This is a genomic window from Trinickia fusca (assembly GCF_003628145.1).
GTDB classification, from domain to species: domain Bacteria; phylum Pseudomonadota; class Gammaproteobacteria; order Burkholderiales; family Burkholderiaceae; genus Trinickia; species Trinickia fusca.
Genome location: NZ_RBZV01000020.1, coordinates 1 through 44,467, shown reverse-complemented (window position 1 = coordinate 44,467; position 44,467 = coordinate 1). Strand labels below are relative to the sequence as shown.

Sequence of the window (44,467 nt, the reverse complement as noted above, 5' to 3'; positions counted from 1 at the left end):
CAGGCTCACGCAGAGCACCGCATATGATGCTGCGGGCCGCATGATTCGGCGCACGGTGCAGCGCGAGCGAGCACCGATGCCGCTGGCCGAGCGCAAATATCGATACGACGCGGCGGGGCAGCTGACGGAGATCGAGGATCGGTATCAAGGCTATACGGATTACCGCTACGACCCGATCGGGCGGTTGATCGAAGCCAAGAGTCCGGTCGATCGTGAGCGCTTTGCGTTCGATCCGGCCAGCAATATTGTGGACCCGCCCGCGACGGCCGGGACGCGTACTTCCGTGAGTTATGCCCGGGAAGACAGCACGCTGCCCGCGCAAGTGCCGAAGGTGCTGGGCAATCTGCTGAAAGCCTACGCGGGCATGCACTTCGCCTATGATGCGCGCGGCAACCTGATCCATCGGCGTTCCGCGCAAGGCGAGCAGCGTTATGAATGGGATGCCTTCAACCGCTTGCACGCAGCACGCGTAGAAGAAGCGACGCGCCGCAGCGAGGCGCGGTACTACTACGACGCGCTGGGTCGCCGCATCGCAAAGGACGTGAACGGCACGCGCACCGTCTTTGGGTGGGACGGCGACACGCTCGCTTACGAGACCACCGAAGAGGGTGTGACGCACTACGTCTACGAAGCGGACTCATTCGTGCCGCTCGTGCAGTTCGTTGCGGACGCCGTACACGGCATCCCGACGCTGGTGTGGCACCCCGATGATCACTACGTCCCAGAGGAAGACCCTCTACGACAAGTGCCGCAGCGTACCTCGGACGCGCACGTCTTCTACTACCATTGCGACCAGATTGGCACGCCGCTGATGATGACGGACGAGCTGGGCGAGGTGGTTTGGGAAGCCTCCTATAAGGCGTGGGGCGAGGCGCAGCAGGTGATCGCGCGAGCGTCGAAGGCGGCTGGGATTGCACCGAAGAATCCGCTGAGGTTCCAGGGCCAGCAACTGGACGACGAGACGGGGCTCGCGTACAACAGGCATCGGTATTACGATGCGAGCGTCGGACGGTTCATTTCCGTGGACCCGATCAAACTTTCGGGCGGCTTCAATTTGTATCAATATGCGCCAGCCTCGACCGGCTGGATTGATCCGCTGGGGCTGAACAAAACATGCCCGATGATGGTCAATCCAAGGCGGTTGCAGTCCCGCCAAGGCCCGAGTGAGATGACGGGCAACAAAGTGAAGCGATATGCATCTGCCATGCGCGCGCAGGGCGGCTATGGGGCATTCCCGCCGGTGGAGGCGGCCGACGTTGGAGATGGGAAGCTAGTAATAGTCGACGGGCATCATCGCGCTGAGGCTGCCATGAAGGCTGGCATTCCCGAGGTTCCTGTAAACGTTGCGCAAGTCTCTCCAGAAGAGGCCGAGCAGCTTAAGGAAGAAGCCGATATGGCCAAGGCGGAGAGGTTGAATCGATGTCAATATTAATTCGAAGTGATTTTGCTAGGGCGGTGCACGAATTCGTTCGTTTGCAATCTGCGCTACAAAGCGAATTCGTTAGAAGGAACGTGGCAGCCAACGATTGGAAATATCTAACAAATTTGCCTCGTCGTGGTCATATCCGTGCTCTGGACATGGAGTGGGCCTATACGAGGCACGGTGTTGGCCTTCGATTCGTTAATGGAGACGGCGTCGTGGTTGATATGCATGATCACATCTTGAAGGGTGATGTAATAGATGCTCATAGAATGTGTGAATACATCATTTCGACGCAAAATAATTTCAACGATGATGTCAAGCTCTACTCCAAGTGCGAACAGGCACTCACGGATCTCGAGTCGATCGGCGTAATCGAAAAAGTCGGCGGGGGTGAGAGACTCTGGCGGCTCACCCGATGATTGCGTGTGCTGAACGGCGGCGCGACGCCGTACTCGTCGTGCGTGCCTGTCCCCGACCGGGTGCACACCACTAGTGGTTCCGCTTTGAGATCAAATGCACCCTATTGCCTTTGCAGATGCTGATCATGTCGAGAAGAAGAACATTCATCACTTTTTTGTGCGTCGTCTTGCTCGCCGGTAGCGCAGCGGCTTCGGAGCAACCAGCGAAGCCGCCCGGACCCGCGATGATGGTCCATTTCGATTACTACCCCAAAGATTTGCCGCGAGTTCGCATGCTTGAAAATCGGCTGAAAAGTGCGATAAAGCGTGCCGGTGTTGGCGAACTCGGCGAGACCGAACTTCACATTGACGGTAACGATGGCTATTTGTATATGTACGGCCCCGATCCAGACCGTCTGTACGTGGTGGTAAGCCCTATCCTCAAATCGTCCAAGCTGATGACCGAGGCAGAAGTCACGAAGTGGCACGGTCCCCGGACCGAAACATTCATGATGCGGCGAGACGGCATGCGATAGCGATTCGGCTATTCCACGTCATGGATCACTGCCAGCAGACCTGCTTATCCTCATCAGCCTCGGCCATGCTGATCTCCCTGCGTCGGTAGGCCCGGAGTATCCGACGCCAGCAAAAGCAGCTGGTCCCTGCGGGCCTGTTTCACAAACGGGTCGGTTACCTCGTAGCGGCCGTGATCTTTTCGCATAACGAGATTCGCATCAGACAGCGCGAGCAGTGCCGCCTGGACATCTGTTGCCCCTACATCCCGGCCCAGCGCTCGCGAGTAGTCGGCCAGCGCTTTTGCGGAATACAAGCCCTTGGCGGAGTCCTCAGCCGCGCAAATGCGCGAAAATACTTCGCCCGCGAGACTGCCCAGTTGCTCGAGCCGGGCAAGTTCAATGTCTCCCGCGGACACCATGAGTGTCTTGACGATAATGGGCAGTTGCTTGTCAGCCGGGATACTGCCATCGGCCGCGCGCAATGTCTGCAATGCCTTGGTCAGTTCTTCAGGCTTGCAACCAAGCTGCTGGAATGCCGAGTACGCAGCCGGAAGTGAGGGCGCCATATCCTGAAGCTGTGGCCCCGATTGATCCAGCATGAATTTGACGTAATCCTGTCCAAGAACCGGAAATTCACGCGATTCAGCCCCCTGGAATGCCTGGTTCCCCCGGACTACCAGCTCCTGCACTTGCGCACGATGGGATCCGGTTCCGATGAAGATGAACCGGCCAGGCGTGTCGGGGCGCTTGTTGACCGCTTCTCGCGCAGCCTTCAGCGCAAACAGCAAGTCGCTGCCTTGCTGCGTGCCGAGGGTGTGCTGAACCTCGTCGATGATCAACACGACATTGGCACGAGCTTGATCGACCAGTTCCACGATCGCCTGTGCGAGCGTCGTCCCCTCCGGCTTGCCAAGCTGGTCCAGCTTGAGCCCGAACTTGAAGCCGCCGGCGGCCACTTCGAGATGGGAAACCGCTTTCAGCCTGGACAGGATGGTCGAATGCGGCGCGCTCAGGTCCTTCAGCGTCTTGCTGATTTCCCCCGCCACCAGGTCCGCGGGATTCGCTTGCGGCTGAGCCCAGAGGTCCACGTACATGACGATAGCGCCCTGTTTCTCTAGCTCAGGGATCAGGTCGAACTTGAGAAAGGTCGTCTTGCCCACCCGCCGCGGACCGGAGAGGAAGAGACCAGACTGAAGCGTCTGCTCCAGGGGGCCAGGGTGGAGCAGTTGGCGAGCCATACCCGCAGCCAGCTCGGTACGGTGGTAAGTGAAGCTCATGATTTACGGGAAATTATGTGAGCGCCATAATTATGGCTACTGCATAATTCTGTGTAAAGTTCTCGGACCTGCTGCCACCAGGGAAACGGGTAGGGCGAACCTGTTTGCATCCCGGCTAGATGCGGAGGATCGCATCAACGACACGCCTCACATCCCCCGCAGCGCAAACCGCTTGAGCTTCTCGGTCTCGGTCTCGGTCTCGGTCCGCGGCAGCGCATCTAAAGACCGAATCACACGCGGATACTTACACGGCGCGATGTTCTCCTTAACGAACGCCTGCAACTGCGCAACAAGCGCATCGTCGGCGACCGCCCCTGGCTTGACGACGACAAACGCTTTCACGATCTGCCCACGCTCGTCATCGGACACACCGATCACCCCACATTCCGCGACCGCTTCGTGCTGCATCAACACGCTCTCTGCCTCAGGCCCCGAGATGTTGTACCCAGCAGAAACGATCATGTCGTCGGCGCGTGCTGGATAAAACACGTACCCATCTTCATCGACATACACCGTATCGCCAGACTCCACCCATCGCGCACGAATCGCGCCTGCCGGTCGTCAGCAAGGTAATGACAGGCAGTCGGCCCACGCACTGCTATGTCCATGAATCACACAGCCTTCTTGGCATGCGCCTAAGCGTGCGCTTGTGTGACGTCGAACCGTTCTTTGACTGGCTGGAGTGTTGAGAGTTTTAACCTCATACCAAATTTCGACCGCCTGTTCGTAAAGGAGAATTTCGCTGCAACGCAGATCAGATCGTTCTGATTTTCTGCTCGTTCTTGGTGCCTTCCGTCATCTGACAGCATGCTGGCAATTATTCAGTGTGGTCTGATTGGCTGAAATGATTGCTTTTCGGCTTGATTGAAGTGAAGTGTGCTGGTGTGGGGTGAATATGGGACGATTTGCTCTAACGCGATTCCATGTTTCTGGATATCGATCGATTAAATCGATCAGCGTTCCTCTAGATGAGATGAATGTATTAATCGGAAAAAATGGTGTTGGTAAGACAAATTTTTACAACGCGATCAAGCTGCTGTATGCCGCGGCAACGAATACCATCTCTGAGTTAGTGATGGCAGAAGGCGGCATGGAGTCGGTCCTGTTTTCCGGGGCATCTGGTGGCGCTGGGGCGGCGAGGCGAATCACCCTGAAGGCAGTGCTGTCCGATGCTGGTGAGCCAGACATGACCTGTATTTACGAGATTACGATTGGACTAACAGCGCAGCAGAACGGCCAAGCGCTCGGGGCTTCATTTCTATTCGAACCAGAGGTGAAGGCCGAGAGATTGGTCCATCTGCATCGAGGCCGAGAATACTGCCTTCTCGAACGAAAAGGGCCCCTTGTCTCTATGACCGGGATCGAGCAAGGCGTCTCCAGCACGGAGTATGACCTTCTGCCGTCAGAGACGGCGCTGTCGCAGATTCGTAGTCCGCGGGATCATTACCTCGCGTACGCGGTGCGGGAAACCTTGTGTAACTGGCGCTTTTATCACGAGTTTCGCGCCGACAAACAGTCTCCGCTTAGGCAGCCGTGCCTGGCGGTGACGAGTCCTATTTTGAGTTCGGATGGCGCAAATCTTGCGGCCGTTTTTGCCACGCTGGCCCACACGAGGGGCGACACCGCAGACCTGGATCAAGCAATTTCGGGTGCGTTTCCTGGCGCGCAAATCGACATTCCTGTTCCTGGACACACGGCGACATTCGGCATGCGCTATCGTGAACACCCGAAGCGGCTCTTTTCGCCGGTCGAGCTTTCGGATGGCACGATCCGGTTTCTGGCACTCGTGGCTGCGTTGTTGTCATATCGTACGCCTCCCTTCCTGGCGCTTAACGAACCGGAAACCAGCCTACACCCTGATCTGTACGGGGCACTGGCCGCCGTCATCGCAAAAGCAGCACGCCGCACACAGATTGTGGTTGTTACGCACTCTCACCAACTTGCCGATTTGCTCACCGAATATGCGGCCAGCCCGAAGCGCGAGTTTGTGCAGAAAAGTGGCATAACGTCGATCGACGGCTTAGGGCTCGTCGGTTACCTTGATGATTAAGATATTTCTCTTTGAATATGTGTGCTGAATTCAGTATGAATAATTCGGTCTTAAAAATTATTTCCGCATGCTTGTTTGTGATTCCCCTCACATCCCCCGCAACGCAAACCGCTTGAGCTTCCCCGTCTCGGTCCGCGGCAGCGCATCTAAAAACCGAATCACACGCGGATACTTATACGGCGCGATGTTCTCCTTAACGAACGCCTGCAGCTGCGCAACAAGCGCATCGTCGGCCACCACCCCTGGCTTGACGACGACAAACGCCTTCACGATCTGCCCACGCTCTTCATCGGACACGCCGATCACCCCACATTCCGCGACGGCCTCGTGCTGCATCAACACGCTCTCCACCTCAGGCCCCGAGATGTTGTACCCCGCAGAAACGATCATGTCGTCGGCGCGCGCCTGATAAAACACGTACCCATCCTCATCGACATACACTGCATCGCCAGGCAGATTCCACCCATCGCGCACGAATCGCTTCTGCCGTTCATCAGCAAGGTAACGACAGCCAGTCGGCCCGCGCACGGCGAGCTTCCCTATCGTCCCTGCAGGCACGGGCTGCATATCATCATCGACAACAGCGATTACGTACCCAGGAATAGCCTTGCCGATCGCATGGTGCCGCACATCAGCCGCGGCCGAAGAGATGAAAATATGAATCATCTCGGTGCCACCGATGCCGTCGATCATTTCGATGCCGGTCGCTTGACGCCATAGTTCGCGCGTCGAGTCGGGCAAGGCCTCGCCGGCCGACACCGTCTTGGCAAGACTCTTGATGTCGAAGTTCGGCACCAGCGCGGCCATCTGCCGATAGAACGTCGGCGCGGTGAACATGACCGTCGCATGAAAGCGCTCGACCGTTTGCAGCAATGTCTCTGGCGTGAGCTTCTCGATCAACACAGCCGACGCACCGATACGCAGCGGAAAACACAACAAGCCTCCCAAGCCGAACGTGAACGCAAGCGGCGGTGTGCCACAAAACACGTCATCGGCACAAGGCTTCAGAATGTGCCGCGGGAACAGATCGCACATCGCGAGCACGTCGCGATGAAAGTGCATGCAGCCCTTCGGCGCGCCCGTCGTGCCACTCGTGAACGCAATCAGGCAAACATCATCTGAAGCCGTATCGCATGCATCAAATTGCGCCGGCTTACTCGCTGCAAGCACATCCATCGAATCGGCCGCATCGTGATGAAACAGACCGATCTGATTGAGCTGGGGACAAAAAAATTCGCTGTCGTGCGTGCGACACTTCTCAAGCTCGTCAATGAGCCGCGCATCGGTCAACGCGACGCTGATCTGCGCTTTGTCGATGATCTGCTTGAGCTCCTTGGCGCGCAGCAGCGGCATCGTCGGCACGACCACCAGCCCGGTTTTCAAGCTCGCCAGCAGCGCCACAGCCATTTGCAACGTATTGGGGCCGCGCAGCAAGATACGATTGCCTGACTGCAAGCCGAACTCGTCGACGAGCACATGCGCCCAACGATTCGCCATCGCAAGCAGTTCACGATAGGTCGTACCACGCGGGGTGCCACCATCATCGGACCAGATCGCGATACGCTCGCCATGCCCCGCCGCAATCGTGCGATCGAGCAACTCCGTCGCGCAGTTGAATCGCGCCGGATAATCGACATCGGGGTGATCGAGCATCAACACCGGCCATTGATCTTGCGGCGGCAGGTTGTCTCGCGCAAAGGTATCGACATGGGCAGACGGGTGCATGGCTCGCTCCGGTGTCAGTCGGGAATCACGGCGGTGGCTTCGATTTCGACTTTGGCTTGGTCTTCGATCAACGCCGAAACCTGAATAGCGCTCATCGCGATGTCGTAGCTGCCGATCAGCTCGCGAAATGCTTGACCTATGTCTTTCAGCGCGGCGAGATACTCGCGTTTGTCGGTGACGTACCACGTCATGCGTACAAGGTGCTCAGGCTTGCCGCCTGCAGCATCGAGCACGGCGACGACGTTCGCCAAAGCTTGTCTCGCCTGCGCGGCGAACTCATTCGAGTGGAAGCGTCCAGCCTCGTCCCAGCCGATCTGCCCCGCGATGAACACTTGCGTGCCACGTACGGCGATACCGTTGGCGTAGCCGCGCGGTTTGACCCATCCCTCGGGCAAAAGCGTTCGTTTCATGAGCGTTCATCCCCAAAAACGGTAGGAGTACTTACCGGCGCAATGCGCGCGAGCGCCGTACGCACGTCGTCGGGCAGCGCAATCGCTTTACCCGTGTCGATCGACATCGTGACGAGCACCTGCATCGCACGAAACCGAACTTCGCCCCCACCGTGCCCGGTGATGACGATGCGAATCGAGCTGCGCCCAACAGCAGCTAGCGCAAGCGAGAACGTCAGCGTCTCGCCCATGCGGCTGGGCCGCGAGAAATCGCAATCGAGCTTGACGATCGGTAACCCGATGCGGCGCTCACCGATCATCTTGGCGTAATCGACGCCGAGCTCATCAGTGAACCAGTCCTCGACGAGGCCGTTCGTGAGCGTCAGGTACTGCGGAAAGAAAACGACACCAGCCGGGTCGCAATGGGCGAACCGAATGCGCACGGGGCGTTCGAAAACAATCGGCGGAGCGGTGTCGTTCATTCGGCTCGTCCTTGCTGAACCGGTGCAGTTGCCGCGTATTCCTTCAGCAGGTCGCGACCAACGATGAGCTGTTGCACCTCGGTGGCGCCTTCATAGATGCGCAGTGCACGAATCTCGCGATAGAGCTGTTCGACAGTCACACCGCTTTGCACGCCCTTGCCGCCCCAGATCTGCACGGCTGCGTCGATGACTTGCTGCGCGCCTTCGCTCGCATGCCACTTCGCCATCGCCGCTTCGCGCGTCACACTGCGGCCCTGATCACGCAGCCAGGCAGCCCGGTAGACGAGCAGCGCCGCACTGTCGATCGTGAGCGCCATCTGCGCGAGCTTGGCCTGCGTCAGCTGAAAGTCGCCGAGTGTCTGGCCGAACATCTGTCGCGAAGACGCGCGCGCCAGCGCTTCGGCAAGCGCGCGCCGTGCGAAGCCCAGCGAAGCGGCGGCCACCGATGTGCGGAAGATGTCGAGCGTGCGCATCGCAAGCTTGAATCCTTCACCCGCAACGCCAAGCCGCTGCGTCTTGGCCACGCGCGCGCCGTCGAAGCGCAGACGGGCGAGCGGATGCGGCGCGATCACGTCGAGCCGTTCGGCGATGGTGAGGCCCGGCGTGTCGGCGTCGACGATGAACGCACTGACCCCGCGCGCGCCGGGTGACTCGCCGGTACGCGCGAAGACGACATAGAAGTCGGCGATACCGCCGTTCGAGATCCACGTCTTTTCGCCGTCGAGTACATAGGCATCGCCGTCGTCTCGGGCGGCCAATGCGAGGGCGGCTACATCCGAGCCCGCCTCGGGTTCCGACAATGCAAACGCCGCGATAGCCGTACCGTTCGCCACGTGCGGCAAGTAACGGCGTTTTTGCTCGTCGGAGCCGGCGAGCGAGATGGCGCCCGAGCCGAGCCCTTGCATCGCGAGTGCGAAGTCGGCCAGTCCCGCATGTTTGGCCAGCGTTTCGCGCAACAGGCAGACGGCACGCGTATCGATCGTGTCACCATGCCCGCCGTATGCGGTGCCACCGACGCCATATCGCAGCCATCCAGCTTCGCCGAGTAGGCGCACGAGGCGGCGACACGCTTCGTCGACGCTCGAGCGTTCGTGCATGAGCGGCGCTAGCGCCGGCAAATGCTCGGCACACCACGCGTCAGCCTGTGCGGCCAGCGTGCGGTGCCGGTCCTCGAAGAACGGCCATTCGAGCGCGGCGGCGTTGTCGCCTGTCGTCATGTTCACGTCAGTCCCCCTGGAACACAGGGCGTGTCTTCGCGGCGAACGCGTGATAAGCGCGCTCGAAATCACGCGTTGCCATGCAGATCGCCTGCGCCTGTGCCTCGGATTCGATCGCTTCGTCGACGCTCATGCTCCATTCCTGGTGCAGCATCTTCTTCGTGATGCCATGCGCGAACGTGGGGCCGGCGGCGATTTCCTGGGCCAGCTTAGTGGCCTCTGCAACGAGCTGAGCGGGCTCGCACAGACGGTTGTAGAAGCCCCACGCGTAGCCTTCCTCGCCACTCGCAGAACGGCCCGTAAACAGCAGTTCCGACGCGCGCCCCTGGCCGATGATGCGCGGCAGGATCGAGCATGCGCCCATGTCGCAACCGGCCAGGCCCACGCGCGTGAACAGGAACGCGAGCTTGCTGCGCGCCGTGCCGAGCCGCATGTCGGAAGCCATCGCGACGATCGCGCCCGCGCCGGCACAGACGCCGTCGACGGCGGCGATGATCGGCTGCGGACAGTGCCGCATCGCTTTGACGAGGTCGCCCGTCATGCGCGTGAACAACAGCAGTTCAGGCATCGGCAAGTTGACGAGCGGCCCGATGATTTCATGCACGTCGCCGCCCGAGCAGAAGTTCTGGCCGGCCCCGTGAATCACGACGGCCTTGACGTCGGTCGCATAGGCGAGCCGACGAAAGAGGTCGCGCAGCTCGGCATACGATTCGAACGTGAGCGGATTCTTGCGCTCAGGACGGTTCAGCATGATCGTCGCTACACCGTCGGCGAGCGACCAACCGAAGTGGCGCGCTTCGTAGCCTTCCAGCGTCGTTCGGTTGCCGGCCAGCAAGCCTTCGGCCGATGAGGGGGCTGTCATGGGTGTCGCTCTCCTGGTTCGTACGGCCTGTGTCGTCTATTGCACGGCGCTCAACGCTTGAGCGTCTCGAGCAGATAGGTCTTCAGCTTGCCCAGACGCAGATGCATCTTCGATTTGTCGTCGAGGCCGAGCCCGCCGAACAACTCGACCACCCACTGCTCGTGCGCGCGCGCCATCTTGTCGAACAACGCGCGGCCCTCTGGCGTCAGACGCACGCTGTATGCGCGCCGGTCGTTAGGGTCTAGGTCGCGTGAAACGAGCCCTTCTTGTTCGAGCTGATCGGTGAGCCCGGTGACGTTGCCGCCGGTGACCATCAAGCGCCGCGAGATCTCGCTCATCTTGAGGCCTTCGGGATGGCGTTCGAGCTGGGCCATGTAGTCGAAACGCGGCAACGTCGTACCGAATTCGGCGCGCAGACGCCGGCGCAATTCGGTTTGCACGAGATTGGTCGTCGTCAGCAGACGCAGCCACAGACGCAAGCTCGCATGACTATCCACACCCGTGCGTACTTCAAGGTCGAGGACGTTGTCGACCTCGATGGGTGCCGCCGTTTTCTTTTTGGCTACCGAACGTGCGACATTCGTCACATTACTTCTCCACCTGAAATCGAAATGGATTGACCGGTTATGGATGCCGATTCGCGCTGCACCAGCCATAGCACCGCATTGGCCACCTCGTGCGGATCGACGAAGCGTTGCTGCGGGTTGTTGCTTTGCAGGACCGCACGCGCCTCGGCTTCGCTACGGCCCGTCTTGGCGATCACTTGATCGATCGAGGCATAGAGCAACTCCGTTTCCGTATAGCCGGGGCACACTGCGTTGACGGTGACGCCCTTGGTGGCGACTTCGAGGGCAAGCGAGCGCGTGAGCCCGATGACACCGTGCTTGGCCGCGCAATACGCCGCCACATACGGATAGCCGATTTGCCCCGCCGTGCTTGCGACGTTGACGATGCGGCCATAGCCGCGTTCGAGCATGGCGGGCAGGGCAGCCTGCGTGCACAGGAACACGCCCGTCAGATTGACGTCGAGCATGCGTTGCCACAGCTCGGCGTCGGTTTTCGTGAACGGAGCAGCCTGTGCTTGGCCTGCGTTGTTGATGAGGATCGTGGCGGGGCCGAACGCTTGCGATGCACGCTCAAAGGCCCCGTCGACCGCGTCGGCTTGCGTGATGTCGACAGCCTCGCAGTGAATCGCACTGCGTTGGTCAGGCGCGAGCCGTTCGCGCTGCGTGTGCAGGCGGATCATGTCGCGGCCCATTAGCGTCACGCGCGCGCCAGCATTGACGAGTGCCTCGGCGGTCGCGGCCCCGATGCCGCTGCCACCGCCCGTGACGATGGCATGTATGTCGTCGAGTGTGCGGATTCTCATCGTGCATGCTCCATGGGTGCACTCAGCTGTGCGCGCTCGCGTTCGAAGTTGCGCTCGAGTTGAGCCTTTGCGGCCGTGTATTGCTTGGGCCAGGCAACGCCGAAGTAACCGATGCGAGCGGCCTCGGTCAGCGTCCAGGCCGGGTTGGCGAGATGCGGCCGCGCGATTGCACAGAGATCCGCACGGCCTGCCGCGATGATGCTGTTGACGTGGTCCGCTTCGGAAATCGCGCCGACGGCAATCGCCGCGATGCCCGCTTCGTTGCGGACGCGATCAGCGAACGGTGTTTGAAACATGCGGCCGTAGACGGGCTTTTCGGCTTTGCTGACCTGACCGGAAGACACGTCGATCATGTCCGCGCCCGCCGCTTTGAAGGCCTGCGCGATTTCGACAGCGTCATCAGGCGTATTGCCGCCCTCGACCCAGTCGTGCGCCGAGATGCGGACGGAAATCGGCTTGTGCTGCGGCCACACGCGACGGATGGCGGCAAACACTTCGAGCGGATAGCGCAAGCGGTTCGCGAGTGTGCCGCCGTATTCGTCGGTGCGATGGTTCGTGAGCGGCGATAGAAAGCTCGAGAGCAGATAGCCATGCGCGCAGTGCAGTTCGAGCCAGTCGAAGCCGGCTTCGTCGGCCATGACGGCCGCGCGTACGAACTGGGCTTCGATCTCGCGCAGATCGGCGAAGCTCGCCTCACGCGACCATTGGCTCACCCCGGCCAGATACTGCTGCGGCGATGCCGAGAGGATCGGCCAGTTTCCCTGCGGCAGCGGTTGATCGATGCCGTCCCAGCTTACGCGTGTCGACGCTTTTGCGCCTGCGTGGCCGAGCTGCATGCCGATCTTCGCATCACTCATGCTGTGCACGAAGTCGACGATGCGTCGCCAGGCGTCGCGCTGTTCGGGCGTGTACATGCCAGGGCAGCCCGGCGTGATGCGCCCGTCGGAAGACACGCAGGTCATCTCGGTCATCACGAGCGCCGCACCGCCCATTGCGCGCGCACCGAGGTGGGCGAGGTGGTAGTCGCCGACTACACCGTCGACGGCCGAGTATTGGGCCATCGGCGAGACGATGACACGGTTCTTCAACGTGACGCCGCGTACCGAGTAGGGCGTGAACATCGGCGGAATCGACTGTGTGCCGCTGGCGTGGGTGACGCCCGCGCGCGTGGCGAGCCAGTCCTCGTACGCCGAGACATAGTGTGCGTCGCGTGCGCGCAGGTTCTCGTGCGAGATCCGCTGCGAGCGTGTGAGCAGCGAATACGCGAACTGCTCGGGCTCGAACGACGCGTAGCGTGAGACGTGCTCGAACCATTCCGTCGAATTGCGCGCTGCGTTCTGGATGCGCAGCACGTCGACGCTGCGCACGCTCACGTAATGCTCGAGCGCGGCGTCGAGGTCGTGCGGGTGAGCGCCGATGCTATCGGCGAGTTCGATCGCGTCTTCGAGTGCGAGCTTCGTCCCCGATCCAATGGAGAAGTGCGCCGTGTGTGCCGCATCGCCCATCAACACAACAGGCGTGAAGCCGCCGCCTGCGCGCGGCTTGCGATGCACCCACTGGCGATTGACGACGCGCGGAAAGCGGATCCACTGCGCCGAGCCGCGCAAGTGCGTTGCGTTCGATATCAACGGATGGCCGTCGAGGTATTTGGCAAAGAGCCGCTCACAGAATGCGATGCCGTCCTCCTTGCTCATTTCGTCGAGGCCGGCTGCGCGCCAGACGCTTTCCGGCGTCTCGACAATGAACGTCGACGTGTCGTCGTCGAAACGATAGGCGTGCGCTTGAAACCAGCCCCATTCGGTTTGTTCGAACGCGAACGTGAACGCGTCGAAGCGCTTGTGCGTGCCGAGCCACACGAAGCGGCAGTCGCGCACGTCGACGTCGGGCTGATAAGTGTCTGCATACTTCTGGCGAATCGCGCTGTTCGCGCCGTCGCACGCGATGATGAGGTCGGCGTCGTAATCATCGTCGTTCGTCACGTTCGTCTCGAACACGAGCTTCACGCCGAGCGCTTCGCAGCGCGCTTGCAGGATGTTCAGCAGCCGTTTGCGGCCGATGCCACAGAAGCCGTGGCCCGACGAGCGTATCGTGCGGCCACGGAAATGGATGTCGATGTCGTCCCAGTGATTGAACGCGCTCAGGATCATGTCCGCGCTCTGCGGGTCGGACGCGCGCAGATTGTCGAGCGTTTGGTCGGAGAACACGACGCCCCAGCCGAATGTGTCGTAAGGGCGGTTGCGCTCGACGACCGACACGTCGTACGTCGGATTGCGCAGCTTCATGAGCAAACCAAAGTAAAGCCCGGCCGGCCCGCCCCCGATGCAGACGATGCGCATGCTCGCTCCTCGCGTGGTGATGCGAATAAATTTAGTTATGAATAGTTTAGATGTCAAGTAATTTGGTTGGCGGCGCGCTGCGCCAGGTTCGTATTTGATCCGAGAGAATAAAGTCCGTCATGAAAGAATAAAGTCCGTCATGGATATTTCACCATGTGGATTCCGCCTGAGTTCGCCTCGTGCATTCCTTGATCGGGAATCAGAGTTGCTTAGTAGGTGGTATTGGGGGGGCGTGGAGACCTGGCGGCGAAGCCGCCAAGGGGGAAGAGGAAGGCCGCCCTTGACAGGGAACTCATCTATGGCGCCTCGCCCGTGGCGGCCGTAGCGCTGCCTGCTCACCTGACCTCCCCGGTACGGCCGGACAATCGCTTCTTGGCTTGAATAAAGGCCGTCTGCAGCCCTTGGTACGCGATTGGTGCTGCGCCAGTGCGATGGCGCGGGCTCTTCATCTGCACGTCCAGGGCGGCGTGAACCAAGCCTCCGTGGAGCGGGCGCATGACCTCGGACAGTGCTAGCACCGCCGCTAGCGCTCCGACAAACGGTGTGGCCACGGCGCGAGAGGCCAGCAGCGTCATTCCGCAGATGTCCTGGCGCGCGTCAGCCAACTTCTTGTAGGTGTCATTCAACTCAACGGAGGCTTGCGCGGCAGATTCCGCCGTCCAGATTTCCGACGGACGGCGTAGTCCCGGGAACGTGTGCAGCCGGATATTCCGGAAATCGCGATACCCACTGCCCAGCCCAGCCTCGACGACGAGCGAAAACTCGGCCGAATCAAGGTCTCGACGAGCGGCGACATTGTCGACGCCGAAGAGGGCCGTGGTCGGCTCGTCGACCATGACACGATGCCCTGGGCCAAAACGGCGCTCTACCAGCGCGGTGGTGAAGCCTGCGGCCTCGAGCCGGCTAGCCACCGCCCTGACCTTGGGCTTGAGCAGGTCCGCCGCCCACAGAAGCAAGCAGGTGCTGAGATTGGACTTGGCGGCCTTGTCGATGTCTTGGAGTACCAGGTGTGGGCGACCATCGACCGGATATGGGAGTAGTCCCAGCGTCCATGCGTAGGCCTGGCCCAAATGGCCCAGGCCGACGAGCCACAAGGACTTCGGCAAGTAGGCGAGCTCGGGGCCCTTGTGTGCGTCGTCGCGCCAGTCGACGACCGCGAGCGGGTTCCAGAGCGACATGCCGATGTTTCGGTGCCCGGCCTCAGCCAAGTCACCACGGACGTGCATGAAAGCCTCGTTGACTCCCAGCGCAGCGGCGCCGATGCCCGCGAGAGGGTTGTCATCAGTGCAGGTCAGCCCGCCGCCCGCAGAGGCGGGTGCAATCTCAAAGCGCCAGTGGTCCCAGCGGAGCTGAACGCAGAACGCCGGGGGCGCGCCGTTAGGGGCGGCCCCGAGCACGAGCGTCGGCAGGTCGGAGGTGGCGTTGTTGGTGACCTTGGCATCGAGCTCTTCGGCGACGACCCGGGCGTTGCGCCCTTGGTACAACGGGACGTCGAGCACAACAGCTAGATCGCCGTAGACCTCGACGCCGCCCAGGAAGGCGCGCGCGGCCGTGTTCAGCGCGGTCAAGAAGCAGGCCTGGCCGGCGAGCGTGCTGGCCCAGCCTTGGCCGAGATGGACGCGCAGCCTGTAGCGCGAGAACAGCGCCACGGCCTCCTCGGGCGAGGCGACCTCGCCCGAGTCCAAGGCCATCTTGGCCAGCCGGTGCATGGAATCGGCGTTGAAATCGGTCATTGAAAAACTCCAGCATCGGTAAGTCGCAGGATGCGGCTGACATCGGAACCCGAGTGCGACAGCCACTGGTGGTTGCCTTGGTAGACGTAAAGTCCGAGGTCGCGAGGGCGCGGGTCGCCCTTGGCGAACCGCGGCACGATGAGGGCGATGTGCCCCTTCAGGGCGACCATCGGGTTCGCGCGGTCAGAACGGCTCTGGCCAGGGCCAAAGGGGTGCGTGTGCACGTCGGCCACGACAGTCATGCCTTGAGCGCGACAGACCTCCCAGAGCTTGGCGAAGCTGTCGGCCTTCAGAGACACGTAGTCGTTGCTGAATGCGTCGGGTTGCAGTTGCTCGTAGGGCACGAACCGCATCACCACCCGGCCGGCGTCGGTCTTGTGCCCAAGGAGGAAGGCGCCGCTTTCGCGAACGCCGCCGCCTTGCGCGCGCAGGTGCTCCATCACCTCCGCCCAGAGCGTGGCCGGCACCTCAAGCAGGGGCGCAGGCGTAGTCGCGGCTTTGAAGAAGGTCATGGACCACCTCCAGGTAGTGGCTGATGCCCTTGGCGGGCTTCCAGATGAGTTGCGGGTACTGGGCGAACCAGCAGTCGTGACCGACGATGCTTTCTCGGTCGCAGGGGATGTAGAGCGCATCCCCGATCTTCCAGTTGGGCCTGAAGGCCAGCTGCAGGCGCTCGCCGCCTTGGGGCCACCTGTCGAACGACAGCTTGCTGTTCGTCGACAGGTCCCAAAACGTGCCCGTGGGAGGCGTCGTCGGGAAGCCGCAGCAGTTCAGGCGCAGCGTGTATTCGCGCTGGTCGCGGGCGATGACGTTGATGTAGACGAAGGGCCACTCCAGCTTCTTGAATTGCCAGCGGTTGCGGTCCTCGCCTGAGAGAAAGCTTGCCGACGCGAGGTCGGCACGCAGAGATTGCTCATCCGGTGCCATACCTCGCCCCTTAGCCGTTGATACGGTGCGCGGGCACGAGGTCGAAGGTCACCGCGCACTGCGGGCACTTGGTCAGCGTGCCGATGTGGACGTCGACGTCGGGCTGCTCGGTTGTGCCGGCAATCTGCAGGACGTGCTCGGCGATGTCGCCGGGCGCTATGCCCAGCTTCTCGCCGGCCCACAGGCGCACGCGGCCGACGGTGGTCGCCGGGCGGAACTTGTGGTGCACGACCTCGGCGCCGAAGCGGACCTGCACTTCCACTTGCTTGCAGCGGTGGAGGTGGATGCGCACACCGTGCTCCTTCTTCAGATGCTTGACGTGGGTGTCGCGGCCGTGGGCGTCGTCGTCATCGTCCTCGACCGACAGAGTCAGATCGGACGCGTCGGTGCCGGCCGGCAGCAGCGCAAGGACGGCGTGCTTCAGCTCGGCGACGGTGGCCTCGTCGTTGACTTCGACGAACTTGATGTCAGAGAAGAACTCCGACTGGATGTAAACACGGGTGGACATTTCTGCTTCCTTTTCCAGCTAGGTGAGCTGCGCGGGATGCGCTGCTCATGCTGGGTAAGTCGCAGGAAGCCCTGGAAATCGGAAGTGCGTGGACCGGCTCGACCTAGGCGGGGCAGTGCAGGAAATGCCTGCACTTCGGGCACTCCCAAGGATTCGGTTTGGCGTCAAAATTGCCAGCCATCAGCGCTTGGGCAATCGGTACGAGGAAAAAGTCGTCCGGTAGTCGGCCGTACGGGGAAACGGACTCCTCGGTGCCTGTGCTCAGCACGAAGATGCTGCCTTGGAAAGAGTACCGTGGGTAAGCTTCGGCCATGTACTTCAGCACCCACTTGAGAGTCTTGTGTTGCCGCGACAGCTTGCCCGACGGCTTGACGCGAACGAACTCAATCTTGACCACTGACCCCGAGTTTGTCTTGGTGATGCGGTGAGGCGAGACATGTAGCGGGACGCCTGCGCACTCAATGTCGAACGGCTTTGCCATAGCTGCGCGCCGGGCGCCAAGCCATGCACGACCAGAGCGTAGGAGCTGGTCCGCGTAGGCCCTGAAATGTGGCACTGAGTCCTTGAAGGCTGGCCCAAGGGACGCCAGCACCTTTCCCACTTCCGCAGGCGGCTCACCCGGCTCTTCGCCATATGGAGCGAACAGCTCGCGCATGACCGCACCTTCGATCAGGGCGGCTGGGTGCAGTCCCGCTGCCGGGCTCAGTTCCTTGATGAAGTCGTAGTAGTACCGCCGCGGGCACACCCGATAGGACAAGAAGCCCGTGAACTCGTATGCCGCAGGAGGGGCCACAGGGCTGCTGCCAGAAGGCGACGCCGGCACCTTGGAAACGGTGGCCCTGCCTTGAACTCGCTCGAATAGATGCGCGGCACCGGTGATGGCCGCAACGCACGCGGCGTTGTACATGGCCTTGGTCTCATAGAGAACCAGGTGCTCTCGAGCCCGAGATAGCGCCACGTACAGCTTGTTCGACGCCTCGCTCTGCTCCTCGAAATTCTCGATGGGCGCAATGGACTGAAACAGGGACTGCGGCACCAGGTCGGAGTCCGTGCCCATTCGGAAATGCTTGGCGTCAATGTCGACAAGATGGACCGCCTCGAACTCGAGGCCCTTGCTTCCATGAATTGTCATGACGGCTACCGCATCGAGACTGTCCGCCTCCGGAGGCGGGATGCGGAGCTCTCGGTCATCACCGACGCGCAGGCGGCGGCGCAGGCGAGTGATGAAGCTGCCGACGGTCTGATACACCCGCCCACCATCTGGCACGCGCAGGTAGTAGATGAACTGCCAGAGCGCGATATGACGGGTGATGTCGAGGATGCTGCTACCAGCGAGGTGGGCGCGAAGAATGTCGGTCCGGTCCAGCAGCAGCTGGCAGGCGACTTCCCAAGGGGAATCCGCTGACGCGAGGCCGTCGAAAGCAGTTGCCCACCGCTTCAGAGCAGCCGTGCTTTTGCTGGACAGCCCAGTGGGCGGCGCGGCAACCCAAGACAGGGGCACTGGTCGATTCGCTTTGCACCAACCAAGCAGCTTTTCGACATCCGCAGGCGGCAGCTCGAGGCCTGGGAGGCGTGAGACTCGAAGCAGGCCGCTTCCTGACCGGTCTATGAAGAGTTGTAGGAGCGCCAGCAGGTCCTTGATTTCGGGCCGCTGGAATATGTCGCCGAGATGCAGGGCAGGAACGCCGGCTGCATTCAACGAGTCCGCTGCAGTGCTGCAGGTTTCGTGGGTGCTCGCGAGGATGACTTGATCCCGGTATGCCACGCCCAAGTTATGGATGCGACGCACGTTGGCTGCGAGCTCACCGCGGACGACGTCGTCGGTAGCGCATTGGACATGACGGGGCTTGATGCCACTGTGTCCACGCGCGGAACCCACGTCATCGAGCGGCAGCATCATCTGTAGAGGATTGCCTTCGCGGCCTGTGTGCTCGAAGACGCGGATGACCTCTTCGAAGCTGCGTCGGTTCTCGTTAAGCGGAAACGTCGTGTGGGTTGGAAAGTCGTCGCCGAAGCGGACGATGTTGCGCATGGACGCGCCGCGAAATCGGTAGATGGCTTGCCGCGCGTCCCCGACCACCCAGAGGCTCTTGGCGTGAGCGGCGAGTGCCTTCACGAGCTGGGCGCTTGCCCGGTTCACGTCCTGGTACTCGTCGACAAGGATGTGCTTGAACCGGCCGACACTCGAGGTGTACTTGGCGAAATCCATCTTCAGCGCAAGGGCAGGGAGCATGACGAGGTCGCCCATGTCGACGAGGCTGCCGTTGGCTTGCATCTTCGACTCATAGCACCTGTACAGCTTGACGACATCGTATTGCCTGGCCAGCGCCTCATCCGAGGTGTCGGGCGCCGACTGGTCAACTGCATCGGCAAACTCGGATGCATCTGCAAGCTCGTCCTTGGCTCGCTGGATTGTCGAGATGACGTCCTTTAGCCAGTCGAGAGGGTCGCCAAGCGGATTAAACGCCGTCAAGCCGAGGCCGTAGATGTGGGGCTCGAGAACCGCAATCTGCGCCATCTTGTCGGCGACGCCGAAGCGCGGTCGCAGCCCGAACTGCTCGTGGTTCTTGCGCAAAAACTCCAGGCCAAAGGCGTGAAACGTGCCGACCCAGATGTCATGGGCGTTCGTGATGCCCAGCTCCTGCAGTCTATCAACCAGCTCTCGCGCTGCCCGATTTGAAAACGTCAGCAACAGCAAACTCTCGGGCTTGGCTCCCTCGGCGAGTAGATGCTGCACCCTCATGAGGAGCGTAGCTGTCTTGCCGGTGCCAGGCCCGGCTACCACCAGGGAGGTCTTGGCCGACGATGTGGCTGCCGCTATCTGGTCCTTGGTCGGCGTGATGGGCTGGGGCGGCTCATCACTGCTCTCAGGTGGCTCGGGAAGAAGCAAACCATCGAGCAACTGTTGCCGAACCAACTCCAGGGGGACGTCTAGATCTTGCGCGAGTTGCGTCGCAGTCTTTCCGGCGAGAAAGAGCCCACGGGCCACCGCGCGCGGAAGGAGAAGCTCTCTGGCGAAGATATTTGCCTGGAGTTCGGCTCGCTCGCGAGCGCCATAGGCTTCAATTTTCTGGGCGCCGAAAGTGTCGCCGTCTTCAGGCTTCAAGGTCGAATCAACGACCTTGTGGCAGCCCTCGTGGCCTTCGTGATGAAGCTTCCAGTGGCCGAACTCGTGTGCGACGAGGAAGGCGCGTTCGCCGCTCGGCACGTCGTTACGTACGACGATTTGTCGGAACTTGCGGACCAGAACGGCATCAGCGGTCCCGAGAGCTTCGTCATCAGGTTCCGCGTCAGAAATGTCGAAGTCCTCGGCGTTTTCGGCCGCTACGGCGTCGATGACCTGGTTCGATGGAATGCCCGATGTCGCCGCGTCGGCGAACAGCTGGTGCCTCAGTTGAGTCGCGGCCTCCCGAGCTGTGTGAAACGGGGTCACGAGTCACCTTCTCTGGTTTGTAGAGCTAGCAGGCGCTGTTTCTCTTCGTCGCTGACCGACAGTGAACGTACTGCAGCTTCCCAAGTTTCCTGAGCAGAGGTGTTTGGAATTCCTTTGGCTCTGAAGCTCTTGGCACCTGCCAAAGATGGTCCCAGGCACTGTTGAAGTCCGGCAAGCGTAACATTGAGGTGCGCGGCCAAGTCGCGAAGAACCTTGGTGGGGACGTTGACGATGCTCTTGGTAAGAACCTTCGTCAGAAGCAGTGCGGAAGCACCAAGGCCAGCTGCGGCGGCAGCTTGCCTCAGACTTTTCCCTGCGAGCGATTCGACGGCCTTGCGTGCAGCCTCAGCTTGCGAACTGGAGGCAGAACCCTGGTGCAGTTCGTGAAGCCGATTGAGCACGAAGCTCTGCAAGCGCGATACGGACTCGTCAGAGACTTCCTGCACGTCGGCAGCTGCGACATCGGGTGAGGCCTCGTATGACGACCAGAGTGCCGAGAACTCGAGGATGTCCTCGCGATATTCCGGGTGGGCTTCGCAGGCGCGAAGAACCATGGCGGGTGATGGCTTGTCAGCGGAGAAGAAGAACTCGTCCAGAACTTCTTCGAGTGAAAGCTTACGGGTGGGTGATGTCATCGTTTGAACTCCTTCCGCATCTCTTCGACCTTGTCGAGGGCGCTGTTCTTGTATGTATTGACGGTTCGAGGCGTGACCCCGAGCGCGGTAGCGATGTCCTTGACCAGCATTTCCTCGACGTAGAGCATCGTGTAAACAAAGAGCTCTCGCTTGGTTAGGAGGGCCTGGAGGCGGGCCACAACTTGCGCGTGCTCTTCTTTGGTGGCCAGGGCGTCGGCTGGCGTCGCGGGCTGCCGAAGCGCGGACACTTTGCGAATGGTCTTGTCGGGATCGTCGTCTTCGTCTGAGCGGTCCATGGCATCCAGGCTGTCCTGGAGATTGCGCTTTTTGGCCAGCAAACGTCGCTGGAAGTCCAGTGCGCGACGCTTGAACAACTGCCCAAAAAGCTTTTCGGCGTGCGCTGCGTCACCAGGCCGCGTGACCAGGCACTCCCAGACATACTGGGACAACTCTTCCGCGGCTTGGTCCAAGTTGCCGATGCTTCCGGGGTAGATGCCGCTGCGCACTGCGAAGCCCTTAGCGAGGCTCAGTAAGCGCCGTGACAGCACCCTTGACAGCATTCCTAACCGGCTCTCGTTTCCAGCATCGCGAGCACGGCGGAACATGAGAAAGACCTGCTCATCGGAAATGAACAGTGGGTCATGCTCCCAGTCAGTGCGCGTCAGCCTGGTCAGCAGAGAGCGATCATCGAGGGCCTCTACGGCCGAGTCAGGTTCTCGTGTGTGCATTGTTCTTTTCCGTTGGTCATGCGAACACCCCACATTTCTGTTTCGAGGGATGCCCCTGCATGACTAAGTCGCAAGAGAAGCCGGAAATCGGAAATCGCCAAGCTTCGTGCTGGTGATCTGCTGTCGCTGGAATGACTACCTCACCTCCGCAGAGAGATCCGAAAGACTCATCGACCGCCTGCTCATGACGGACCGGAATAAGTCTGGAACGGTCGTTGGCCATATCTGGTGACGCCAATATAAAGATAGATGAATTACTTGACCCTAATCGGCAGCGACACTTGCGGCTGGATCGGCACCAACGTCTTGGCATAGGCTCGCAGGATGTCGTTGTAGAGATCGGCGTGCTTGGGCGCCTCGACAGAAAGGATCAGCGCGTAGCGGATCTTTTCGGCACCGGCGGCCCGGCCACCACCGTCGCGGGCGTTGTAGTGGATGTCGAACACAGGGTTCTTGAGGCTGGAACCACGGAAGGTCTTGGCCCCGTGCAGCACGGTTTCCCATTTGCCCTGATCCGAGCGGCGTTCCTGTTCGCTTGCGAATTTCTTCAAGTCGAAGAAGCCCTTGGTGTCCGCGTTGCTCTTGCCATCCTTGATCTTTTCGTCGTTAGGCCGGAAGACAACTTCGAGGCCAGCTTTGGTGTAGGCCGCGGCATCCTGCGGATCGGTAGGAGATGCATAGCAGAACGTGGCTTTCAGTCGGACATTGCCCGTTAACCCTTCCTTCGGCAGCGGCAGGCTGGCGCGCAGGTATTTGCTGGGTTTGAGCTCCCCCTGGTAGACCACCCGAGCCACGCCATCCGGGCACGTAATGATGTCGAGGGTGTCCTCGGGAATCTTGCCCCAGCCCACTTCGGTCGGGTCATGTTCGCCAGGATCGGCCGCATGGACCAGCAAGGCCTTGATGGCGAGAGGTGTCAGGTTGCCGCCCAGGATTGCCCGGATACCGACCGCGCTGCGCAGCAGGTACGGCGCCGCGAAACTGGTGCCGAGCTGTGGCGTCAGCACCGGTTTCGCGTTCGGCGCCAGGACGTGGAAATACTTGGACGCCGGGTTGCCGCCGAAGGCCATCAGGTCCGGCTTGACTACGCCGGGGCTGCGGCCCGGCCCGATCGCGCTGTAGGGTGCGCGAGCCCAGTCCGAGCCGGTGTCATCGGCCGCACCGACCGCGAGTGCATTAACGCAGTCCGATGGAACCTGCACGCGGCTGTAGCCAAGTTCGCGGTCGCGTTCTCCGTTGTTGCCCACGGCCACAGTCATGAGCGTGTCGCCATCGCTGAGCAGTTCGTCGATGACGGAGGTCCAGGCATGAACTTCCTGATCCTCCACTTCAAGGTCCGGCCCCAGACTCAGGTTGATGAACTCGTAGGACCGCGACAGCAGGACCTGTTCGATGAGACCGAGCGTGCGATACAACTCCAACGGCTCTTCACCGGCCGATTCCTGGTCAAGCACACGCAAATGGTCCACCGGTGCAAAGGGCCTGCCGGCCGTTCCGCTCGGCTGGATCGGGCCGAACAGCACGGCCGATGTCACGCCCAGGCCGTGCTCCGGGCCATCCGGGTCATCGTCGGCGTCTTCGTCGAGCTTCCGGTACGAGCGCAGCCAGGGACCGATGGGGTGGTGCTTCGGCAGACCGCCATCCAGGACGGCGACACGAGGTTCGGACGACAGGGGCTGCTCGATGGGAAGGCTGCACGCCACCGCAGGCCCGCCGCTGCGTTGCAAGGGGCGGATGCCGCGCAACTTGGGCACCGGCCGGATCACCCGGACGAAGGCGAAGCTGGCTAGTCTCTCGACCTCGCGCTGCTTGCCTTCGACCGGCACGAACCACAGGTTGCCGGCGACGAAATCGACTTCACTATGGACCTTCACGCCATCCCGCTGGGCGAACTTCACGAAAGCCTTCTGGATCAGGGCCGGGTCTTCGTCCGGCAACAGATGTAGGCCCACCTCGAAAAAGCGATCCTTTGGGCCGCCCAGGCTCACGATGCGGTCCGGCGGCGCGAAGGCGGCGAACCGTTCGATGTGAGCCAGGTCGTCGCCTTCGTCGGATTCCGCGTCGATGGTTTCCGTCCAATGTGAGAGGCTACGGAAAGCTTTGCGCTTGCCGGCGACGAACAATTCGGTCGTCGTGGTCTCCTGCGGCTGCCCCTTGCGGGTCCAAGCCTGCGGCTTGACCTTGACGGTGCGGCTGCCAATGGACTCCAGCCCCGTGCTGCGCAACAGTGCGGTCGGGAAGTAGGAGCGAGCGATGAAGCTGGGGTTCATCATCAGCCGGGCCACCGCGAAGTCGCCCGGACAGGCGTCAGTGGACAGTTGGTCCAGCGCTTCCGCAGCACTGCGGAACTGGGGAGCCAACCGTTCCCGCGCTTGGGCGAAGGTGTAGACCTCAGCTTTGCCAGGCATGCGCCTCGGGCCGACGATGTCGTGGGTCAGCAACTCGCCACGACCGATCAGAAAATTGGTTTGGCTCATGCGTCAGCCTTTCTCCGGGGCGTGGTCTTTCGTGCCGCAGGCGTGTCATTGGTGTACTTGCGAATCGTGTCCCGGCTCACGCCAGTGATGTCGGAGACCGCGTGTTGCGACAGGCGGGTTTGCTTGGCCAGCATCACTGCCAGGTCGATGCGGCCCTGCCTGTCGAGCGCCAGAGCGCGCGCCTTCATGAAGTCCTCGACCAGATCGGCGTCGGTAGTCGTGCCCAGGGCCACGGCGCGCCGGAAACGCTGTACATCGCGCTCGATGTCGCTGAACGAGTGCCCGGCGAATGCAAACACCAGGATGTCGATCCAACGGGCAAAGAGGGCGTAGTCCGGTCCCAAGAAACGCGTGATGGCTTCCTTGACGGCCTGTTCATCGGGCATCTTGAATTGAACCACCAGATCGAAGCGGCGCCACAGCGCCGGATCAATCAGCTCCGGGTGGTTGGTGGCCGCCAGCAATACGCTGCTGGCGGGCCATTCGTCGACTTCTTGAAGGATCACCGTGACCAGGCGCTTGAGCTCGCCCACGTCGCTGTCGTCGCTGCGCCGCTTGGCGATGGCGTCGATCTCGTCCAACAGCAGCACGCAGGGCTCGCGCTTGGCGAAGTCGATGGCCGCCCGCAGGTTGACGCCGCTCTTGCCCAGCAGACTGCTCATCACGGCAGTCAGGTCAAGCACGTACAGCGGCACCCTCAATTGCGCGGCGAGCCAGCGGGCCGTGAGTGTCTTTCCGACCCCGGGCGGTCCTACCAAGATGGCCGAGCGGGTCGGCGTCAGCCCCATGGCCTGTAGTCGGTCGCTCTGGCGGCGCTCAGCGATAAGTTGCCCCAACGCATCCTCGACATCACAGGACAGTAGCGGAGCGTCTTTCGTCGGCTCGTCCCTAAACACCTTCAGGAGCGAAAGGCGGGATTCGTCGTCGACCGGCAGGGCTTGGGTCGCCGACGGCTGGGGCGACAGCTTGCGCATTGGGGAGACCCTGCGCGCCGGCTTCGACTTCAGGAATAGCTCAAGCTGCTCGGCTAGGTCGGGCGCCGTCCCACGGTACTTGCGGACCAGCCGTGCAGCGAACAGGCGCACGTCTTCCGTCTGCTCGGCCAGAGCCAGGCGGACTATCTGGGCTAAATCTGATTGCTCTTCTTTCATTTCGCCCATAAATTAGTTAATATATTGATTTATATAAAAAAATTAAAATTCATGTTCGGACTAGATGTATTGTCGCACAAGTCGAGGTGAAGTTGGCGAATGAATCCAACGCAAGTGGCGGTGACAGTCTGGTCATCGTCCAATGTCCGGGCCGTGCGACCTCGATACAGCGTCCCGGCGTCCCGCCGTCGGGCTCGCGGGCTGCGCCCTGCGCCCTGGGCTTTGTGCCGAATTCCGGCCATCCGGCTTTGATCCCTAACGCCTCCGCGGCATGGCCGCTGCGCGTTCCGCTTGCCCGGGCTGTGGTCGCGAGCGTGGGTGCCGGCCTTGCTTTTTCAACCTACCCGCGTCGTCCTCGCGCTCAAGGGCTGCCTTGCGCGCTGGCGTCCGGGCGGCCGTCTGTGGCTGCGCCTTCGCCCCCTGACTGCTTGCGCTGCGGCGTGGGCGGTCGGTTCCGGGTAATCCCGCCCGATTTCGAACCGGAGCCGATCATGTCGCAACTCTCTCTTTCTAACTCCTTCTCCCGATGCCGTTTCCCTGCCGGTGCGCGATTTTGCCGGCAGCTACCGTTTGGCTGTGCGACACCGCGCGACCGCGCACTACCTGCTGATCCCACAGGGTTCACGTCTGATAGGCCGTTACGACAGCCAGGTCGCATTCGGGCGGCAGCGGTTGATGCCGCGACGCCGATCCCGCACATGTTGGAGGCTTTCATTGCCGCTGATCGCGTATTTCCGAAGAAAAGGAATGACGGGGATAATTAGTCGATCGTTACAACGGGGCAGGGGCATGCAAGAAATCGCGAGAATTCGCTTCGAAGCACTAGCTGCATATTGCCGGCAGCCGGAAGCAATGCTCTTCGGCGAGGAGGTGCATTGGTTTCAAGCGCATGAGGAGGCCGTACTCGTCGTAATTGTCCGAGATAGAGCAGATGGAGATTACTCAGCAGTGCTTTTGGCGAAAGATCTGAAAGAGCGTTACCGATGGGTCGGCATGACAGGCTTCTTTGAAGCACTCGAAGCGAGTATCGCCGCTGCATCCGAGGAGGTATCGCAGATCTATGCTCACTTGGAAGAGGAGCGTGCGCAGGGCGACGAGAGGGGGAGGCCTGTTGATTTTTTCGCCCCCGTCGTCGTACCTGAAAAGCTCAATCGTGACTTCGCCACGATAAGTTCGTCGGAAGGATACTCCCCCGCAGTTGATCTGATAAAACCCATGATGCGGTGGTATGAGGACGCGGATGGAAATTTTATCGAGCAATTCCAGACCACGGGTTTCGATGCGAGGCTATGGGAACTCTATCTGTTCGCTACGCTGGTAGAGGCCGGTAATACATTCGATAAAGCGTTTCCTATGCCTGATTTTTGCGCACGAAGCGTCGTTGGAGAGTTGTGTGTAGAAGCGACGACCGTCAATCCGAGTCGGAATGAAAAGGGGGAACTGGTTCCACCTCCACTACAAGACACGGAAGAACAAATTCAAGTCTTTCAACGGCAGTACATGCCGATCCGATATGCAGGCCCTCTGACGACGAAGCTGGCGAAGAGGTATTGGGAAAAGGAATATGTTCAGGGGAGACCGCTGGCCTTCGCCATCCAGGATTTTCACGCTCCCATGTCAATGCTGATGAGTAGAACGGCGCTACCAATCTATCTATATGGAACGGTATGGGATTGGGCTAAGGGCGCTGACGGCGGCCTCGTAATAACTCCGACGAAGATTTCGACGCACGTTTGGGGAAGGAAGGAGATCGCGTCGGGTTTCTTCTCTCAACCTGGGGCGGAGAACGTCAGTGCCGTCATCGCCAATGCTAGTGCAACTATCTCCAAATTTAACCGGATGGGCGTTCTTGCCGGGTTTGGATCAAAGCGGGTGAGACTAGTGCGTGAAGGCACTGCTGCAAATCCGGATTCGAACTCGGAGATGCCTCAAAGGTTCGCACATGAGGTGAACTCGCCTCAGTACACCGAAACATGGATCGAAGGTATGGATGTCTATCACAATCCTAACTCCAAGATTCCGCTGGACCCGGCTATGTTGCCAGGTGCTGCGCATCATTGGCTTCGTGAGGATGGACAACTTGAGTCATGGGTGCCGAAATGGCAGCCGTTTTCGTCGGTGACGCGCATCTTCGTCGAAGCAGAGTAGCGTCTTCGTCGATATAGGCGTGCTCGATCACTTACAAGCGATAGCCACGCTGGCATTGGGTTGACCGTGCGCTGTGTCCGGTTCGCCCCCAAGCGGCGAGCCGGACTATATGTTGCGCTTGAGCCTGCGGACGGCGAGGAGGCGCAGGACTATCGCTGTCGGCGACGCATCCCGGCACTTCTTGCAGAGGCTTGTATAGCGGCACGCTGCGGTGTATTCTGTGTGGTTGGCGATGAATCAACCTGCATTGCAGGCGTTCGCTGAGGGAAGACAAACTGTCTTTGGGGAGCACCCACTTCGCGGTTCATGTGTTGGGCACATACCAGGCTCGTAAGAACGTTCAGGCTGGTTTGGATTTCAACCTTGATTTCACCGAGGAGGTGCCTATGAAGACTCATGACGACCACAAGAAAAGCTCGTTCCGTTCAGCAATCCGTGCAGTTAAACACGTTGCGTTGTCCCTGAGCCTAGTCATGTGCGCACACATGAATCGTGCGCTTCCCTGAGCGAATGCCGCGTTGGATACGGGCCCTCCTGTGTGAGGCGTTTCGTCGAAGACGCACGCGCTGGGCGATTGCACGCCCGAACAGAGGCAGCAGGACGCGTTCGGTCAGATCGACGCGTTGCTGCGCGCCATGATGCTGCGAGGTCGAGTCTTATCCGATGGACTACGCGCAACTTCGTTCGCTGTTGGAGCCGCTCATCACGGGGTTAAAAGACGCCGGCACCCATACCATGTTGCCGATGCTTTGCGAAGAATTGGGGTTGCCCGCGCCCGCGACTGACGGCTCCAAGCGTGAGCGCATGACCGCCAGCTTCGAGGCGATAACTGATGCCGACCTGCCCGCGGTTGCACGCAAGCTGCTGGTGCGCCACCCGCCCAATGCCACTACACGCAACCAGATTCAAGACATTCTCTGGCGCGATAGTGGGTGCCCGCCGATCCCGAAACGGTATCGGCGCGAAGTCGCTCGAAGACTCAACAGCGAAGAGCTGTATGGAGATGCTCGCAGGTTCGACGACCTTTTGGAGCGGTTGTGGATCTTGGATGCCGATGACTGGATGAACTGGCTGGGCGGCAAGCCCGAGGGATTGCACGCGGAGATCCAGCAGCACGTCCATCGCAATCCAGAGGATTGGCCGGCCGAAACGCTGTTCGACCAGTTGGGCGCCTATGATGCTTCCGATCGACGCTTTGCGCTGTTTCTTGAGGGGCTGGCATCGGCCGATGTGCGCCCCGACGAGGTAGCGCAACGCCACTTCGTCGCTTGTGTCAACGAGTCGCTGCACAATTGCGGCGTCGAGCTGCGCGAGACGGATTCAGAGGGAGGCTACCCGGTCTTTTCGATGGTCTCGTTGTACGCGGCGATCAAAGGTCGGCCGAAGAATCTTATCTTCGCCTCACCCGACAAACCTGACCTGCGTTTCCGCGACGCGCTGGACAACGACATCGAGATCGTCACCAATGCTGATAAGGTGCTCGTCTATGACCGCCCCATCGGCAACGACGGACTGCGCTGGAACGACCTGCAGCAGTGGTGGAGCGATACCGAGCAGATCGCTGATGCCACGCAGGCCAAGCGCTTGCTGTACGCGCGTCTCAAGGCCAGCTTGCCCCGCAATTCCCCGCCGCAGTCCTTGCTGTTCGATGCATTCTTCGAGGGATTCCGCAGTGCCGTGCCGAACCTGCCGGCACTGCTGCCGGAAGTCTGGCTTCACTGGGACCCACGCACGGTCAAGGAGCGAGGGCCGGATGCGCTTCTGCGCTTTCGGATGGACTTCCTATTGCTGCTACCGCAGGGCGTGCGGGTCGTCATCGAAGTGGACGGCAAGCACCACTACGCGGACGGCGCGGGGAGCGCCGACGTGCAACGCTATGCGCAGATGGTCGGAGGCGACCGCGAACTTAAGCTCGCGGGATATGAAGTCTTTCGCTTTGGGGCAGCGGAGTTGCAGGCACCCACAGCTAAGGCGGACGTGAAGGTCTTCTTCGAGGCTCTGTTCAAGCGCTACGGCGTTCCAACGAGCTGACAACCCAGCCTCGTGCTAACCGGCAATTCCTTGGAGAGCACTGTGCAGAAGAGCCGGAAGTCTTGTCGCCTATTCGGTATGATTGAAGCTGATTGATGATAGGTCGACACTCTGCAAATAGTCCCGAATCCCGTGCCAGAAAAGGGCGTGTTTTCCTGACGGTAAAAGCGACGGTAAAGGCCTATGCCGATAACAGCCAAATCCTTTAACCATGCGGGTTTGGGCGGCCTGTTGATGATTGAGTGGGATTCTCGATGCCCTGCGCGCGAAACCGGATACTGCTGAGCAGAAGGCGCGTAATCGCATAAAACCCTCACAGCGTTTTCGACTCTATCTTTTCCGAGGACACGTAAGCACTCTGGAACTAAGCTCCGCTGATCCGCAGGAATTCTGCCAGTTCTGCACCACTACTTCCTCTGGAGGACCGGGACTCCCAGTACCGGCGCATTGCCATGCCCCAGTGCGCCAGATCCACGTCGCTGGCTCTGAGAATTCTCTCAAACGCCACGTGGTGCGCTGCAGTTAGCAAACGCGGGACGGCGGGCAGGCCAAAGCGACGTCGTAAGCGCAAAACGGTATCGTGCGAGCAGCTGATCGCGTGAGCTATGCGTTGGCAATCGCCCTGCATGGCAACAAATAGGCTAGCGAATCCATGCGCCGTATCGCTCGCGTTGGTTTGAACTAAAGGTTGAGCGGATCGATTCGCTGTGCGAGGTACCACTTGTTCTGTATTCAGATCTTCAATGCTGGCGAATAGACATGTAAGCACCATCACGATCGCCGTCCCAGGAGCCCCCTGACCGGAGAATGCCGCATCGATCATCAGGTCGCGCCCCGCGTAGTCGGGGTGCAGCAACGTGGGACGATGCTTTTGCAGCCAGCCATGTGGAAACCGCGACCGAACGTGACGACTAAGCGATGTTGAGCACGAACGATGTTTCCGGGCCCTCCCGATCGCGTATTCAATGCACCGCTGTCCGACGCGGACTCGAAGATGTGAAGGCTCAATGCGGCGTTCTAGCAGAGAAACGGCAAGTGCCCGGTACCTTGCTACGATCTCGTCATCGCTGTCAGGACTCGTTTCGCGAACGTATCTCCGGTCTCTTATGTAGTAACTGGGCAATCGCTCTGCGGCTCTGTCGTCTTGTACGAGGTTGAGCGGTTGGCAATGATGGATGCAAACATCAACGCCGGGCAGTTGGTGCTCCCGCCGCCACCAATCGATACCAGCATCAAGTGCGTCTTGTCGGGCGCATTCCAGACAGAACCGAAGGTTCTTCAGAAGCGGCCCGTCAGCGGGCTTTAACCACCCATTCACGAGATCTTGATAGCGGTAAGACTCTTTCTTGTGCGATGGGCAGGCGTAGAAAAAGGGTAGCAGCGAGTGCTTTGCCAGATAGGTCTCGGGATCGATTCCGAGCCGGGCCGCGATCACCTTGAATGGCTGCCTGAATTCGTCACGTTTGCGGTGATTTCGTGACTTGCCGAGCGTTTCCTGGCGAAAATGAGCGAGCGTCGAGAAGCCTGCGAGGTATGAGATCCGCCCCGCGTGTGCGACTCCGAGCTCACTGGGCATTGGTTCGACAATGATCATCAGCGCCTTCCCTCCTTTCTGACGAATCGTTCGCGAAGTTCGTCCAACTCCGCCAGGCTGCGAATGACGTGGGCGAGCGCATGGGCGTGCTCATCACTGCCATCCCATACGTCGGTGAGCGCAGACATGAGTTCTGCGTTTCGGCGCACATCGCGCCCTCGGCCGAAGTTTAGTCGACGATTTGCATAAATGCATAGCTTGTCCAACAATTTGGTGCGACGAACTATGCGACCGGAGAGGATGCGGCTTACTTGTGATTGACTCGCACCAATAGACAAAGCAAGCTGATTTTGAGTGAGTCCGGCCGATGCGAAGTGAGATGCGAGCGATAACGCAAGGCGCCGCGGGTCCGATGACGGTGACATCATAGCCTCTAGAAAGTACATATATGCATCGTAGTACATGGTGGGACGTTATGCACCTGTGCCGAAAGCGATTGCTTCAGACATTGGAGTTCGGTATGGAGTGTCGTCTTGCATCGCGGTCTACGTGGGCCATTGATGTTAGTAGTGCGATCCAGGCAAGCGTCACTCAATGTGGCAAGGTAGGTGGCGGGCTGATGTACGCCTACAGTGCGTGCCATGTGCGAACTGGTCCTACGGCAGTCGCGGCCTATGGGCGCCAGGTCGTAGATGAGCGTCCACCCGGTGAAATGGCATCCGCGTTCGACATCGCAGCCAGTGATCGTCTATGACGGGAAAGTCACTATCGCTTTGATTGAAAGGAAATTTATTTAATTGGAATTAAAATGCTTAATGGCGGCGTATTGATACGTGTTATGTTGATATATATTTATTTTAGTATTTTATTGAAAAAAATGATCGAAATGAATACACTTTGTTCATCGTTTTTCAAGTTCCCACAATCTTGCTCAACAGAACGCGCGAAGAAGTTCGGGACGCTTTTGCTTCTCACGGTGTAACAGTCGTCGAGTGGGCACACGCGCATGGGTTCAACCCGGACTCGGTTTATGCCGTGCTGCTAGGACGCACGCGTGGCGTGCGTGGAGAAGCGCACCGGATCGCGGTTGCGCTGGGGATAAAGTCGTCGGCCGGAACGCCGAACCCGATGACATGGCCGTCAAGCCGCACTGACAAGCCAACCGAAACTCAACAGGAGGTGCCCATGCCGAACAATTGAAATCGGAGGGGAAAAGCAAAATGGCCGCAGCTCTTGCAGGAGCATGCGGCCTTTCTGGACGTGCATATCGCTTTCAGGTTGCGATTACATGTATCGTCGTCCACAACTTCGCGGTTGTCAAGGCGAAGTTGTCGGTTCTGCTTTTCCCTTTTTTTGGTGTCGCATCAGCTCTGCGTGCCCGTTCGTCGGGTGCGTAGGCATCGCTCACTCGATCAAGGGAACACAATGCAATCGTCTCGTTCAGCAGCGAAGTCGTCCCGTTTGATGGCGTTGGTTCGGCGTTACGAAAGTCGTCAGGGCGTAGAAAGGATCGGCGCCCAGTATCAACCAGCCATCAAAGCTGTCCGCGGGGAAGCGCCAAGCCTGTCGCGCTGTAGTCAGATCTTGTCTGTCAGGCTTCAGAGGTCAGTTCATGCTTTGAGTACAACGGAGGCTGCCGCCACCGTTGTGGCGCTTCATTGTCCAGCGCTCGTCGATTTGCAGGAGCAGCGATGCTTACCGCTCGAGCCAGCCCGTAACCCCGCATCGCTCTACGAGGACGCAAGTTTCGATTTGCTGTGGTTGCCCGGAACAATTCGCGTGGCCGAGCGGCTTGAGCTCACGAAATACCAACCTCGATTCGTTGCTGAGGATGCACAGGGCGCCTATCACGTGCCGGTGCCTCTGGTTGGCGATCTGTTGCTGATTTTGCGTGATGCCGTGGGTGCATATGGGGTGAACTGGACTGTGAAACTCACTGAGGAGTCGTTCGGCGAGCAGCAGGGCCTGCGGCCACTTCGTCGTCGAAGCCCTGAAAGCGTGATGCGCGCCAGAGCGCGTCACCAGATCGAGGAGGTTTGCTACCAGGAAGGCGGGATTCCGACGCATCGGGTTACCCGAACGACCTTTGATCCGACGCTCGTTGATAACTTGCGGATGCTGCTTCCATGGGACAGTCGGGGGGCCGGCTTGCAGCAATCCCAGCGAGAGGAGATGGTTGATGCTTTTCGTGGCATCGTCGGGACGGAATGCGCGCCGCTCGATCTGTTGGAAGACCTGGGTAAGCAGTTCCGGTGCGAACGGCAGGATTGTCTGGTTGTGTTGTACCAGGCGATCTGGCGTCGTCAGCTGGTTGTTGATCTCTTTAAGCCGGTGCTCGTCAATGTGCCGCTCAGGCCAGAACGAACTAACCCATTCGATCGGTATGCACAGTTGTTCGTGCGAGGTGCGAAATGAACGTCGGGTCCTTGCTTGAATTTCCCGACGGGTACGGCGGCATCCCGAAGTCAGCGAAACTGCACCTCCTGGATAACGCTCATTCGCCAACCTGGACCTTTTTGGTCGAGTTCGTAGACGCAAAGGAGAAGAGCGCGGAAATACGCCGGATCGCGAGGACGGATTTTGAGTCTGGGCTTCTTGACGGCGCGATTCGTGTGAGCTGCACACAACCATCGTTGCCGTGCTGGTTGGAGTCTCTTGAAGGGATCGACGTACAAAGCATCGAGACCGCCAGGGGCCGCAGGAAGCACTCCAACATTGATAGGGTGACGGCACGTCTGTTTGAGATTCAGCCTTTACTGTGTCGCTCTGATCAAATATTCCGGTCAGGCGACCCTTCACAGGCAATCGCAGCACTGGCACGTAAATTTGCTCCGAGGAGCCATCCTGGTCGGCTACGTTTGTGGTTCTCCTGCTACCTGGTGTTCGGGCGCGACGCGCGTGCGCTTTACCCTTCGTTCGTTCGCATTGGACACTGGGACCGCAAAAGCAAATTCACGGGCAACCCGCTGGGCCTTCCGCCTCGCGGTGGCCGTGGCGCCTATTTTCATGTCGACGAAGAGGCTCGCCGGACAATCGAAGCTGGTTACGTCAAGCACATGGATATCGGCAGAAAGCGGGTTGAAATCTATGCTCAGATTCTCAAGAACAATTTCAACTGCACGACTGTGGGAAAAGGCGCGGATTTACGCATCGTGTCGCGTGACAGCAAGCCATTCCCGACGATCAACCAGGTAACGTACTGTGCGCGCAAAGCCTATAGCCCGGATCAATTGAGCGAGGCTGTGTACGGGGCTGCCCGTGTCCGCCATCGCCTGGCTCCGGACCAGGGGCGATATAGTCGGGGCGTTGCGAACCTGTTCGAGCGAGCAGAAGCCGACGGCTACTACAGGGAAGACCGGCTGCGCGATTTCGGTGGAAGCGCGTCCGACGAAAAGTTCTGCGTCGTCCGACTTGTAGATGTCCTGTCAGGTGTGGTCGCGGGTATTGGTTTTGCTTGGGGAAGCGAGACCGCAGATGCCTACCGCATGGCACTTTTTTGCGCGTCCATGCGGAAGGCTGAATTTGCTCAACTCTTTGGCCTTGAGATCAGTGAAGAGGATTGGCCATGTGCAGGCATACCCGCGCAGTTGTCGATCGACCGCGGGCCGGGGGCAGCAGAAACCGTTTTAGGCGACAGCCGGTACATCCCCTGGCGCGAGTTGACGGCGTCGTTCTCGCCGAGGGATAAGGCGACCGTCGAGTCTTCCCACCCCAGGACTGTCCGGACAGAAGGACGACCCATAAAATTTGAAAGCACACTGACGCCCGTCGATGCAGCAAAGCAAGAGATACTGCGAGCAATTAGAGACAATTGGCGCAGTGACGCGAGCGACCGCCTGACACCGGACATGATCGAACGCGGTGTCGTGCCAAATCCGATGAGTATTTGGCGATGGCTTGACGAACGCGGTCGCACGAGCGCCGAACTGATCAGTTTTGATGAAGCAGTTCGTGCCTTCCTGACACCGGTTGAGTTCAAGGCAACGCGGGATTCGCTGCAGCTCCATGCTCGCAGCTTTGGGTCGCCGGAACTGGAAGCGGCGGGCTTTCGCCAACGACTGCCACGGTCGCAGACGCTGAGGGTGCCGGGCTATGGCATGAATCTGTGCGTTCGTCACGCCTGGATCGAGGTGGACCACCGTCTGGTTCGCGTCGACGCGCAACTCCCCATCCGCGATGACGACGCGCAGTTGTACTCCACTACCATTCACCTTGCCGCTGAGGCGAAGCAACTCACGGCGATGCGGTCGGATCAACGGGAGCACGCTATTGGTGAGGAACTGAAGTACCAGCAGGCATGCGAGGCAGCTACAGGCAAAGATCCCGCCGCCGGCAGTTGGGCTTCGGCCAGGCCTAAAGGCCGCGGAAAGAGCCAGATACAGTCGAAGGCGGAACGTGATGCCGTGACTCCGAGGTCTACCCTATGAAGGACTTCACGCCATGGGCCAAGCGATTTCTCGATCTCGACGACAGAACTATTGCGACACGAACGAAATTCCTGCCGGAACCAGTCTGTCTACTCGATTCGATGTCTGCCGGTACGGCCGCTGAGACCTTGCTCAGCGCGCTAGAGACGATTTTCATTGCAACGCCGTCCGGCATCCGAGTTATTCGTCGTATCGTCGACGTCGCGGGGGCATATTCGCGAGCGGCTTTTCCGGAAGTCGATGCCCGAGCTTTCATGTCCCAGCTGTACCACTTCGACGAGTCCGTCAAACTGGCCCCCCGTCCTGCGATCTGCCTTACTGGTCTGGCAGGTAGCGGAAAGAGCGCCCTGCTTAAGGCGTTACTGAGGCTGTTGCCGGACACGGAGTGCGATGTCCTCGGCCATCCGCTTCCTCTGCGCAGCTTTCTCTACCTGGCGGTGAAGGAGCATGACACCGAGGCAGCAATTTTCAACTCGCTGCGCGAATCGACAGCGCGGTGGGGCGATCCGGCGCACACCGCGCATACGTTACCCTCGAGCGGGGCCGCTCGCTCAAAACGGGTGGGCAGTGTCAGCGCGGTGATGCCCTTTGCCCAACGCGGAGTCTTTCGTGACGGCGTATCGGCAATATTGCTAGACGAGCTGCAGTTCCTCGCACAGAGCGGCGCGACGACCCGGATCGCGAAGACGCTGCTACTTCATACCTACCTTGGCCCACCGCTTTTGTACTCTGCCAACTACGACATGGTTCATGGCCTGGCGAAACGTGCGCAGCAGTATCGGGACAGGTTGCTATCGAACCCGCTCGTCATGTTGCCCGATTGTCTGGAGTGTGCCGATGAGCTAGCCGGGTGGGTCGCATATCTGGAGGAGGTGCTTCGTGTGGCGAACGGTGCGTTGAAATTCGACCCACGAAGGGATGCCGAACTTTTGCATAGGTACAGTTTTGCGCTCCGCCGAAAGCTCCTGCTCCTATTTTCCATCGCTTACGGTCACGCCCGGGAGAGCGGCAAGTCTTGCGCGGATCGCTGTGATTTCGATTGGGCATACAGGTCCACTCTTTATCAGATCCACCGGGCCGATGTTGAAGAGTTGGCGAGTATGGAAGTGGGCGCAACCTCAGGAAGGAAGGATCTTGTCTGTCCCTTCGACGTGGAGTCAAATGTCAAGGAGGCACGTCAGAGGTTTTACCAGGCCAGGCTCATGAAAGACGTGGCACAGCAGGTGGTTGTCGCTGCGTTAAGCCCACCGGAAGCCAAGGCATATGCTGCTGCGGGCGGGACCGTCGGGAATGTTGGCACTGCGGCAAGTCGGCGATCAAATGGGCCGCGAGTGAAGAAGCCTGTATCTGCAAAGTCCCTTTCGGAGGGGCGGCAACGATTCAGGAGCGGGTCGTAAGCGGGAGCAGCGATGTTTGACATGGTCGCGATCAACGTTCGTTGTCCGCGCTTCGCGCGCGTGCCTGTAATAGCTGCCGATTCCACGGATCAGTAGGCGCAAGTTCAAATGACAATCGCATCTCCAAACCAGGTGCCGTTAGACCTGCGGATTCCACTGCCCGTCGGGGGATGGCTGCCAGACGAGACGATTTTTAGTCTCGCGAGTCGCCACCATATCGTCGCATGTAATCGGCGCGACTCAGATACCTGTCTGCAGTTGTTCGAGCACGCGCGCGCCGGAAGCAAGCATGATGTTCCGTCGCGCCTTGACGCGTTCGTCGCGAGGACTGGCAGGCAGCTTGGCAGCGTAGAGGAGATCGTATTCAGGCACACGCTGCTGCCCTTCTACTTTCCATTGACGTCAAAAGAGCGGGTGGGTGACATCATTCGAACAGTGCGAAGTACGATGACAGGGTCGCTCAGGTATCCGCTGTATATGCTCTTGAACCGGTTTTCCGCGGCTCATCCGCTAAAGGCGTGCGAACAATGTATCGATGAAGACATCAAGCAGTTTCAGGTCGCGTATTGGCACCGTGCCCATCAATATCCTGGCGTCTGGGTATGCCCTACCCATAACTGCGAACTTCGCGAGACCATGAAACCGATTGGAAGGTCCGGCGGTTACAGTTGGTTGCTGCCAGGGAAGGAGCATTTTGCACAAGCATCGGACACCTGTTTACTTGCAAATCCTGGACCCGACCGGGCTCTCTTGCTGAGAAGTCTGGCCATCGCCGCCGGGTCTCTCGCTGCACTGGCGCCTGACGTCTTCATTGAAAAAGAAAGAGCAGCGCGAGCTTATACAAACAGGCTAACTGCACTGGGGATGCGAAGTGGATCAGGCGAACTGCAGCTATCGCGATGTGTAACGTCGATTCTCGAGGCGGCGATGCCACTGCGCTCAATACCTGAATTGTTCGCATTGCCTGCGAACGAACAGCAAGCGCGTGCGTACGTGACGCGGCTGACGTGGTTGCCCGTTCAGAACATACACGTCCTGCTGCATCTGTTTGCGGTCGTTTGGCTGTTTCGGAGTTGGGATTGCTTTTGGCAAAGCTATCTAACCTGTACCGGATAGAAACGGTACGGTTGCTGTTACTGTTCCCTTGCCGTCAGGCGATGATGTTGTAATCGTTCCAATTGACGAGGTCGGAGTTGCGCCATGAACCACCCATATAGGCTGATTCGTCCTGAGGAACTCGCCGCGCCCGGCGAAATGGAGCCTGCTGTTGTTTTGCGGGTATCGTTGAAAGCGATTGCGAACGTCGTCGCAGAGAAGTTGGGAAAGACAGGCGCTATCCTTATTTTCCACGCCTCGGATAGCGATGCGATGTATCTTCGGATTGACGATGTGCCGCTTGCCTTCGTCTCATTCAACGAGGAGCCGCGCGAGGTGCATGTCTACGTGGCAGATCGGAATGTGCAAGGGGAGATCGACTTCTCGTTGCCGTCGGAACGTGTGATTCGTGCGCTGCGACAGATCATCGGTTGGCGTGGCCGGCCGCAAGCGATCCGGTGTGACAACGGACCCGAGTACCTGAGCGCCGCGATCACCGAATGGGGTCGACAGTACGGCATCCGGCTCGACTACATCCAGCCGGGCAAGCCCCAGCAGAATGCGTATGTCGAGCGATTCAACCGGACCGTGCGATACGAATGGCTGTCGCAGTATCACTGGGAAGACCTGGATCACGTGCAGCGTGTCGCGACCGATTGGATGTGGACTTACAATCACGACCGCCCGAACATGGCCCTGGGCGGATTTACGCCAAAGCAACGGCTGGCCATGGCCGCTTAGTTTCTACTACTTCTGAACCCCGTGGAAAACGGGGGGATTACCTTCGGAAGTTGGGGTCATTTCTGGACAGAGTATGAACGGGAGCCTGTTGGTGTGACAGGTTCGAATAAGCCTGCCAGTAAGAAGCAGTCCGAATTGATATGTCAGAGTGGAGATGACAGCTATCGGGAACTCCTCGCGACGACGATGATCGCCGAGAGGGGGAGCCTCAAGAAAGCGTCGTGACTCCGACTCGTTCGTGAGATGACATTTCTGGTTTAGGGGTGATCTGCCGGCGGCGATGTCGGAGTGACATCAGTTTCAACGATCGCTATCTTGATTGAGGTTCCTCGAAATGAAGAAGTGGTGCATGGAGGCAGGCTTGTAGCACGACGCCATGCTATATCCCGTGTTCGATGGGGAAGCGCTATCGGCTAGCGGCACTGGCTCGGGCTTGTATATGTTGGCTTCGTCTATGCACCTCGGTCATTTGTAGCAAAATTATCAATCTTCGATAAGATCGAAAAGATTGCTACAAACCGCAGATTTGCCGTGCCTGATCTCTGGTCGGGAGTCGCTAGGCAGGTCGGCACGAGGTATGTAATCGCCGCGAACGGCTCGTAGCTTTCCATTCCGACCCGGAGGTGAACGTGCTTGGCCAATATTCCATTACGGCGGACTATCATAGTGGCATCGGACATCATTCGGTGACTGCTGCACACATCGGGCGGCCCCTTGGCCTACCGCGGAATTCCAGCATGGCATGAAGCCGGGGCCGGGTTCCGATTGGCGAGACAAGATGAATCACTACGATTCAACCGCCGGCGCAAACCGCACTGGCATATGGATTGTCACCGCTCTGCCACCCGGTGACCCGTTGTGCCGGGGCGAACTCCTGTTTCCAGACGGCTTCAAGTGGCCAGTACAATGACAAATGCTTCTAGGTCAAGTGGGACCACGCGAGCGAGACCCGCGACGACACACAAAGTGAGAACTTCCCTTGCGCGTAGTTCGTGGCGTCCGCAGTTCAACTTGCTCGATTTTGCAGCGGTTTTCCTGGCCTCGCCGATCGAGCGAATCGAGTGGCTTAAGCATGGTGTGCGCGCCGGCCTTGTCGGCGAAATGGCGGCCCGGATGAACACAAGTGACGAGCAGTTGATGAAGCGGCTGGGCTTTCCGCGCGCGACCGTCGCGCGCAAAGCGAAGGCCGACCAAAACTTGTCCACGGCACAGGGTGAGCGTCTTGTCGGGATGTCGAAGCTCATTGGTCAGGTACAAATACTGGTCGATCAGTCCGGCAACTCCGAAGGGTTCAATGCCGCGTCGTGGGTGGGGAAGTGGCTGGAGCGCCCTACGGAGCGCTCGGGGGGCGAAGGCCGGCCGAACTGATGGACATTGTCATGGGACAAGAACTCGTCGGTTCCTTGCTTGCGCAAATGCAAAGTGGGGCCTACGCATGATAGTGGTGTTTTTGCCAATTGAGACAGACCCCCCGGACTAGGCGCCTCACTACCTCTGCCACGTGGGGGACGGGCCTGGGTGGCCGCTGGAACGGAGCGCTACGAGCGGTGCCAGGCTGGGCGGCGCGTCAAGAACTCGAACTGGTCTCCTAGCCGACACTCGACGGTGGGCGCCAGTACTTTGTTCGCCAGATTGCAGGCTAGCTGCACTATGTGACGCCACCGCGTTGGGGATTCCAGGCCCAGCACTGGCGGACTGACAGCAGACTCATATGAGTGGTCCCGCTGTACTGATCGGTCAATGGTCGAGAATCATCATCGCCAAAGTTACCAAGGTCGCGATCGAACCGATGATGCCGGCAACGACAGCTGATAGTGCCACGATAGCTTCCTTGCCATGGGCACGGGGAAACAAATAGCGTGCAAGAGTCGTCATGACTTGCTCCAGGCATGCGATGAGAGCAGTGGATTTTCCGCCACCTTTTTGGAGGTAGATGGTATTTGTCTTGGAGAGCCCTAGAGTACCATGTCGTCCACTTCGAGTTTCTCGGAGGAAGACAAACGCTGGGCGATCTGCCAGCTGTACACGATGATCGGAGTCGCGAGCTTCGGCCGTTCATGAATCGGTCACTACAAGTTGCTAGCTCTCGCGCCCGAAATGTCCACTACGGCCTAACTGCCGACGGAGCGATCGTGTACACAGCCGCCTCCATGCAGCGAATCGGAAGGAGGGGCGACGGGCCGCACTTGCCAGCCAAAGGTGGTCACTTGGACCGGCACCCGACGGTGCGTTCAAGCGTCGGCTCCAAGTTGAACAGCAGACGCTTGCCATGCGATATGTCCAAAGACTCTTCGAGGGGATCACTACCATCTCGTAAAGCGCCTCGCGATCGAAGCCGGTGCCGCGTGGCCGCGCCTCAATCTTGGTGGTCAGCGCCGGCTCGCAATCGTAGCGATCAAGTAGCGGCTTAGCGTCGTTCTGGAAAGGTGCTGCGGCGCCGCGCGTACGAGCCTCTTCGGCCCGCTTCTCGCGCAGCCCCGCCAGATTTTCCTCGAGTGTATTCATTCAGCAGCGGCTGTCTCCGTCGCAAGACGCTTTCGTGGTCATTGTGACCGTCCAGGGCGCAAGTTCCCCAACTCTCAAAGCGATTCCGGCATAAGCGGAGCGGGAATCAACCTCAAAGCGGAACGCGTTTCCTTTGTCGGCCAATTCCGGGGCGACGCCGTGCCAAAACAGGGTCGCTCTCTGGCCGGTCATCTCCGAAAGGTACGCTGGAACGACGTTCCGTTTCGTCGACACCAAGCGTAGAGGGAGTTTGCCGGTTCCGTGTTGAAATTTCTTTCTGCTTTCTATCAGAAAGCAGTAATCCCGCTCAACCACGGTAGCCGCGCCGAAGATGATCCGGTCGCGCGCGTTCAACGAGTCGATGTGGTCGGTAGCGCCACCGAGAAATGTGAACGCCGTTTCGTACGTCAAGTTCCGGCCCGCAACGGCTAACGGCTGCGTGGCGCGTTCATCGGGCGTCATGCATGTCCAAGCATCAATCACTTCTTCGAGCGTCCCGGGATGCACTGCGGGGAGCGCCCGTACCGCCACGGCAAGCTGCAATAGTTCCGTCTTCGTAGGTGCTCTCGGTTTCGCCTTGATCGTTGGGCCGGGACCTAGTACGTTTGGTACTGGCTTTGACCGCACGTCTGGGGTTCGTGGCTTGGGTAGTCCGGGATAGAGCGAGGATTCCGTAGAGCGGGCTTCATTGGGACAGCCGGTGATGTGTCTGTCGGGAGCATAGAAATACGTGTTGACCCTTCTCTTCGGGTACACCCTGACGAGGCAGATTTCGTGTGGGCAATAGCAGGCGAGTTCAAACCCGGCCCTCGCGGTATACGCATAGTCCACCGTGACTTTTGATTCGAGTTCCCAGCATAGAGCTTCGGTCATCAATTCATCCCGCATACGCTTCTATCTCCTAGGTGACCAATCTGCTCCACAGTAATTGGAGTCATTTAGCCCTGTCGACGGGACGGTCGCCTTCCGATCCGCTGCGGTCCCTCGCGCCGCTGACCTTGCTGCCGGAGACAAGTCGTTCGGCCATGGGCACTGTAGTCGATGAGCCAACATATCTGCGTACCTCTGACAAACTCGCGGCTCTGTTCTGCGCAGTGAAAGGCGCAGCTCGCCTTATAATGAACACTGTGCAAACATGCCTGACGGTGCAGCTATGTGTTGCTGGTGTAGATGCTGAGTATACTTAAATAGCCGCCTTGATCAGCTGGCCAAGAGGGAAATCGTGAAGAGGACGTTGCGTCAAATCGGGCCTGTGTAATCCGCAATAGCGGCGTCCGACGCAGCGGTACTTTGGGATTGCTATGCTGGCTGGCGAACTGAAGCGATTTGGCTCAATCGTATCGCAGCGCTTGTCATCATCATTGGCGTTGCTCTCGTTGCCTCAGCGATCATGGTCATCGACTGATACCAAGAACGAACTTTTCCCACCTTGCCTTGATGTCTCAGGAAGAATTCGGCACATACCGGGCTCTCGTCGAGTCCCTCTTCAACCCGATCTGGCTCAGGGAGTCCACGCCGCATCGGCTAAGGGCCATTTGGCGACGAACCGACAAGCTCGCCAAAGTTGAGGTCGCGTCGCTTGGCTTCTTCATTAAACAGTTGCAGGCGGAGCACAGGAAGTGGCTAGCAGATACCGCACGAGATATTCGAAACCAAGCGCAGAGTCCTCACGGCCTGATCTTTGAGATCGTCACTCTTGGTAGCCTCGCTGCTCGTGGCATGAACGTTCGACCCATGAAACAGCATCATCCCGGCTATGACGCCGAGGTATCGGGTCAAGACGGGTGTACGCTTCGGGTGTCCATTAAAAACCACGATATTTCAGAGCAAGAGAAGCAGTTCCGGTTTGAGAGCGCGAGACTAGCCAACATCGTGCGTCGGCGCGTCCTTGCTTCGGGAGGCGGGTGGCAGGCCGTCATCCGATCTCGCACGCATCTGGATACGGATGCATTCGAAGAGATCGCCGCCACCTTGCGGCGGTCGCCCATTCGCCCCGGCGAGATTGCCCCTCATTTGTTCCCTAGAAGAGGGGCATCCATCCAGATGCGAAGGATTCTCGATCCGAAGTTTCTGCCCGGCTCGTACACTTGCAATGTGACTTGTACTCAGACCGAGTATGAGCGGGCTAGGTTTCAGAAGAACATCAATATTGCGATCAAAAAGCTTGACGAGTATTCGCCACGAGCTCCTGGGTGCAGCAATGTGATCTTTATGCGGGTGCACGGCTCAGCAGACGTCGAGGAGTTGACCCGCTACGCGCGAGAAGCCATTGCTAGACCCGACTGTTCGGTGGACGCAATCCTGTTGTACCAAGCTGTAGTCGGGCACAAACGCACGGCTCAGGAGATAATGTACTACGCATGTGACGTGGTCTCGCCGCGCTACAGAGGCCCTAGCCTTAAATTTCCATTGCAATTCCTGTCTGGCGTTGTCGTCACAAAGCCAGTCGGGAGAGGCCTCTTCATCGTCTCGGGTGAAGAGCAACTGCCCGTTGATGACATCGCAAGTGAATACAGCTATCAACGGGGGCAATTGTTTTACAGGTTGCACGGCACTGGCGCGTCCTTCGAGCTCCCCGATTCGTTCCCTGGGATTGAACAAACGTTGGTAAGTGAGCAACCAGGCGGCAAGGTTCACCTCAGTCAGCCCTTCGCGGAGGACGAAGATCTCTTCCTTCTCTAGGGCGCTTGCGGTGCTCTACAGGCTTTCGCTGACTCGATGTCGATTTGAGGTGGTGTGGTCACTCGCCGCCATCTGGTCGAGCTTCAGCTATCAACTGCCTGACGCAGACATTTGGCCGAACCTCGCCGAGGACTGCTCTTGGCCGACCTCTGCCTGATGCGGCCGGCAGCAGTCGACTGCGGATTCAACCGGTCGATGCAACAGCTAGATGGAATCGTTCAGCCGGTGTATCGAAGTTTAGTGTCTTGCGCGGACGTTCGTTGAGCCGCCTG

At 59.6% G+C, this 44,467-nt stretch carries 35 protein-coding genes and 2 pseudogenes; 15 read left to right on the top strand and 22 right to left on the bottom strand.

Annotated elements, in window-relative coordinates; genetic code table 11:
* From D7S89_RS26000 to D7S89_RS25990, 3 genes are all read left to right on the top strand, one after another.
* Nucleotides 1-1,432: RHS repeat-associated core domain-containing protein (locus D7S89_RS26000; protein ID WP_183085349.1), on the top strand; the 1,432-nt coding region annotated here is incomplete at its 5' end.
* Nucleotides 1,420-1,842: a DUF6896 domain-containing protein gene (locus D7S89_RS25995; RefSeq protein ID WP_425470917.1), complete on the top strand. Its 423-nt coding sequence runs from the start codon at nt 1,420-1,422 to the stop codon at nt 1,840-1,842. The genes D7S89_RS26000 and D7S89_RS25995, both read left to right, overlap by 13 nt.
* Before the next feature lie 116 nt (nt 1,843-1,958).
* Nucleotides 1,959-2,357: a hypothetical protein gene (locus D7S89_RS25990; RefSeq protein ID WP_245983315.1), complete on the top strand. Its 399-nt coding sequence runs from the start codon at nt 1,959-1,961 to the stop codon at nt 2,355-2,357.
* 53 nt (nt 2,358-2,410) lie between these two features.
* Here D7S89_RS25990 and D7S89_RS25985 read toward each other — a convergent pair whose 3' ends face one another.
* Nucleotides 2,411-3,613: an AAA family ATPase gene (locus D7S89_RS25985; protein WP_121281750.1), complete on the bottom strand. Its 1,203-nt coding sequence runs from the start codon at nt 3,611-3,613 to the stop codon at nt 2,411-2,413.
* A 147-nt stretch (nt 3,614-3,760) separates the two neighbouring features.
* Nucleotides 3,761-4,215: pseudogene (locus D7S89_RS25980) on the bottom strand (AMP-binding enzyme); the annotation flags it as partial.
* Between the two features lie 293 nt (nt 4,216-4,508).
* Between D7S89_RS25980 and D7S89_RS25975 the strand changes: the two are divergent.
* Nucleotides 4,509-5,663 carry an AAA family ATPase gene (locus D7S89_RS25975; RefSeq protein WP_121281749.1) on the top strand — a complete coding sequence of 385 codons (1,155 nt, stop codon included), beginning with the start codon at nt 4,509-4,511 and terminating at the stop codon, nt 5,661-5,663.
* An 87-nt stretch (nt 5,664-5,750) separates the two neighbouring features.
* Here D7S89_RS25975 and D7S89_RS25970 read toward each other — a convergent pair whose 3' ends face one another.
* The 17 genes from D7S89_RS25970 to D7S89_RS25890 form a co-directional block, all read right to left on the bottom strand.
* The gene (locus D7S89_RS25970) at nt 5,751-7,388 is read right to left on the bottom strand and encodes an AMP-binding protein (protein WP_121281748.1); all 1,638 of its coding nucleotides are present in this window, start codon (nt 7,386-7,388) and stop codon (nt 5,751-5,753) included.
* A 14-nt stretch (nt 7,389-7,402) separates the two neighbouring features.
* Nucleotides 7,403-7,798 carry a RidA family protein gene (locus tag D7S89_RS25965; RefSeq protein ID WP_121281747.1) on the bottom strand — a complete coding sequence of 132 codons (396 nt, stop codon included), beginning with the start codon at nt 7,796-7,798 and terminating at the stop codon, nt 7,403-7,405.
* Nucleotides 7,795-8,259, bottom strand: coding sequence for an acyl-CoA thioesterase (locus tag D7S89_RS25960; RefSeq protein WP_121281746.1), 465 nt, complete (start codon nt 8,257-8,259; stop codon nt 7,795-7,797). The genes D7S89_RS25965 and D7S89_RS25960 overlap by 4 nt, the downstream gene beginning before the upstream one ends.
* On the bottom strand, nt 8,256-9,476 hold the full coding sequence (locus D7S89_RS25955; protein ID WP_121281757.1) for an acyl-CoA dehydrogenase family protein: 1,221 nt from the start codon (nt 9,474-9,476) through the stop codon (nt 8,256-8,258). Before D7S89_RS25955 ends, D7S89_RS25960 begins: the two co-directional genes overlap by 4 nt.
* A 7-nt stretch (nt 9,477-9,483) precedes the next feature.
* Entirely contained in the window at nt 9,484-10,338 is an 855-nt protein-coding gene (locus tag D7S89_RS25950) for an enoyl-CoA hydratase family protein (protein WP_121281745.1), read from the bottom strand.
* A 50-nt stretch (nt 10,339-10,388) separates the two neighbouring features.
* Complete coding sequence (locus D7S89_RS25945) at nt 10,389-10,925, bottom strand: MarR family winged helix-turn-helix transcriptional regulator (RefSeq protein WP_245983310.1); 537 nt, start codon at nt 10,923-10,925, stop codon at nt 10,389-10,391.
* Nucleotides 10,922-11,707, bottom strand: coding sequence for an SDR family NAD(P)-dependent oxidoreductase (locus D7S89_RS25940; RefSeq protein ID WP_121281744.1), 786 nt, complete (start codon nt 11,705-11,707; stop codon nt 10,922-10,924). The genes D7S89_RS25945 and D7S89_RS25940 overlap by 4 nt, the downstream gene beginning before the upstream one ends.
* Nucleotides 11,704-14,043: a bifunctional salicylyl-CoA 5-hydroxylase/oxidoreductase gene (locus tag D7S89_RS25935; RefSeq protein WP_121281743.1), complete on the bottom strand. Its 2,340-nt coding sequence runs from the start codon at nt 14,041-14,043 to the stop codon at nt 11,704-11,706. The genes D7S89_RS25940 and D7S89_RS25935 overlap by 4 nt, the downstream gene beginning before the upstream one ends.
* 335 nt (nt 14,044-14,378) lie before the next feature.
* The gene (locus D7S89_RS25930; protein ID WP_121281742.1) at nt 14,379-15,776 is read right to left on the bottom strand and encodes a thiamine biosynthesis protein ThiF; all 1,398 of its coding nucleotides are present in this window, start codon (nt 15,774-15,776) and stop codon (nt 14,379-14,381) included.
* A complete protein-coding gene (locus D7S89_RS25925; protein WP_121281741.1) occupies nt 15,773-16,288 on the bottom strand; it encodes a M67 family metallopeptidase in 516 nt (171 codons plus the stop codon). The genes D7S89_RS25930 and D7S89_RS25925 overlap by 4 nt, the downstream gene beginning before the upstream one ends.
* The gene (locus tag D7S89_RS25920; protein ID WP_121281740.1) at nt 16,245-16,703 is read right to left on the bottom strand and encodes a DUF7665 family protein; all 459 of its coding nucleotides are present in this window, start codon (nt 16,701-16,703) and stop codon (nt 16,245-16,247) included. The genes D7S89_RS25925 and D7S89_RS25920 overlap by 44 nt, the downstream gene beginning before the upstream one ends.
* A gap of 10 nt (nt 16,704-16,713) precedes the next feature.
* The gene (locus tag D7S89_RS25915) at nt 16,714-17,211 is read right to left on the bottom strand and encodes a hypothetical protein (RefSeq protein WP_121281739.1); all 498 of its coding nucleotides are present in this window, start codon (nt 17,209-17,211) and stop codon (nt 16,714-16,716) included.
* A gap of 103 nt (nt 17,212-17,314) precedes the next feature.
* The gene (locus D7S89_RS25910; RefSeq protein ID WP_121281738.1) at nt 17,315-20,644 is read right to left on the bottom strand and encodes a UvrD-helicase domain-containing protein; all 3,330 of its coding nucleotides are present in this window, start codon (nt 20,642-20,644) and stop codon (nt 17,315-17,317) included.
* Nucleotides 20,641-21,279 (bottom strand): hypothetical protein, encoded by a 639-nt coding sequence (locus tag D7S89_RS25905; protein ID WP_121281737.1) that lies wholly within the window; start codon nt 21,277-21,279, stop codon nt 20,641-20,643. The genes D7S89_RS25910 and D7S89_RS25905 overlap by 4 nt, the downstream gene beginning before the upstream one ends.
* Nucleotides 21,276-22,007, bottom strand: coding sequence for an RNA polymerase sigma factor (locus D7S89_RS25900; RefSeq protein WP_121281736.1), 732 nt, complete (start codon nt 22,005-22,007; stop codon nt 21,276-21,278). The genes D7S89_RS25905 and D7S89_RS25900 overlap by 4 nt, the downstream gene beginning before the upstream one ends.
* 254 nt (nt 22,008-22,261) lie before the next feature.
* Nucleotides 22,262-24,484, bottom strand: coding sequence for a S8 family peptidase (locus D7S89_RS25895; protein ID WP_121281735.1), 2,223 nt, complete (start codon nt 24,482-24,484; stop codon nt 22,262-22,264).
* Nucleotides 24,481-25,635 carry an AAA family ATPase gene (locus D7S89_RS25890; RefSeq protein WP_245983307.1) on the bottom strand — a complete coding sequence of 385 codons (1,155 nt, stop codon included), beginning with the start codon at nt 25,633-25,635 and terminating at the stop codon, nt 24,481-24,483. The genes D7S89_RS25895 and D7S89_RS25890 overlap by 4 nt, the downstream gene beginning before the upstream one ends.
* A 789-nt stretch (nt 25,636-26,424) precedes the next feature.
* Between D7S89_RS25890 and D7S89_RS25875 the strand changes: the two genes are divergently transcribed.
* Together D7S89_RS25875 and D7S89_RS25870 are read left to right on the top strand one after the other, a co-directional pair.
* Entirely contained in the window at nt 26,425-27,783 is a 1,359-nt protein-coding gene (locus tag D7S89_RS25875) for a hypothetical protein (protein ID WP_121281755.1), read from the top strand.
* A gap of 663 nt (nt 27,784-28,446) precedes the next feature.
* On the top strand, nt 28,447-29,814 hold the full coding sequence (locus D7S89_RS25870) for an AbiJ-related protein (RefSeq protein WP_121281733.1): 1,368 nt from the start codon (nt 28,447-28,449) through the stop codon (nt 29,812-29,814).
* A gap of 364 nt (nt 29,815-30,178) precedes the next feature.
* Here D7S89_RS25870 and D7S89_RS25865 read toward each other — a convergent pair whose 3' ends face one another.
* The gene (locus D7S89_RS25865; RefSeq protein ID WP_121281732.1) at nt 30,179-31,408 is read right to left on the bottom strand and encodes a TniQ family protein; all 1,230 of its coding nucleotides are present in this window, start codon (nt 31,406-31,408) and stop codon (nt 30,179-30,181) included.
* 837 nt (nt 31,409-32,245) lie between these two features.
* Between D7S89_RS25865 and D7S89_RS25860 the strand changes: the two genes are divergently transcribed.
* The 8 genes and pseudogenes from D7S89_RS25860 (at nt 32,246) to D7S89_RS28370 (ending at nt 40,447) form a co-directional block, all read left to right on the top strand.
* Nucleotides 32,246-32,548, top strand: a complete 303-nt coding sequence (locus D7S89_RS25860; RefSeq protein ID WP_342766938.1) for a DNA-binding protein — start codon at nt 32,246-32,248, stop codon at nt 32,546-32,548.
* Nucleotides 32,549-32,773: 225 nt separating this feature from the next.
* Nucleotides 32,774-33,763, top strand: a complete 990-nt coding sequence (locus tag D7S89_RS25855) for a PDDEXK family nuclease (protein WP_147426772.1) — start codon at nt 32,774-32,776, stop codon at nt 33,761-33,763.
* Nucleotides 33,760-35,775, top strand: a complete 2,016-nt coding sequence (locus D7S89_RS25850) for a hypothetical protein (RefSeq protein ID WP_121281730.1) — start codon at nt 33,760-33,762, stop codon at nt 35,773-35,775. The genes D7S89_RS25855 and D7S89_RS25850 overlap by 4 nt, the downstream gene beginning before the upstream one ends.
* Nucleotides 35,772-37,172, top strand: coding sequence for a hypothetical protein (locus D7S89_RS25845; RefSeq protein ID WP_121281729.1), 1,401 nt, complete (start codon nt 35,772-35,774; stop codon nt 37,170-37,172). Before D7S89_RS25850 ends, D7S89_RS25845 begins: the two co-directional genes overlap by 4 nt.
* A 108-nt stretch (nt 37,173-37,280) precedes the next feature.
* Entirely contained in the window at nt 37,281-38,288 is a 1,008-nt protein-coding gene (locus D7S89_RS25840) for a TniQ family protein (protein ID WP_121281728.1), read from the top strand.
* Nucleotides 38,289-38,639: 351 nt separating this feature from the next.
* A pseudogene (locus D7S89_RS28080) lies at nt 38,640-39,008 on the top strand (integrase core domain-containing protein); the annotation flags it as partial.
* Between the two features lie 1,011 nt (nt 39,009-40,019).
* On the top strand, nt 40,020-40,376 hold the full coding sequence (locus D7S89_RS25830) for an antitoxin Xre-like helix-turn-helix domain-containing protein (RefSeq protein ID WP_245983305.1): 357 nt from the start codon (nt 40,020-40,022) through the stop codon (nt 40,374-40,376).
* Entirely contained in the window at nt 40,376-40,447 is a 72-nt protein-coding gene (locus D7S89_RS28370; RefSeq protein WP_245983312.1) for a hypothetical protein, read from the top strand. Before D7S89_RS25830 ends, D7S89_RS28370 begins: the two co-directional genes overlap by 1 nt.
* Before the next feature lie 298 nt (nt 40,448-40,745).
* Here the strand turns inward: D7S89_RS28370 and D7S89_RS27610 are convergent, their stop codons facing one another.
* Together D7S89_RS27610 and D7S89_RS28070 are read right to left on the bottom strand one after the other, a co-directional pair.
* Entirely contained in the window at nt 40,746-40,883 is a 138-nt protein-coding gene (locus D7S89_RS27610) for a hypothetical protein (RefSeq protein ID WP_183085348.1), read from the bottom strand.
* A 630-nt stretch (nt 40,884-41,513) separates the two neighbouring features.
* Nucleotides 41,514-42,386 (bottom strand): hypothetical protein, encoded by an 873-nt coding sequence (locus D7S89_RS28070; RefSeq protein ID WP_245983304.1) that lies wholly within the window; start codon nt 42,384-42,386, stop codon nt 41,514-41,516.
* 564 nt (nt 42,387-42,950) lie between these two features.
* On the opposite strand from D7S89_RS28070, the gene D7S89_RS25820 reads away from it, so the two are divergent.
* Nucleotides 42,951-44,195, top strand: coding sequence for a hypothetical protein (locus D7S89_RS25820; RefSeq protein WP_147426771.1), 1,245 nt, complete (start codon nt 42,951-42,953; stop codon nt 44,193-44,195).
* Nucleotides 44,196-44,467 lie beyond the last annotated feature (272 nt).

What these genes read in the sequence shown, in the direction of transcription:
- D7S89_RS25995 (WP_425470917.1), top strand. Translation starts at nt 1,420, where the DNA reads ATGTCAATATTAATTCGAAGTGATTTTGCTAGGGCGGTGCACGAATTC.
- D7S89_RS25990 (WP_245983315.1), top strand. Translation starts at nt 1,959, where the DNA reads ATGCTGATCATGTCGAGAAGAAGAACATTCATCACTTTTTTGTGCGTC.
- D7S89_RS25985 (WP_121281750.1), bottom strand. Translation starts at nt 3,613, where the DNA reads ATGAGCTTCACTTACCACCGTACCGAGCTGGCTGCGGGTATGGCTCGC.
- D7S89_RS25975 (WP_121281749.1), top strand. Translation starts at nt 4,509, where the DNA reads ATGGGACGATTTGCTCTAACGCGATTCCATGTTTCTGGATATCGATCG.
- D7S89_RS25970 (WP_121281748.1), bottom strand. Translation starts at nt 7,388, where the DNA reads ATGCACCCGTCTGCCCATGTCGATACCTTTGCGCGAGACAACCTGCCG.
- D7S89_RS25965 (WP_121281747.1), bottom strand. Translation starts at nt 7,798, where the DNA reads ATGAAACGAACGCTTTTGCCCGAGGGATGGGTCAAACCGCGCGGCTAC.
- D7S89_RS25960 (WP_121281746.1), bottom strand. Translation starts at nt 8,259, where the DNA reads ATGAACGACACCGCTCCGCCGATTGTTTTCGAACGCCCCGTGCGCATT.
- D7S89_RS25955 (WP_121281757.1), bottom strand. Translation starts at nt 9,476, where the DNA reads ATGACGACAGGCGACAACGCCGCCGCGCTCGAATGGCCGTTCTTCGAG.
- D7S89_RS25950 (WP_121281745.1), bottom strand. Translation starts at nt 10,338, where the DNA reads ATGACAGCCCCCTCATCGGCCGAAGGCTTGCTGGCCGGCAACCGAACG.
- D7S89_RS25940 (WP_121281744.1), bottom strand. Translation starts at nt 11,707, where the DNA reads ATGAGAATCCGCACACTCGACGACATACATGCCATCGTCACGGGCGGT.
- D7S89_RS25935 (WP_121281743.1), bottom strand. Translation starts at nt 14,043, where the DNA reads ATGCGCATCGTCTGCATCGGGGGCGGGCCGGCCGGGCTTTACTTTGGT.
- D7S89_RS25930 (WP_121281742.1), bottom strand. Translation starts at nt 15,776, where the DNA reads ATGACCGATTTCAACGCCGATTCCATGCACCGGCTGGCCAAGATGGCC.
- D7S89_RS25925 (WP_121281741.1), bottom strand. Translation starts at nt 16,288, where the DNA reads ATGACCTTCTTCAAAGCCGCGACTACGCCTGCGCCCCTGCTTGAGGTG.
- D7S89_RS25920 (WP_121281740.1), bottom strand. Translation starts at nt 16,703, where the DNA reads ATGGCACCGGATGAGCAATCTCTGCGTGCCGACCTCGCGTCGGCAAGC.
- D7S89_RS25915 (WP_121281739.1), bottom strand. Translation starts at nt 17,211, where the DNA reads ATGTCCACCCGTGTTTACATCCAGTCGGAGTTCTTCTCTGACATCAAG.
- D7S89_RS25905 (WP_121281737.1), bottom strand. Translation starts at nt 21,279, where the DNA reads ATGACATCACCCACCCGTAAGCTTTCACTCGAAGAAGTTCTGGACGAG.
- D7S89_RS25900 (WP_121281736.1), bottom strand. Translation starts at nt 22,007, where the DNA reads ATGCACACACGAGAACCTGACTCGGCCGTAGAGGCCCTCGATGATCGC.
- D7S89_RS25895 (WP_121281735.1), bottom strand. Translation starts at nt 24,484, where the DNA reads ATGAGCCAAACCAATTTTCTGATCGGTCGTGGCGAGTTGCTGACCCAC.
- D7S89_RS25890 (WP_245983307.1), bottom strand. Translation starts at nt 25,635, where the DNA reads ATGAAAGAAGAGCAATCAGATTTAGCCCAGATAGTCCGCCTGGCTCTG.
- D7S89_RS25875 (WP_121281755.1), top strand. Translation starts at nt 26,425, where the DNA reads ATGCAAGAAATCGCGAGAATTCGCTTCGAAGCACTAGCTGCATATTGC.
- D7S89_RS25870 (WP_121281733.1), top strand. Translation starts at nt 28,447, where the DNA reads ATGGACTACGCGCAACTTCGTTCGCTGTTGGAGCCGCTCATCACGGGG.
- D7S89_RS25865 (WP_121281732.1), bottom strand. Translation starts at nt 31,408, where the DNA reads ATGATCATTGTCGAACCAATGCCCAGTGAGCTCGGAGTCGCACACGCG.
- D7S89_RS25855 (WP_147426772.1), top strand. Translation starts at nt 32,774, where the DNA reads ATGCAATCGTCTCGTTCAGCAGCGAAGTCGTCCCGTTTGATGGCGTTG.
- D7S89_RS25850 (WP_121281730.1), top strand. Translation starts at nt 33,760, where the DNA reads ATGAACGTCGGGTCCTTGCTTGAATTTCCCGACGGGTACGGCGGCATC.
- D7S89_RS25845 (WP_121281729.1), top strand. Translation starts at nt 35,772, where the DNA reads ATGAAGGACTTCACGCCATGGGCCAAGCGATTTCTCGATCTCGACGAC.
- D7S89_RS25840 (WP_121281728.1), top strand. Translation starts at nt 37,281, where the DNA reads ATGACAATCGCATCTCCAAACCAGGTGCCGTTAGACCTGCGGATTCCA.
- D7S89_RS27610 (WP_183085348.1), bottom strand. Translation starts at nt 40,883, where the DNA reads ATGACGACTCTTGCACGCTATTTGTTTCCCCGTGCCCATGGCAAGGAA.
- D7S89_RS28070 (WP_245983304.1), bottom strand. Translation starts at nt 42,386, where the DNA reads ATGACCGAAGCTCTATGCTGGGAACTCGAATCAAAAGTCACGGTGGAC.
- D7S89_RS25820 (WP_147426771.1), top strand. Translation starts at nt 42,951, where the DNA reads ATGTCTCAGGAAGAATTCGGCACATACCGGGCTCTCGTCGAGTCCCTC.